Origin of the sequence: Wenyingzhuangia sp. 2_MG-2023, assembly GCF_030548295.1 — a bacterium.
Taxonomy (GTDB): Bacteria; Bacteroidota; Bacteroidia; order Flavobacteriales; family Flavobacteriaceae; genus Wenyingzhuangia.
On record NZ_JAUOSB010000018.1, the window covers coordinates 1 to 53,679 of the forward strand.

General features: G+C 32.7%; 39 protein-coding genes, 1 tRNA gene and 1 riboswitch. Of the genes, 22 read left to right on the top strand and 18 right to left on the bottom strand.

Translation table 11 applies throughout. The features are described 5' to 3' along the window. Positions 1 to 2,750: collagen-binding domain-containing protein (locus tag Q4548_RS13975; RefSeq protein ID WP_303456022.1), on the bottom strand; the 2,750-nt coding region annotated here is incomplete at its 3' end. A 349-nt stretch (positions 2,751 to 3,099) separates the two neighbouring features. Here Q4548_RS13975 and rlmN point away from each other — a divergent pair. Then, a complete protein-coding gene (gene rlmN, locus Q4548_RS13980) occupies positions 3,100 to 4,134 on the top strand; it encodes a 23S rRNA (adenine(2503)-C(2))-methyltransferase RlmN (protein WP_303456024.1) in 1,035 nt (344 codons plus the stop codon). A gap of 2 nt (positions 4,135 to 4,136) precedes the next feature. Here rlmN and Q4548_RS13985 read toward each other — a convergent pair whose 3' ends face one another. Continuing rightward, positions 4,137 to 4,394 carry a SemiSWEET family sugar transporter gene (locus tag Q4548_RS13985; protein ID WP_303456025.1) on the bottom strand — a complete coding sequence of 86 codons (258 nt, stop codon included), beginning with the start codon at positions 4,392 to 4,394 and terminating at the stop codon, positions 4,137 to 4,139. 131 nt (positions 4,395 to 4,525) lie between these two features. Further along, positions 4,526 to 4,631, top strand: a riboswitch (TPP riboswitch). Between the two features lie 102 nt (positions 4,632 to 4,733). On the opposite strand from Q4548_RS13985, the gene thiS reads away from it, so the two are divergent. From thiS to Q4548_RS14050, 13 genes are all read left to right on the top strand, one after another. Beyond that, positions 4,734 to 4,937, top strand: a complete 204-nt coding sequence (gene thiS, locus Q4548_RS13990) for a sulfur carrier protein ThiS (protein ID WP_303456026.1) — start codon at positions 4,734 to 4,736, stop codon at positions 4,935 to 4,937. Positions 4,938 to 5,049: 112 nt separating this feature from the next. Next, complete coding sequence (gene thiC, locus Q4548_RS13995; RefSeq protein WP_303456028.1) at positions 5,050 to 6,912, top strand: phosphomethylpyrimidine synthase ThiC; 1,863 nt, start codon at positions 5,050 to 5,052, stop codon at positions 6,910 to 6,912. A gap of 192 nt (positions 6,913 to 7,104) precedes the next feature. Next, positions 7,105 to 7,695, top strand: coding sequence for a thiamine phosphate synthase (locus Q4548_RS14000; protein ID WP_303456029.1), 591 nt, complete (start codon positions 7,105 to 7,107; stop codon positions 7,693 to 7,695). Positions 7,696 to 7,800: 105 nt separating this feature from the next. After that, entirely contained in the window at positions 7,801 to 8,598 is a 798-nt protein-coding gene (locus tag Q4548_RS14005; RefSeq protein ID WP_303456030.1) for a hydroxymethylpyrimidine/phosphomethylpyrimidine kinase, read from the top strand. A gap of 2 nt (positions 8,599 to 8,600) precedes the next feature. Beyond that, on the top strand, positions 8,601 to 8,972 hold the full coding sequence (locus Q4548_RS14010) for a four helix bundle protein (RefSeq protein ID WP_303456031.1): 372 nt from the start codon (positions 8,601 to 8,603) through the stop codon (positions 8,970 to 8,972). Positions 8,973 to 9,006: 34 nt separating this feature from the next. Continuing rightward, the gene (thiE, locus tag Q4548_RS14015) at positions 9,007 to 9,648 is read left to right on the top strand and encodes a thiamine phosphate synthase (RefSeq protein WP_303456032.1); all 642 of its coding nucleotides are present in this window, start codon (positions 9,007 to 9,009) and stop codon (positions 9,646 to 9,648) included. A gap of 83 nt (positions 9,649 to 9,731) precedes the next feature. Then, a complete protein-coding gene (locus Q4548_RS14020; protein WP_303456034.1) occupies positions 9,732 to 10,502 on the top strand; it encodes a thiazole synthase in 771 nt (256 codons plus the stop codon). Between the two features lie 130 nt (positions 10,503 to 10,632). Continuing rightward, entirely contained in the window at positions 10,633 to 11,745 is a 1,113-nt protein-coding gene (gene thiH, locus Q4548_RS14025; RefSeq protein WP_303456036.1) for a 2-iminoacetate synthase ThiH, read from the top strand. A gap of 11 nt (positions 11,746 to 11,756) precedes the next feature. Beyond that, positions 11,757 to 12,017: a hypothetical protein gene (locus tag Q4548_RS14030; protein WP_167897055.1), complete on the top strand. Its 261-nt coding sequence runs from the start codon at positions 11,757 to 11,759 to the stop codon at positions 12,015 to 12,017. Next, positions 12,001 to 12,639: a nicotinamide riboside transporter PnuC gene (gene pnuC, locus Q4548_RS14035; protein WP_303456038.1), complete on the top strand. Its 639-nt coding sequence runs from the start codon at positions 12,001 to 12,003 to the stop codon at positions 12,637 to 12,639. Before Q4548_RS14030 ends, pnuC begins: the two co-directional genes overlap by 17 nt. After that, the gene (locus Q4548_RS14040) at positions 12,594 to 13,169 is read left to right on the top strand and encodes an ATP-binding protein (RefSeq protein WP_303456039.1); all 576 of its coding nucleotides are present in this window, start codon (positions 12,594 to 12,596) and stop codon (positions 13,167 to 13,169) included. The genes pnuC and Q4548_RS14040 overlap by 46 nt, the downstream gene beginning before the upstream one ends. A 199-nt stretch (positions 13,170 to 13,368) precedes the next feature. Beyond that, positions 13,369 to 15,720, top strand: coding sequence for a TonB-dependent receptor (locus Q4548_RS14045; protein ID WP_303456041.1), 2,352 nt, complete (start codon positions 13,369 to 13,371; stop codon positions 15,718 to 15,720). Positions 15,721 to 15,840: 120 nt separating this feature from the next. Next, complete coding sequence (locus Q4548_RS14050; RefSeq protein ID WP_303456043.1) at positions 15,841 to 16,893, top strand: ThiF family adenylyltransferase; 1,053 nt, start codon at positions 15,841 to 15,843, stop codon at positions 16,891 to 16,893. Between the two features lie 44 nt (positions 16,894 to 16,937). On the opposite strand, the gene Q4548_RS14055 is transcribed toward Q4548_RS14050, so the two are convergent. The 6 genes from Q4548_RS14055 to Q4548_RS14080 form a co-directional block, all read right to left on the bottom strand. Continuing rightward, positions 16,938 to 17,426, bottom strand: coding sequence for a hypothetical protein (locus Q4548_RS14055; RefSeq protein WP_303456045.1), 489 nt, complete (start codon positions 17,424 to 17,426; stop codon positions 16,938 to 16,940). 124 nt (positions 17,427 to 17,550) lie between these two features. Continuing rightward, on the bottom strand, positions 17,551 to 20,889 hold the full coding sequence (gatB/aspS, locus tag Q4548_RS14060) for a bifunctional amidotransferase subunit GatB/aspartate--tRNA ligase AspS (protein ID WP_303456047.1): 3,339 nt from the start codon (positions 20,887 to 20,889) through the stop codon (positions 17,551 to 17,553). Beyond that, a complete protein-coding gene (locus Q4548_RS14065; RefSeq protein WP_303456048.1) occupies positions 20,889 to 22,286 on the bottom strand; it encodes an amidase in 1,398 nt (465 codons plus the stop codon). The genes gatB/aspS and Q4548_RS14065 overlap by 1 nt, the downstream gene beginning before the upstream one ends. Positions 22,287 to 22,356: 70 nt before the next feature. Further along, on the bottom strand, positions 22,357 to 22,623 hold the full coding sequence (locus tag Q4548_RS14070) for a hypothetical protein (RefSeq protein ID WP_303456049.1): 267 nt from the start codon (positions 22,621 to 22,623) through the stop codon (positions 22,357 to 22,359). Between the two features lie 170 nt (positions 22,624 to 22,793). Further along, positions 22,794 to 24,050, bottom strand: coding sequence for a porin (locus Q4548_RS14075; protein WP_303456050.1), 1,257 nt, complete (start codon positions 24,048 to 24,050; stop codon positions 22,794 to 22,796). A 19-nt stretch (positions 24,051 to 24,069) separates the two neighbouring features. Continuing rightward, the gene (locus Q4548_RS14080) at positions 24,070 to 25,521 is read right to left on the bottom strand and encodes a DASS family sodium-coupled anion symporter (RefSeq protein ID WP_303456051.1); all 1,452 of its coding nucleotides are present in this window, start codon (positions 25,519 to 25,521) and stop codon (positions 24,070 to 24,072) included. A gap of 483 nt (positions 25,522 to 26,004) precedes the next feature. On the opposite strand from Q4548_RS14080, the gene gyrB reads away from it, so the two are divergent. The 8 genes from gyrB (at position 26,005) to Q4548_RS14120 (ending at position 37,385) form a co-directional block, all read left to right on the top strand. Further along, a complete protein-coding gene (gyrB, locus tag Q4548_RS14085) occupies positions 26,005 to 27,948 on the top strand; it encodes a DNA topoisomerase (ATP-hydrolyzing) subunit B (RefSeq protein ID WP_303456053.1) in 1,944 nt (647 codons plus the stop codon). 139 nt (positions 27,949 to 28,087) lie between these two features. After that, the gene (locus Q4548_RS14090; RefSeq protein ID WP_303456054.1) at positions 28,088 to 29,125 is read left to right on the top strand and encodes a DUF6588 family protein; all 1,038 of its coding nucleotides are present in this window, start codon (positions 28,088 to 28,090) and stop codon (positions 29,123 to 29,125) included. A gap of 101 nt (positions 29,126 to 29,226) precedes the next feature. Further along, the gene (locus tag Q4548_RS14095) at positions 29,227 to 29,691 is read left to right on the top strand and encodes a DUF2059 domain-containing protein (RefSeq protein ID WP_303456056.1); all 465 of its coding nucleotides are present in this window, start codon (positions 29,227 to 29,229) and stop codon (positions 29,689 to 29,691) included. A gap of 128 nt (positions 29,692 to 29,819) precedes the next feature. Next, positions 29,820 to 30,746: a malate dehydrogenase gene (locus Q4548_RS14100; RefSeq protein WP_303456058.1), complete on the top strand. Its 927-nt coding sequence runs from the start codon at positions 29,820 to 29,822 to the stop codon at positions 30,744 to 30,746. A 363-nt stretch (positions 30,747 to 31,109) separates the two neighbouring features. Further along, positions 31,110 to 32,432 carry a tyrosine-type recombinase/integrase gene (locus Q4548_RS14105; protein ID WP_303456059.1) on the top strand — a complete coding sequence of 441 codons (1,323 nt, stop codon included), beginning with the start codon at positions 31,110 to 31,112 and terminating at the stop codon, positions 32,430 to 32,432. Between the two features lie 261 nt (positions 32,433 to 32,693). Next, a complete protein-coding gene (locus Q4548_RS14110; RefSeq protein ID WP_303456060.1) occupies positions 32,694 to 32,963 on the top strand; it encodes a helix-turn-helix domain-containing protein in 270 nt (89 codons plus the stop codon). Between the two features lie 248 nt (positions 32,964 to 33,211). Continuing rightward, on the top strand, positions 33,212 to 34,207 hold the full coding sequence (locus Q4548_RS14115) for a hypothetical protein (protein WP_303456061.1): 996 nt from the start codon (positions 33,212 to 33,214) through the stop codon (positions 34,205 to 34,207). A gap of 70 nt (positions 34,208 to 34,277) precedes the next feature. Next, complete coding sequence (locus Q4548_RS14120) at positions 34,278 to 37,385, top strand: Eco57I restriction-modification methylase domain-containing protein (protein ID WP_303456062.1); 3,108 nt, start codon at positions 34,278 to 34,280, stop codon at positions 37,383 to 37,385. Between the two features lie 619 nt (positions 37,386 to 38,004). Here the strand turns inward: Q4548_RS14120 and Q4548_RS14125 are convergent. The 10 genes from Q4548_RS14125 to Q4548_RS14170 all read right to left on the bottom strand — a co-directional run bounded on the left by Q4548_RS14125 (position 38,005) and on the right by Q4548_RS14170 (position 53,594). Next, a tRNA-Arg gene (locus tag Q4548_RS14125) sits at positions 38,005 to 38,078 on the bottom strand. Positions 38,079 to 38,284: 206 nt separating this feature from the next. Continuing rightward, on the bottom strand, positions 38,285 to 39,799 hold the full coding sequence (locus tag Q4548_RS14130; protein WP_303456064.1) for an aminotransferase class V-fold PLP-dependent enzyme: 1,515 nt from the start codon (positions 39,797 to 39,799) through the stop codon (positions 38,285 to 38,287). A gap of 36 nt (positions 39,800 to 39,835) precedes the next feature. Continuing rightward, a complete protein-coding gene (locus tag Q4548_RS14135; RefSeq protein ID WP_303456066.1) occupies positions 39,836 to 41,806 on the bottom strand; it encodes a cytochrome c biogenesis protein CcdA in 1,971 nt (656 codons plus the stop codon). A gap of 101 nt (positions 41,807 to 41,907) precedes the next feature. Further along, entirely contained in the window at positions 41,908 to 42,270 is a 363-nt protein-coding gene (locus Q4548_RS14140) for a protein-disulfide reductase DsbD domain-containing protein (RefSeq protein WP_303456068.1), read from the bottom strand. 93 nt (positions 42,271 to 42,363) lie between these two features. Beyond that, on the bottom strand, positions 42,364 to 45,240 hold the full coding sequence (locus Q4548_RS14145) for a pitrilysin family protein (protein WP_303456070.1): 2,877 nt from the start codon (positions 45,238 to 45,240) through the stop codon (positions 42,364 to 42,366). 151 nt (positions 45,241 to 45,391) lie between these two features. Next, positions 45,392 to 46,435, bottom strand: coding sequence for a TlpA disulfide reductase family protein (locus Q4548_RS14150; RefSeq protein WP_303456071.1), 1,044 nt, complete (start codon positions 46,433 to 46,435; stop codon positions 45,392 to 45,394). A gap of 132 nt (positions 46,436 to 46,567) precedes the next feature. After that, positions 46,568 to 48,013 (bottom strand): RagB/SusD family nutrient uptake outer membrane protein, encoded by a 1,446-nt coding sequence (locus Q4548_RS14155; RefSeq protein ID WP_303456073.1) that lies wholly within the window; start codon positions 48,011 to 48,013, stop codon positions 46,568 to 46,570. A gap of 9 nt (positions 48,014 to 48,022) precedes the next feature. After that, complete coding sequence (locus Q4548_RS14160) at positions 48,023 to 51,346, bottom strand: SusC/RagA family TonB-linked outer membrane protein (protein WP_303456074.1); 3,324 nt, start codon at positions 51,344 to 51,346, stop codon at positions 48,023 to 48,025. 91 nt (positions 51,347 to 51,437) lie between these two features. Continuing rightward, a complete protein-coding gene (locus Q4548_RS14165) occupies positions 51,438 to 52,568 on the bottom strand; it encodes a FecR family protein (protein WP_303456076.1) in 1,131 nt (376 codons plus the stop codon). Between the two features lie 144 nt (positions 52,569 to 52,712). Then, a complete protein-coding gene (locus Q4548_RS14170; RefSeq protein WP_303456078.1) occupies positions 52,713 to 53,594 on the bottom strand; it encodes an RNA polymerase sigma-70 factor in 882 nt (293 codons plus the stop codon). Positions 53,595 to 53,679: the final 85 nt, after the last annotated feature.

Here is a 53,679-nt window from a genome sequence, read left to right on the forward strand (position 1 = left end):
GCATCTCCAATTCCATCATTATCAGCATCTTCTTGATTTGGATTCGCTGTATTCACACAGTTGTCTACGTCATCAGTAATTCCGTCGTTATCTGCATCGTCATCACAAGCATCTCCAATTCCATCATTATCAGCATCTTCTTGATTTGGGTTTACAGTATCAATACAATTATCTACGTCATCACCAATACCATCAGCATCCATGTCATTTTCTGGTATAGGTGCTGGTGCATTTGCACATCTTGCTCCATCATTTGAGCTAGCAGCCGGTCCGTGAGCAAATAAGAAAGAAATCATATTACTTCCCGCACTCAATTGATCGGTATATTTTATTCTGTATATCTCACCATCATTTGAAGCCACATAAAAATCTCCAGCTACATCAAAATATACAGCTCCATAAGCTTCATTTTTTCCAGAAAGAATTGGCACCTGTCCAATGTTCTCAACAATCCCTGTACCCGGATCTATTCTATACAATTTGTTTGTACCTCTTTCTACAGTATACAACATATTATCATTAGAATTGAAAGCCCAATCATGATGGGTTATATCTACTGAAAGATTAAAACTTCCTAAATAATCTAGATACGTAGCAGAACTTGGATTCAAGTCTACTTTATAAACTGTAGTACTATTCCCTCTTTTAAAGTAATATATACCATTCGCATCCACATCCCCTACATAACTATTACTTGCTGCATTGGGCAAACCTGAAATTGTATATTCTGTAGCTTGATAATCAGATGTAATTTTAACAATCTTTGTAGTTTCATCTGTTAAAATTCCCCAAGTATTTCCATCAATCATATTGAAACCAGTAGCATTAATAGAACTATTAGTAATATTTTCTGCAACTAACTCATAATCACCCGAAGCTAGATCTACAACATAAATATCATTGTACTGAAATAAGTACCCATCAGGACCACAAACTACTACTGAGTCATCCTTATCATCACAAACATCTCCAATTCCATCATTATCTGCATCTTCTTGATTTGGATTCGCTGTATTCACACAGTTGTCTACGCTATCTACGATTCCATCGTTGTCTGCATCGTCATCACAAGCATCTCCAATTCCATCATTATCTGCATCTTCCTGATTTGGGTTTGCTGTATTCACACAGTTGTCTACGTCATCAGTAATTCCGTCGTTATCGGCATCATCGTCACAAGCATCTCCAATCCCGTCATTATCGGCATCTTCCTGATTTGGATTCGCTGTATTCACACAGTTGTCTACGTCATCAGTGATTCCGTCGTTGTCTGCATCGTTACTAACAGCTCCACCACAATTTAAAACTGTTGTAAATTCAGCAACCGTGAATGTAGCTATTTGTGTATAGTTATTCCCTGCTTTAGCTAAAAAGTCTTGATCTTGTAGAGATTGTAATGTATAAGTCATTGTAAAAGAACCTGCTTTACCATTTCCTATACCTCCTACATTGTCTAATTTAAATCCATCAAATGGATCATTGTTTCCTAAAGACAATTCAACATCACCTGTTGTACTTCCTGAAACAGAATTCCAACTTACGTTTGAAAATGAATTCGAGTTATCTACTTCGACAGAAAAATGACTTAAATCTTTACAATTTTTACCACTACAACCATCATGAGAAACTTCAATCTGAATTGTATATGTATTATCTGAATTTTTCACTACCGAATTAACTCTAGTAGAAAAACCTCCTCCGTTTTCTTTATAATCAGTCTCACAATCTTCACCGTCTCCAGAACCTCCAGTGCTTTCAGTTACCACATCATTTTCAAATGTATGATGATGTAATTCACCACCTTTCATATAGAAAGATTTCACAATTACCTGACCGTCTATGTTACTAGATGATTTTTTTTCAAAATCAGCAAAAGGAGCATAAACAGTTCCTTTTACCGTACGTGCACTGCTATTAAACTCTAAAGAAGTAGTATTATAAAAGTTAAACAAGATATATTCTCCTTCACTATCTCCAATTCCATTAAAGTTAAACATCTGCGTACTAAAAGATCCAGAAGCATCTACATTGATAATTACCGGCTTGCTGCTTGATGGCGTTCCTCCTTCAAATTGCAAAGCACTCAAACTATTAAGAACAGTTCCTGTAGTATTGATAACATTGACACCATCTTGTAGCGTAATTTTACCCGTCCCGTAAGAATCATTGATTGTTCCTGTGGCAGTCATTTGACTCATTTGAGTTGAGTATGACTCAAACTTTGTAAAAGCATCATCAAAATCTATCAACCCACTTTGGTTCACAGAACTCGCTGATTGCTTTACATTTAAAATAATCTTTGGATTGGTATCAATACTATTTGGGTCTTGATTAACTCTAGTGTTAATTGTTTGGGAAGGATTCCCAGGCATTGACTCATGAATAGTTACATTAGAAGCATCACCAACTTTTAAATAAGTATTACTATTGATATTGATATCTCCATTTACAGAACCAAAGATGATCTCTCCATCTACATACAAACCTACTTGAGTAGTCTCAGCATTTGCGGAATCAGAAAAACCTCCATCCACATCGTGAGCGAAGCTGTAATTGTAATCAAAAGTTGCATTCCCTCCTATAGCTCCAGTTCCTTGAGAATGACCTCCTCCAAGAAGAGCATCACCTTTCACAAATAGATCAAATCCTTGCGCAGGTTCTGTTGGGCTAATTTGGCTAATTCCAGCTTTTGTTACAAAAACACTTAGTAGCAAAAACAAAAACAGGGTAGTTTTAGTAATTTTAGTCATAGTTTAACACAGTTTTAGTGTGAGCGCACAAAGTTAGATTTTTTAATCAAGACCCGCAACAATAAGACACTGTATTAAAGACACTTACGTGCTTTTCTAAATATTTGTTAACGGGGCAGGGTATTGACTAAACCATCTAAAGTGAGGTAGCACTCATCGGTTTCTTTAAATTTACAAAAAAATCTAATCAAACAACGCATTCGCATATGGTATTCTCAAAAAAAAGCCTTTTGTTGTGAATTTTTCATTTTATCCCCTACTATTTTATTTATTTTGATTAAAATCAACTATAAAGTTTTTATCAATTAGTAATTTAATAAATTTGTGAATCCTATTTTACACACAAAACATGTCCAAAAAAGATATTAGAGCACTTACAAAAGACCAACTAAGAGATTTTTTTGTTTCTCAAGGAGACAAAGCATTCCGTGGAAACCAAGTTTACGAATGGTTATGGAGTAAATCTGCTCATTCTTTTGCAGACATGACAAACATCTCTAAACAAACAAGAGAAATGTTGGAGGCAAATTTTGTCATCAATCATATCAAAGTTGACAACATGCAACGCAGTAACGATGGTACTGTAAAGAATGCTGTAAAATTACACGACGGACTTATTGTAGAATCCGTATTGATTCCTACAGACTCTAGAACCACTGCTTGTGTATCTAGTCAGGTAGGCTGTAGTTTGGATTGTGAGTTTTGTGCAACCGCTCGTTTGAAACGCATGAGGAATTTAAATGCGGATGAAATTTACGACCAAGTAGCTGCGATCAATCAAGAAAGCTTGCACTACTACAATCACAAACTCTCTAACATTGTATATATGGGAATGGGAGAACCTTTGATGAATTACAATAACGTAATCAAATCTATAGAAATGATTACCTCGGAAGAAGGCTTAGGAATGTCTCCAAAAAGAATTACCGTTTCTACTTCTGGTTTACCAAAAATGATTAAAAAACTTGCAGATGATGAAGTGAAATTCAATTTGGCAGTTTCTCTACACTCCGCTATTGAAGAAACCAGAAACAAAATAATGCCTTTTTCAAAAAACTTCCCACTTACTGATTTAAAAGAAGCTCTAGAATATTGGTACGCAAAAACAGAGAGAAGAATCACTTATGAATATGTAATATGGAAAGGCATTAATGACAAACAAGAAGACATTAATGCATTGGTGAAATTCTGTTCTTACGTTCCATGTAAAATAAATATTATAGAATACAACCCTATTGATGATGGTGAATACCAACAAGCAAGTTCAAAAGCAACAGATGCTTATATGTATACCTTAGAACAAAATGGTATTGTAGCAAACGTTCGTCGCTCAAGAGGTAAAGATATTGATGCTGCTTGCGGACAATTAGCTAATAAAAGTTAAAACTACTTATACTTCACCTTTAACATTAACAACAACAAAGCCCCGAGTGTAAAAAAACTATTGGTCACATAAATAATAGGATCATCTTTAAAGACTCCATACATCAACCAAAAAAAACCATTTAAAGCTCCTACGCATAGTCCAATCCAAGACAAACTACTAGTATCCTTTTGCTTATAAGATTTCCATACTTGCGGAAAAAACATACTACTAGAAGTAATTCCTCCCAATACTCCAAAAACAGAAGCTATAGTAATCATTTTATTTTTATTTAAGTTGCAAAGATAACTAGTTCCTAGTTTACTTATTGAATTTCATATAGCAATTCAACACATTTAAATTCCATCCTTACATTTTATCATATCCACATAATTATTGTACATTAGTACCCGATAAGCTTTAGGGGTGTTTTGTAATAGTCAAATCCACAAAACTGAGAGTTACCCTTTGAACCTGAATAAGTTAGAACTTACGTAGGGAAAAGTGAGGTCATAGACCTCTTTTGTTATTAGCATAGCAACGCAATTCTTAGCGTACTATTTTAATCAAGTTTAAGTAGACATCTGTCTGCAAAGGTTATCACCAAAATATTTTGAATAATGATAACCATAAAAGTAAACAATCAACCCAAAGAAATTTCAGAAAATAATTCTGTTGCTAATTTGTTACATCAATTAGAGCAACCAGAACATGGAATTGCTGTGGCTATTAATCAACAAATTGTTACCAAAACAGCTTGGTCTACTAAAACCATCAACAATGGAGATGATATTTTGATTATTCAAGCTACACAGGGAGGATAGTTTTAAAGTACAAAGTAGTCAGTACAGAGTACTGAGCTATTTTTTAAAGATAAAAACAACGAACATCACTGTACTTTGTACTCAGTACTCAGTACTTAATACTTTCAAAAAAATGAAAAACAAAGACACTGCACCAAAACAGGACGGAATCACAAGAAATCCATTTCCTAATTCTAAAAAGATTTACGTAGAAGGAAAAATCCACCCACAGATTAAAGTAGCAATGCGTGAAATTTCTTTAGCAGACACTACAGATTCTATGACGAAAAAGAAAACTCCAAATGAACCTGTTACTGTGTACGATACTTCTGGACCTTATACAGATCCTAACAAAGATATTGACATCCATGCTGGAATTGAAAGAATTAGAGAACAGTGGATTTTAGATCGTGGAGATGTAGAAGAATTAGACGGTTTTTCTTCTAAATATTGTAACGAACGTTTAAACGATAAAAGTTTAGACCACATGCGTTTTAACTTAAAGCACAAACCAAAACGTGCTAAAAAAGGACAAAACGTTACCCAATTGCATTACGCTAAAAAAGGAATTATTACTCCAGAAATGGAATACATCGCTATTCGTGAAAACCAACGAATTGACGAAATGACTGAAATTAGAAAGCAACACAAAGGAGAACACTTTGGAGCTTCTATTCCAGATAAAATTACTGCTGAATTTGTACGTTCAGAAGTTGCTAGAGGTCGTGCGGTAATACCATCAAACATCAATCACCCAGAAGCAGAGCCTATGATTTTAGGTCGTAACTTCTTGGTAAAAATCAATGCAAACATTGGTAACTCAGCGGTTACTTCCTCTATTGAAGAGGAAGTAGAAAAAGCAGTTTGGGCTTGTCGTTGGGGAGCAGATAACATTATGGATTTATCTACAGGAGAAAACATTCACGAAACTCGTGAATGGATTGTTCGTAATTCTCCAGTACCCATTGGTACCGTGCCAATTTACCAAGCTTTGGAAAAAGTAAATGGTGTTGCAGAAGATTTAACATGGGAAATTTTCCGTGATACTTTAATAGAACAAGCAGAACAAGGAGTAGATTACTTTACCATTCATGCTGGAGTATTGTTACGTTATGTACCAATGACTGCAAATCGTGTTACAGGAATTGTATCACGTGGAGGATCTATTATGGCAAAATGGTGTTTAGCGCATCACAAAGAAAGCTTCTTATACACACACTTTGAAGAGATTTGTGAAATCTTAAAATCTTATGATGTTGCTTTTTCTTTAGGAGATGGATTACGTCCAGGATCGGTTGCTGATGCTAATGATGAAGCACAATTTGCTGAATTAGAAACATTAGGAGAGTTAACACAAATTGCTCGTAAGCACGAGGTTCAGTGTTTTATAGAAGGACCAGGTCACGTGCCAATGCACATGATTAAAGAAAATATGGAAAAGCAAATTGACGTTTGTGACGAAGCTCCTTTTTACACATTAGGGCCTTTAACAACTGATATTGCTCCAGGATACGATCACATTACTTCAGGTATTGGTGCTGCTATGATTGGTTGGTTTGGTTGTGCTATGTTGTGTTATGTAACACCAAAAGAACACTTAGGATTGCCTAACAAAGAAGACGTTCGTGTAGGTGTGGTTACTTACAAATTAGCTGCTCATGCTGCCGATTTGGCCAAAGGTCATCCAGGTTCACAACACAGAGACAATGCCTTGAGTATGGCTCGTTTTGAATTCCGTTGGGAAGATCAGTTTAATTTAGGATTAGATCCAGAACGTGCTTTGGAATATCACGATGAAACTTTACCTGCAGACGGTGCAAAAGTGGCACATTTCTGTTCTATGTGTGGACCAAAGTTTTGTTCTATGAAAATTTCTCAGGAAGTGCGTGATTTTGCAGCTGAAAATGAAATTACTGACGATAACGAAGTTCTTCAAAAAGGAATGGAAGAAAAATCTCAAGAATTTAAAGAAAAAGGATCAGAAGTTTATCTATAGTATAAGTCGGGAGTTTCTTTAGATGGACATCGATCGGTGGTTACAGAGCGTAGTCGAAGTAAGTCGAGATGTCCATCTAAAGCCGGGCTTTCGGTACTCGCTTTTTAAAACTACAATCTCGACTACGCTCGATCACCATTTTAAAAGAGCTCAAACAAAATGGCAATCCCTAACTCAATAGTAATTAACAATATGATCATTTTAATCTCACCTGAAAACGATGTTCCTAACGAAATTGAAATTCTACATCAACTATTTCAACAAGGTTTAGAATATTATCATTTTAGAAAACCACAAAAAAACTACCAAGAACATTGTGAGTATTTAAATCAGATCGATAAACAATATCATAACCGAATTGTAGTGCATTATTTTCATGAGTTGGTGAATGAATATTCTTTAAAAGGAATTCATTTTCAGGAACAAAAAAGAAAAGATCATTTGGACACTCCTACCGATTATTTTGTCAAACTCAATAATATGTACGGAAAAACCATTAGCTCTTCTTTTCATGAACCTGAAGATTTAGAAAAATGCACGTTTGAATTTGATTATCATTTACTAAGTCCTGTTTTCTCCTCTATTTCAAAAGAAGGATACAATGGTAGAGGTTTTGATGTCAATCACATTGACAAAACCATTGTGGGTATGGGAGGTGTTACTACAGAAAATTTAACCAAATTTGATAAATTAGGTTTTAAAGGAGTGGGTGTTTTAGGAGGTATTTGGAATAGTGAAAACCCTGTGGAAGATTTTAAAAAAATGCAACGTCATTTCGAGTAATTTTGAGGAACGAAAAATCGTATCGAGAAGTACTTAGTTTCTCGATACAAATTTCACTCATTTACAATCATAAAATTCACTCGAACTGATAACAAATAACACATAATGCAAAAAAATAAAAAGTACATATTAAGTATTGCTGGATTTGATCCAAGTTCTGGAGCAGGAATTACTTCAGATATCAAAACATTTGAGGCACATAACTTTTATGGTTTATCTGTATGTACAGCGGTTACGGTTCAAAATGACATCGATTTTAAAAACTGTCATTGGATTCCTACTGATCTTATTTTGCAACAAATAGAAACTTTGTTTGAGCGTTTTGAAATCAACACCGTTAAAATAGGAATCATCCAATCTTGGAGAACATTATTACTTATTTTAGATAAATTACACTCGTTAAATTCGGAAATAAAAATCGTTTTAGATCCCATCATCAAAGCAACTGCCGGTTTTGACTTTCACACAGATGAGAACCAAGATTTGTTAGATAAAATTTGGGAGCAGTGTTATATCATCACTCCTAATTATGATGAAATTCAACTCCTATATCCAAACTTAGACATTGATGACACCCTAGAACATATTTCTAGCAAAACAAACATCTATTTAAAAGGTGGACACAGAAAAGATAAAAAAGGTTGGGACGAATTGTATCATAGCGGAATTGTAATGGTAAACATTCCGCCAAACGTAGATTCAGTTTCAGAAAAACACGGAAGTGGTTGTGTGTTATCATCGTCTTTAGCCTGTCATATTTCTTTAGAACAAGAATTAGAAGATGCTTGTAAATTAGCTAAATATTATGTGGAAAGTTTTTTAAACAGTAATGAATCTTTATTGGGAACGCATAAATATAGTAGTCAAGAATTAGATAAGTTAAGTGGTGAAAAAGCTATGTAACTATGGATAAAAGCAAAAGTTTTGAAGATTTATTGGTTTGGCAAAAGGGACATGAATTTGTTTTAGAAGTCTATAAAATCACCAAACAATTCCCAAAAGAAGAAATCTATGGACTAACATCACAATTTAGGAGAGCCGCAGTTTCTATTACAGCGAACATAGCCGAAGGTTACAAAAGATTAAGCTCAAAAGAGAAATTACGATTCTACAACATTGCACAAGCATCATTGGAAGAGTGTAAATATTTTCTGATACTCGCTAGAGATTTACAATACACAAATCAATTTCAAAAATTGAATAATTTAATAAATGAGGTGAGTAAAATGTTAAACGCGTATTGTAGAAGTATCGCTAATAAGAACAATTATTCTTAACTCCTTAAATTCTCAACTTCTAAAATTCATTAAAATGATCATCAACAAACTACATTATATTTCACAGGGAGCTACACCTAAAGAACATTTAGAAAATATTCAGAATGCTTGTCAATCGGGTGCTGAATTGGTACAACTTCGTTTGAAAGACTTATCTGATAAAAAAATGTTAAAAACAGCTTTAGAAGCTAGAGAAATTACCAATCATTTTCAGACTCGTTTAATTATCAACGATCATTATAAAATAGCCAAAGAAGTAAAAGCTGACGGGGTTCATTTGGGAAAGTCTGATGCTTGTCCTACCGAAGCCAGAAAACATTTATACACTTGGCAAATTATTGGAGGTACGGCAAACACTTTAGAAGATTGTAAAAATTTAATCAATAAAGAGGTTGATTATATTGGTTTGGGACCTTTTAGATTCACTACTACCAAAGAAAATTTAAGTCCTGTTTTAGGATTAGATGGATATTCTTTAATTATAGAAGAATTAAAAACAGAAACTCCCGTTATTGCCATTGGAGGAATTACAGAAAATGACATCGATGACCTTTTAAAATCAGGAGTTTCGGGGATTGCCATGTCTGGAGAAATTACTCGTGATTTTAATAAAATTAGAACCTTTAATAAACTATTACAAGCAGGAAATAGCGAAGAACAAAAGTATGAGTTTTAGATATTCAGAATTTAAAGAGAGTGAGTAGAATACTCAACACAACTACTTAAATTATTGACTTCTTAACTCCTAAAAAATAAATAATGAACGATATCTTAAAAATAGCAGACAAAGAATTCAATTCTAGACTGTTCACCGGAACAGGAAAATTTAGCTCGAACCATTTAATGTCTGAAGCCTTAATTGCTAGTGATAGTGAATTAATTACTGTTGCTTTAAAACGTGTAGATGTAGATAACGAACAGGATAAAATGCTACAAAGCATTCTACGTCCAAACGTGAATTTATTACCTAACACCTCTGGAGTAAGAGATGCTAAAGAAGCTGTTTTTGCAGCACAATTGGCCAGAGAAGCTTTGGAAACCAATTGGATTAAATTAGAAATTCACCCAGATCCTAGGTATTTATTACCAGATCCTATAGAAACCTTAAAAGCCGCCGAAGAATTGGTAAAACTAGGTTTTGTAGTAATGCCATACATTCATGCTGATCCAGTTTTATGTAAAAGATTGGAAGATGTAGGAGTGCAATGCGTAATGCCTTTAGGAGCACCAATTGGAACCAACAAAGGAATTAAAACAGTTGATTTTTTAGAAATTATTATAGAACAAAGTAATGTTCCTGTAATTGTAGATGCTGGAATTGGAAGTCCATCTCATGCAGCTTATGCTATGGAATTAGGTGCTGATGCTGTTTTGGTAAATACAGCCATTGCCGTTTCTCAAAATCCAGTACAAATGGCCAAAGCTTTTAAAATGGCTGTGGAAGCAGGTAGAATGGCTTACAATGCAAAGTTAGCTAGTGTTAAAAAACATGCAGAAGCGAGCAGTCCGTTAACGAGTTTTTTACAGTAGTAATGTATATAGTAGTTCAGAATTTAAGGAGTTAGAACTCACAAGTGAGCAGGAGTTAAGGAGCAGGTTACTAAAGTAATACTCAAAATTCTTAACTCCTCATATTCTTAACTACTAAAAATAAAAAAATATGAACAACACATTTCAAAATCAATTTGACACCTACAACTGGGATGAAACTTTAGCAAACATCAATGCAAAAACGACTCAAGATGTTGAATATGCGCTTTCTAAAAACAAGCGAGATTTAGAAGATTTTAAAGCATTAATCTCTCCTGCTGCTGCTCCTTATCTAGAGCAAATGGCACAATTGAGTATGGCAAGTACTAAAAAACGTTTTGGAAACACCATTCAAATGTATGTGCCTATGTATTTGTCTAACGAATGTCAGAACATTTGTACGTATTGTGGTTTTAGTATGACGAATAAAATTCCTCGTAGAACATTAACGGATGACGAAATATTAAAAGAAATTGCCTTTATAAAATCTAAAGGATACGATCATATTTTATTAGTTACAGGTGAAGCTAATAAAACGGTTGGGGTTCCGTACATCAAACATGCCATGGAATTGATTAAAGATCAATTTTCTAACATTACCATTGAAGTTCAGCCACTAGATCAACATGAATACGAAGAGTTGATTGAAGCCAATTTATATGCGGTTTTGGTGTATCAAGAAACGTATCATAGAGATGAGTACAAAAAACATCACCCTAAAGGTAAAAAATCTAATTTTGATTATCGATTAGATACTGCTGATAGATTGGGAAAAGCTGGAGTTCATAAAATAGGATTAGGAGCTTTATTTGGATTAGAAGATTGGAGAGCCGATAGCTTTTTTACTGCTTTGCATTTAAAGTATTTACAAAAGACCTATTGGAAAACAAAATACTCTATCTCCTTCCCTAGATTACGTCCACACAGTGGCGGATTGGAACCTAAAGTAGAAATGACGGACAAACATTTGGTACAAACCATTTGTGCGTTTAGATTGTTAGATGAAGATGTAGAATTGTCAATGAGTACTCGTGAAAGCGAAGTTTTTAGAAACAACATTGTACATTTGGGAATTACTTCTTTAAGTGCCGAATCTAAAACAAATCCTGGAGGTTATGTGGTAGAACCACAATCTTTAGAACAATTCGAAATTTCTGACGAAAGACCTACCGAAGAAATAGCTTTGATGTTAGAAAACCAAGGCTTAGAACCTGTTTGGAAAGATTGGGAAGCGTTTAAATAAAAAACATATTAATGAAAATATCCGTAGAACTTACCTTAACTCCTTTACAAAACGAGTTTGAACAACCTATTATTGATTTTATCATCAAACTAAGAGCCTCAGGATTAACCGTTCTTGAAAATCCGTTAAGTACTCAGGTGTATGGAGATTATGACAAGGTGATGAACTTAATAACTTCTGAACTTAAGAATACCTTTGATTTAATTGACAATGGAATTTTATTCATGAAAATTGTAAAATCAGATCGTAGTGACTATGAGCCATTTTTTTAACCTCTTATTTGGTCAATACGCTGCTTACGAAACTTTAGACATTAGCTTAGAAATTATTGCCGTTTTTTTTGGATTGATTTCCGTTTTGTACTCTAAAAAAAACAGCATTTTAGTATTTCCTACAGGAATTATCAGTACTTCAATTTTTGTTTATCTTTTATACAAATGGCAGTTATTAGGAGATATGATGATCAATGCATATTATTTTATCATGAGTATTTATGGTTGGTATTTATGGACCCGAAAAAGCAATGACAAACCCGAAAATCCAATATCTAAAACAACATCAAAAGAAAAGAAGCAAAGTGTATTTATCTTTGTTTCCACATTAATATTTGTGTACGCTGTTTACACCTTTTTTGACAAATGGACACACTGGACAGCGTATGTAGACACCATTACTACGGCTATCTTTTTTGTTGGAATGTGGTTAATGGCAAAAAGAAAAATTGAAAATTGGATTTATTGGATTGTTGGAGACATTATTTCTATTCCTCTTTATTTTTACAAAGGATTTACGTTTACTAGTTTTCAGTATCTAGTATTTACATTAATAGCCATTTCAGGATATTTAGCATGGAAAAAACACTTGAACAACACCCCTCGAACATCATTAAAATAGTTTTATTTGGTCCCGAAAGCACAGGTAAAACTACGTTGTCTAGAGAATTAGCAAAACACTACAAAACAAATTGGGTTCCAGAATTCGCCAGAAATTATTTACAAGATAAATGGAAGACTCAAAAATTAATTTGTGAACTTAAAGATATTGTACCAATAGCAATAGGACAAATACAACTAGAAAACAAACTAGCTTTAACAGCCAACAAAGTGTTAATTTGCGATACCGATTTGTTAGAAACAAAAGTATACAGCCAACAATACTACAATGGAGTGGTACCTAAAGAACTTGAAAAAGCCATCAGCCAAAACGCTTACGATTTATATTTCTTAACCTATATTGATACTCCTTGGGAAGCGGATGATCTACGTGACAAACCCGAAGAAAGAGAAGAAATGTTTAATGCTTTTGAAGAAGCTTTAATTACCCACAACAAACCTTATCTACTCTTAAAAGGAGACAAAGAAACTCGTTTACAAACCGCTATTCATACTATTGATAAACTTCTAACAACAAAGTCTTTAAAATAAAACAGAGCGGTTTGGTTTATTTATCCAACTTTACGCTCTAACTTTGCAGTGTTCTCATAAAGGGGTGCCTATTATCGGCTGAGATCATACCCAACGAACCTAGAACAGGCAATGCTGTTTAGGGAAATAAATGTTACAAAACTATAACTATTCAAAACAACCGAATAATTACCTCTTTTTATTCATTTTATTTAAAAAAATGAAACTAAACTTAGCCTTTACAAAAGGAGCATCAATAACCTTTTTCTTTTTATTGATGAGCTTAGCTATACAAGCGCAAACTGTTTTAACAGGAAAAGTAACAAATCAAAACTTAGAGCCTTTATCTGGTGCTACTGTTTTTATTAAAGAATTAAACAAAACAACAATTACAGATCTAGATGGTTTGTTTGAAATCCGTTTAAAGGAAGGAAGCTATACTTTACAGGCATCTTACATTGGATATTCTAGTGTTACCAAACAAGCAAACTCATCAAAAAACAACCTTACGTTTGTATTAAAAAACCAAACTCATCAACTAGATGAAGTATTGGTTTCTGCAGTTAGAGTACAAGAAAACTCACCTGTAACCCACTCTAATTTAAACAAAGAAGAAATTGCCAAACGTAATTTAGGACAAGACATTCCTATTTTAATGAACTACATGCCGTCTGTAGTAACAACATCTGATGCTGGTGCTGGAATAGGATATACAGGAATTCGTGTTCGTGGTTCAGATGCTTCTCGTACCAACGTCACCATTAACGGAATCCCTTACAACGACTCTGAAAGTCAAGGAGTTTACTGGGTAAATGTAAATGATATTGCATCGTCTACACAAAGTATTCAATTGCAACGTGGTGTGGGTACTTCTACCAACGGAGCAGGAGCTTTTGGAGCTAGCCTAAACTTATTAACAGACAACGGTGCTAACCAAGCTTTTGGTGAAGTTTCTACCTCAGCCGGTTCTTTTAACACTAAAAAAATAACTACAAAATTAGGAACAGGTTTGTTAAATAATCACATCAATTTAATTGGTAGAGTTTCTAAAACTACTTCTGATGGATATGTAGATAGAGCTTCTTCTGATTTGACTTCTTATTTTTTACAAGGAAGTTATAAAGATGACAACACTTTAATTAAAGCTTTAATTTTTGGAGGTCATGAAATTACTTATCAATCTTGGAATGGTGTTGATGCGGCTACGTTAGCTAGCGATCGTACTTTTAATTCCGCTGGAGCAAAATATGATAATGCTTGGAATGTAACAGGATATTATGACAACGAGGTGGATGATTATGAACAAGATCATTTACAACTACACTGGAACCAGAAGTATGACAACCACTTCTCATCAAATATAGCATTACACTATACTTTTGGTCGTGGATTTTATGAACAATACAAGCAAGGTGCTAATTTTTCTGACTACAATTTAACTCCTATTACTATAGAAAGCACAACTATTAATACTACGGATTTAGTCCGAAGAAAATGGTTAAGTAATGATTTTTATGGGGTTACTTACAATTTAAACTATAAAACAAAACAATTAGACTTTTTAATTGGAGGAGCTTTAAACAAGTACGAAGGAGATCATTTTGGAGAAGTAGTATGGGCTAGAAATGCATCTGATAGTGAAATTAGAAATCGTTATTACGACAATTATGGAAACAAAACAGATGGAAACATTTATGCAAAAGCTACTTATAAACTAAACAATCAACTTTCTTTATTTGGAGATTTGCAATACAGAGTTGTAAATTATGAGGCAAATGGTGCACAAACCAACCTTGTTGATGATACTTTTAAATTCTTAAATCCTAAAGCAGGAATTACTTATTTAGTAAACACTAGCAATAGTGTATACGCATCTTATGCTCGTGCCAACAAAGAACCTAACCGCACAGATTACGAAAACGGAAATCCAAAACCAGAACAATTAGACGATTTTGAACTAGGGTGGCGTTACAAAACAAACAAATCTAAAATTAACACCAACATTTATTACATGTTCTACACAGATCAGCTTACTTTAACTGGGCAGGTAGATAATATTGGATCTCCTATTAAAACCAATTCAGGTGAAAGTTATCGTTTAGGACTAGAGGTAGATGCTAGTTTTTACATCAATAAATATGTAACAATTTCTCCAAATGTAACTTTTAGTCAAAACAAAAATGTAGACTATAAAGAAACGGATGGAACCACTATAACGGATTTAGGAAATACAGAAATTTCTTATTCACCAAGTATTGTAGCGGGTAACATGATTACAGTAACTCCTATAGACCAATTATACATTAGTCTTTTATCAAAATTTGTAGATACTCAATACATGAGTAATACCGAATTAAAAGCATCAAAATTAAAAAGCTATTTTGTTAGTGATTTAAACTTAAACTATAGTTTTCACCCTAAATCAACCTTTAAAGAAATTACACTAACAGGTTTGGTAAACAACATATTTAACAAAGAATACGTTTCTAATGGTTATATGTGGGGAACAACTCCGTACTATTTTCCACAAGCAGGAACTAACTTTTTAGTAGGAGTTACTTTTAAATTGTAGTTTCAAAATTCAACTCACACAAAAGCAGTCATTAGGCTGCTTTTTTTAGCAATCGTATTCTCTAAAATTACAAATGGTTGTAATTTTGCACTATAATTCATGAACACTTAATTAGAAAATATGGCTTTAAACAACAACGAAAAAATACTTTACAGTCGTCATTTGCTATTAAGTGAGATAGGGTTAGAAGGTCAAGAAAAAATAAAATCAGCTAAAGTATTGATTATTGGTGCTGGTGGTTTGGGCTGCCCTATCCTCCAGTATTTAACTGCTGCTGGTGTTGGAACCATAGGTATTGTAGATGGAGACACCGTGGATGTTACCAACTTACAACGTCAAGTTTTATTTTCTATTGATGATGTAGGAAAATCAAAAGCTAGGGCAGCAACAAACAGAATGAAGCTATTGAATCCTTATGTGAAATTTAATGTGATTGATTCTTTTTTGACTGTTGACAATGCTATTGATTTGTTTGAAAAATATGATATTATTGTAGATGGTTCTGACAATTTTCAAACAAGGTATTTATGCAACGATGCTGCTGTACTAGCGAACAAACCTTTGGTGTTTGGATCTATTTTTAAGTTTGAAGGACAAATCTCTGTATTCAATTACAACAACGGCCCCACATATCGTTGTTTATATCCTACTCCGCCAAAAGAAGGTTCTGTTCCATCTTGTTCAGAAATTGGAGTTTTAGGTGTTTTACCAGGAATTGTAGGATGTTATCAAGCAAATGAAGTAATTAAAGTTATTTGTGAGATTGGTGAAGTTTTATCAGGAAAACTATTGACCATCAATACACTTAACAATCAAAATTTTGTGTTGAGTTTTCAAAAAAATGAAGCTATCAAAATAACTAAATTAATAGATTATGATTTCTTTTGCAATGTCATGAATCAAGCAAACATTCCTACTATAGAATATAAGGAATTGATGCTCTTATTAGAAAAAAATGAAGTAGAATTGATTGATATTAGAACATCCGAAGAAAGAGAAATATTTGATATTGGAGGGAAACACATTCCAGAAAAAGAAATCCGAAACAACCCTTTATTGCTACATGATAAAAAACAAATAGTCTTGTATTGCCAAACAGGAAATCGAAGTGCACAATTGATTCAGGAATTAAATTTACCTGTAAAATCTCTAAAAGGAGGAATTCGTCAATAAAAATAATAATGCATAAAAAAAGCATCACAAACGTGATGCTTTTTTTATATCGAAAATATATGATTAAATCCGTCTGCTCTTGTGGCCTTATGGATTTTATCGTCTGTTAAGAATCTTTTTAAATTCTTAATCTGACCTTCTTTCTTACTTTTTTTATAGTGCAACGCATATAAATTTTTCCCGCCTTCTGGTGTCCTATATTCTATAAACACAACATCATATATACATGTAGTCCCAAACTTCGTTGTAAAAGATTCACTTGTGTTTTTTTTTACAATTGGAGAACCTCCAGTACGAATTTTAACCATGTTTTGACTACAGTTGATCTCTATATTTTCGTACAAAGCTTTAGACTTGTAATCATTTGTCAAAAAATATCCACTATACTCTTCAAAATAGCCAACAAAAACAACCTTAAGGATGTCATTCCATTCTATGACATCTTTCTGACCTTTAACATCTAACACCTCAAGTCCATGGGGATCAAACGTTAAAAAATTTCTAAAACCAAATCTGGCTAATAACTTTTTCATAGTGCAAATATAAATAACACGATTAACGTAATGAGTCTATTTACCTTAAAATAAACCTTCTATTTAACAAAAATCATTATTCTAACTTATATGAAATTGTATTGATGTTCGTTTTTATTTCATACTATTTTTTCATAATTACTCTCACATTCATTTCTTCTACTTTTTTAGTAGACAATTTAGAAGGAGATTTAAATAATAAATCTTCAGAACTTCCTGTTTTAGGGAAAGCCATCACCTCTCTAATAGAAGCTTTTTTCTCTAAAATCATCATCAATCTATCTACTCCCCAAGCAATTCCACCATGTGGTGGTGCTCCATAATGAAACGCTTCATACATCGTGCCAACACTCTTTAACATCTCTTCTTTATTGTAACCCATATTTTTATAGGTTGCTTCTAAAATTTCTGGTTTATGAGCACGAACAGATCCTCCACCTATTTCATAACCATTTAAGATTAGGTCATATTGTTGAGCGATAATCGTTCCTATTTCCTCACCTTCTCCATTCATGTGTTTATCCAAATCATAAATAGCTGGCATTGAGAATGGATTGTGTGTAAACGTCCATCTTCCTTCATCCGTTTTCTCAAACATTGGGAAATCTACTACCCAAGCAGGTCTCAATTCCTTAGGATTGATTAATCTTAACATAGCTCCCAATTCCTGACGAACAGCATCTAAAGCTTTATTAGCTGTAGAATAATCTGCTGCAGAGAAATAAACAATATCTCCCACTTGAGCATCTGTTACATTAATAATGTTCTGAGCAATTTCTTCACCTAAGAATTTGATAATTGGTGATTGTAAATCATTTTCATTAACAATAATATAGGCCAATCCACCTAATCCATGTTGTTGTGCAATAGAAGTTAACTTTTCAATCTGTCCTTTAGACATACGTTTTCCTCCTTGTTCCTCAGCAGAAACCTTGATACATTTTACAATTCCACCATCTTCTATAGGCTTAGAGAACACCTGGAACGTAGTATCTTTTACAATATCTGTAATGTCTTGCATTTGCAATCCAAAGCGTAAATCTGGTCTATCACAACCATATTTATCCATCGCATCTTTATAGGTAATCACTTCAAACGGACGTAGAATCCATTTGTTACCATATATTTTCTTTACAATAGTATTAAACATCTCTGTATTCAAATCAATGATTTGTTGCATAGATGCATAAGCCATTTCTATATCTAACTGTGTAAATTCTGGCTGACGATCTCCACGAGAATCCTCATCACGGAAACAACGAGCTATTTGGAAATACTTTTCAAAACCACCTACCATCAACATTTGCTTGAACTGTTGTGGTGCTTGTGGCAACGTATAAAATGCTCCGGGCTCTTTACGAGAAGGCACAATAAATTCTCTTGCTCCTTCATCTGTTCCTGCAGTTAAAATAGGTGTTTCTACCTCTAAGAAACCATCTTCATCTAATAGGTCACGAAGTAATTTAATTACTTTATGACGGTTGACAACTGCCTTACGAACGTCTTGATTTCTATGATCTAAAAATTTGTATTCAAAACGAACCGCTTCGTTAGAGCGTGTGGCTTTTTTAATTTCAAAAGGTAAGGTTCTAGATAAATTTAAAATATCTAAATCCGTAGCTTCTAATTCAATTTTACCGGTTCTCAAACCTGCATTGTAATCACTCTCACTACGTTGTACTATTTTACCCGAAACGGCAATCACAGATTCTGGTTTTAACCTCACCAACTCATCTAAGTTAGGGAAAGATTCTCTAGACAAACGTACTTGAATTACTTCGTAAGAAGAATCTCGTAAATCAATAAACATCAACTCTCCATGATCTCTTACTGAACTCACCCAACCTGACAAACCAACGGTTCCATCAATATTATCCTCAGTAATCTGAGTAATCACATGAGTTCTATATTCTTCTTTAATGATGATTGGAATTTTCGGAAGTTCTTCTTTTTCCTTAGTATTAAGTACTGAGTCTTGAGTATTAAGTTCTCCCTCTGACTTTGTACTTTGTACTTTAGACTCTGTACTCGCTGAAAGCGTAGCCAAAATCATTTCACGAACTATATTTCCTGGAGCTCCTTTTCCAATCTTTCCAATTACTTTTCCTACTAAAACTCCTGCTTTTCCTTTGTTACCTGCTTTGATATCATTAGCAATCGCTTCGTTTTCAGTAATAGCAGCATTTACCGCATCTTGAATTTGATTTTCAGAAATGCTATTGTCTGCAAAGTATTTTTTATAATCAAATTTAGCATCTGCTAATAAAGATTCAATCGCTTTTTGAACCAATACATTGGTTACTTTTCCATCTTTGAAAGATTTAAATATAGAGCTTAAATCTTCTATATTTTCAATCTTATCGTAATCTTCTGCTTTTAAATTATTGGTTAATGTTTTAGCAACAAAAGCAACATCTCCAATGGCATCAATTAAAGTCATTACGGTTTTAGAACGCAAAGCATCTGCCGTAAAAAACTTAGCATCTTGAGGTAAAACTCCACCTTCAATCAACTTAGATTCTACAAAATAAGGCAATACTTTAGGATCTACTGAAATACTATCTACCACATCTTTAATGGCTACAAAAGGTAAGTCTGGCTCAGAAATATAACGATAATCTGCATCGTATTCTTTCTTACGCATCACCTTGGTTTGCTTTAAAGCTTCATCCCATAAAACTGTAGTTTGATCTGGTCTAAATTCTTTATGCTCTAAAAAGTAGTTTAATTGCTTTTCTATTTCTTCTTTTAAAGCCTCTACCATAAACTTAAACGAGTTTAAGTTTTTAATCTCGGTACGAGGGTTTAAAACATCTGTTCCTTTGATACGTAAAGAGACAGATACATCAGATTTAAACTGACCTTTATCTAAGTTAGCTTCAGAAATCCCTAAGTTTTGTACAATACGTTGAATATATTGTGCATAAGTAGATGCATCTTCTATATTACGAATACACGGCTTGGTAACAATTTCAATTAATGGAACTCCTCCTTTGTTAAAATCTACCAAAGAAATGTTTTTCTCGTGCACCAATTTTGCAGCATCTTCTTCAACATGCACCTGCTCAATTTGTACGGTAAATTGAGAACCATCATTACGATAACAAGCCACTTCTCCGTCTGGAATGATAGGATTGTGAAACTGTGTAATCTGAATATTTTTTGGATTGTCTGGGTATTCATAATGTTTACGATCCCAAGAAATTACTTCGTTAGAAAACGTAGAATTTACCGCTTTACCAAAATAAATAGCCTTTGTGATTGCTTCTTTATTAATAGCTGGCAACACTCCCATTTGACCTGTACATACCGGACAAATATTTACGTTTGCTTCTTCACTTTCTTCGTTAGCACATCCACAAAATAATTTTGATTTTGTGTTTAATCGTACGTGCGTTTCTATCCCTGCAACTAACTCTATGTTGTTTTCTTCTAATAGAGCATTTAATCTATCTAATTCCATTATTGCACTTGGTTTAAGAAGTTAGCAAACTGTAAAATAGTTTGTTCTTTGTTTTTAGCTCCTGTTACTTGAATTCCAGTTTCTGTTCCAAACGGACATGTTAACGTTGGTAACTGTCCTAAACTGAAACCAACCGTATAAGCATCCGACAAATACATGGCATGTGGATTGCTTAATACTTCTCCTATTTTAGGAACAGGTCCTGGTGTTACAGGTGATAAAATAATATCTACATTGTTAAAGTCTGCTTCAAAAGCAGCTTCAATCTCTTTTCTTAATTCTTGACCTTTTAAATAAATAGCATCGGAGAATCCTTGAGACAATACTTGGTTACCTCCTACAATTCTACGTTTGGTTTCTTCTGTAAAGTTTTCCGAACGAGTCACCATGTAAGTTTCTTTCAAGTTTTTACCCTCAATACGATCTCCGTAATTGGTACCATCTAATCTTGATAAGTTAGAAGCCGTTTCTGCCATCGCTAACGTATAGTAAGTAGAAACTAAGGTATCTGCATCAAAGAAATCTAATTCTTGAACTTCGTATCCTGCTGTTTTTATTTTTTCGATGGTTGCTAAAAAGTCAGCTTTTATAGTTGGATCAATTGCATCGTTCTCTATAAAGTTTTTAAAGTAACCTACTTTAATTCCTTCTGGTTTAGATGCCACTACCTCAGCATTGATTTCTTCAGAAACAATAGATGTTTGATCTTTTCCATCTTTTCCACTGATGACATTCATCACAATAGCCACATCTTCTATAGATTTTGCCAAAGGCCCTACGGTATCTGTAGACGATGCATAAGCCATCAGACCAAAACGAGAAACTCGTCCATAAGTAGGTTTTAATCCGTAAATTTTATTGTATCCTGCTGGCTGACGAATAGAACCTCCTGTATCTCCACCAATAGAAAACACCGTATAATCAGCAGCTACGTTTACTGCAGAACCTCCGGAAGAACCTCCTGCAACTAAACTTGTGTCGATGGCATTTTTAACACTTCCAAAAACCGTATTTTCAGAAGAAGAACCGTGACCAAAACTATCGCAATTTTCTTTAGCCATGGGAATAGCTCCCGCATCTAACAACTTTTGAATAGCTGTGGCTGTGTAAGCTGATTTGTAATTTTTTAACAAATCTGAACTTGCAGATGTATAAGTTCCCTGAACCATGTACACATCTTTAATTCCAAAAGGAATTCCTTCTAACAAACCTATTTCTTCTCCGTTGGCAATTTTAGCATCTACTTTTGCAGCAGCTTCTAAAGCCAATTCTTCTAAAACAGTATTTACCGAATTGTATTTATTTTCTTTTAGTAAGTCCAATTTTTCTTGTACAAAAGCAGTACAAGTGTATTTTTTCGCTACTAAATCTTGATGTATTCTTTTTATTTCGCTCATTATTCGCGCTTTTGGCTTTTAGCTCTTGGCCATTAGCTAAATGCTAACCGCTAAAGACTAAAGGCTAGGTTTACCCCTCAATTACTTTAGACACCACTAAATACCCATCTTTCTCTTTTGGAAAGTTTTCTCTAATGATTTGTTTGGTGATTTCTGAACTATTTTCTACAACATCAGCACGTAAGTCATCAATAGACATGGCATTCTTTGCATTTTGATTTGATGAATTTTGATTGATTTCTGCATTTCTAATTACATCAAACAATTGATCCACCGCCTCAGAAGACTTTGCTCCTTTGATACTAGACAAAATGTCTACAGGCATTATTTTACTCATTTCTTCTTTGTTTTAAGTCAGACTTCAAGTCCGCGAAATTACAAAAGTTTTGACGGAGTAAAAAGGTTTGAAACTTTAAAGTTTAACTCAACATCTAATCAAATAGAAAACAGCCAAATTCCACTTAGGAATCCGGCTGTTTTCACGAACAACTATAAAAAAAACAACTACTATTTTATGGTAATCTGATACTGTAGTACCGCCATACCTTTTCTATCTTTTTCTTTCAAACTTACCTCATCAAAAACAGGTCTGTATTGATACCCTAAACTCAACTTATTTCCATGTCCGTTTAAAAAGCAATTCAATGTAAAATCATACAAAGTCATTGACTCATTTAAAGCATCCCAATTGGAATGTTGTATTGCTATATTTGGCTGAAAAATTAGTTCTTTTCCTAAAACTTTTGCTCTAGAAAACGCATATCCAAACTGGGTGTAAAATGTATCTCCCGTACCAATCATTGGAAAAGCAACTCCTGCTCCATTAAAATCATCTCCGCCAGAAAAACCAGGATTGTTAGCCCCCACATTTCGAATATAATCTTTCCCAAATCCGTAGTGATAATATCCTAGATAAGCTGTAATACCATCATCTTTGTTCAAAGGTAAGCTCAAAAAAGAATCTACTGCCCAATGTTTTAAATCGTAATAATTTGTTGAGGAGTCTGATACATCTCCATCACTCATCGCTTTTTTCTGATACTGAAATCCTGCCCCAATATTCCATACTTTTTTTGTATTGATATAAGTCCCAGTCTGATATGACGACTTGTTTGACTCTTCTTCCCAAAACTGATATTTTACGTAAGACGACGTTTTAACTCTAGGTCTATTATTGGCAAAATCCGTAGCTCCAGATGGTGCTGTAGTTACCATAATAGGGTTGTTAAACACCAAACGATAATCAAACTTAGCCACTTGCCCTTTAAACCAAACTCCTACATTACGACCTAAATCATCCGTTTTATTCACTTCATTCAAGGTAAACAATGGAGAATCTAACCCCATTAAACTCTTACTTGATCTAACATTCCAACGATTCAATCCTTGCCATCCTGATTTCCCCACCCCAGCTTCAAAAGCTTTACTAAAACCATACTCTGCATACAAATCTAAAACCTGTAAAGGAAAATCTTTAGATGATGAAACTCCTATATTGTAATTGTTTCCGCCCAACAATGCATAGGCATATATTTTGGGTGTAATTTGAGAAGAAACAGGAATTCTTAATCTACGAATAGACACATCCGCAAAACTTTTTGTGCTTTCTCCATTCATAGTTGTTCCTTCATTCAACTCTGAATATCGCAACCAAATTTGCGTGGTTAGTGACCAATTCACTTTAGGTTTGAATTCTTTTTCTTGGGCATTAACAGCAGTTAAAACCAATACAGAAATCAACATTATGTATTTAAATTCTTTCATTTAATTTTTCTTTATGTCATTAAATCAATCCAAAAAACTGAAAACCTAACACTACCAATACCACTATTACAGGACCTAATAAACCAGCTATCAAACCTCCAAATCGGAAATCTTTTTGCTCTATGAGCCCCGTACTAAAAGCAATTGCATTCGGCGGAGTAGAAATAGGGAAAAACAAAGCTGTAGAAGCACTAAACCCAATGACCAATGGTAGAATAATAGGGTTGTCTGTTGCCAAAATAATTGCTATTGGAATTAAAATAGTAGTGGTTGCAGTGTTACTCATAAAATTAGACAAAACCACCGTTATGAATGCAAAGACTCCTATCATCATGTAAGGATTCAAATTAAAATCATTCAACAATCCTACATAGTAAGCTGCAAGTCCCGTTTCTTTAATTGCCAAACCTAAAGACAAACCTCCTGCAACCAGCATTAGCGTATCCCAAGGCAATTTTCTTACATCTTCAGAATCTACAATTCTAAACATAGTTAACAACATAATAGGTAACATGGAAACCGTAGAAGCCGAAATCCCATGCAATTTACTTGTCAGCCACAATAACATAGTTACTGCCAAGACCCCCAAAACAAATTTCTTTTTCATCATAAAAATCTCTTCGTTTGATCCTTCTTCTGGTTCTCCTTCACTTAAAAATCCTAAATCGATAGAAGATATTCTAGGAATGTATTTCGTTATCAAAATTTTCCAAAAAATCATCACCAAAATAATTGCAACAGGAAAACCTATCATCATCCATTCTAAAAAACCGAATTTAATCCCGTTCTGCAACAAACCATCAACCGCCACAGCATTGGGTGGAGAACCAATAATAGTTCCCATACCTCCAAGTGATGCTGCTGCAGGAATTCCAATCAACAATGCTTTGGTAATTTTTGCTTCTTTTGGTAATGTTTTTAAAAAAGGCAATACGGATGCAATCATCATTGCTGTAGTAGCCGTATTACTCATAATCATAGAGAAAATAGCCGTTACTAACATAATTCCCAACAAAACAAACCTTGGTTTGGCTCCAAATCTTTTAATGGTTAATTTAAAAATTGTTTTATCCAAACCTACTTTCTGCATGGCTTCTGCCATAAAAAAACCACCTAACATTAACCATATTACTGAGTTAGACCACGTTTGCACATATTTTTGTACTATTTTATTAGACGTTGTAGGATCTATATCGTGGTAATGTTTCCCCAGAGCAAAGACCAAGAAACCAAAAATAAAAAGCCCCACCGTAAAAGGTGGAATAGCCTCTGTAACCCATAAACAAACTGATAATATTAGTAAAAACAACACATAGATTTGTGGTGTATCTAATGCAGGAGATTGTAATAAATAGGTTCCTCCAAAAGCTACAATAACACTTAATAATAAATTGATGATTCTTCCTTGAAAGCTCACCATATGTTGAATTCTGGAGTATTTTCGGATTGAGGCGGACCTTGAATCTGACATAATTTAGTTGTTTTAGTTCGATGTTGTAAAATTCCGTAGAAAGCATTCATAATTCTATGACTTAGGTCATATCTACTCATTTTTACAAATAACACAATATTTTATAATTTCACTATCTTTTACCTAACACTACATCGTTTTCATTAAAAAATTATTCAAAAACCAACCATTTTATCTCGAAAATCAACATTTAAGCTGCCTAAGAATATAAGTATTACACTTACAAAATCTCTAAATTAAAGTTGATGGAACCTTAAAAAATCTACATCAACCAGTTTTTAAAAATCCTTTTTCAAGGCTTGAAGGAATATTTTTGAAAAATAAAATCACAAAAAATCACAAAATTCAAAATAAACGCATTTTTAAGCGATTTAAGACACTTTATTCAATTGACTAATTCCCCAATTTCTCACTACAATCCCTTTAAAAACGCCCTTATTTATTTATATTTGTTAGGTTGGATTATAAAAACAATAAAATAGAATGAGTAATAATATAGAAGACAAGCAACAATATTCTGCGGATAGTATTCAGGCCCTGGAGGGAATGGAACACGTTAGAATGCGACCGTCCATGTATATTGGAGATGTTGGAATTAGAGGTTTGCATCACTTGGTATATGAGGTAATTGACAACTCTATTGATGAAGCTTTGGCTGGACATTGTAACAGCATCAATGTTTTTATCAACGAGGGAAACTCAATAACCGTAAACGATGATGGTCGTGGTATTCCCGTTGACATGCACAAAAAAGAGGGAGTTTCTGCTTTAGAAGTAGTAATGACTAAAATTGGTGCTGGTGGTAAATTTGATAAAGATTCTTATAAAGTGTCTGGAGGACTACACGGTGTTGGAGTCTCTTGTGTGAACGCACTGTCAGATCATTTAAAAGCTACCGTTTACAGAAACGGACAAATATACGAGCAAGAATACGAAAGAGGTAAAGCTTTGTATCCCGTAAAACAAGTAGGGGTTACTGAAAAAAGAGGGACTGAAGTTACTTTTACTCCAGACAGATCTATATTTCAACAAACTACAGAATACAACTACGACACTTTAGCTGCTCGTTTAAGAGAATTGTCTTTCCTTAACAAAGGGATTGTCATCACCTTAACAGACAAAAGAGTTACCAATGACGAGGGAAATCATCCTACCGAAACCTTTACAAGTACCGAAGGATTGAGTGAGTTTGTAAAATACTTAGACGGAACACGTGAGCAATTAACCGCAGGTGTTATTGCAATGGAAGGTGAAAAAAACGGAATCCCTGTTGAAGTTGCTATGGTATACAACACTTCGTATTCCGAAAACTTGCATTCTTATGTAAACAACATCAACACACACGAAGGTGGTACACACTTGTCTGGTTTCCGTAGAGGATTGACCACTACTTTAAAAAAATACGCAGATGCTTCTGGAATGCTGAGCAAATTAAAGTTTGACATTTCTGGAGATGATTTCCGTGAAGGACTGACCGCTATTGTATCTGTAAAAGTTCAAGAACCACAATTTGAAGGACAAACAAAAACAAAATTAGGTAACCGTGAAGTTTCTGCCGCTGTAAGTCAAGCCGTATCAGAAATGCTGACAGATTACCTAGAGGAACATCCAGACGATGCAAAAGTCATTGTTCAAAAAGTAATTTTAGCAGCACAAGCCCGTCACGCAGCTACCAAAGCTCGTGAAATGGTACAACGTAAAACCGTAATGTCCATTGGAGGTTTGCCAGGTAAACTGTCTGACTGTTCTGAAACAGATCCTGAAAAATGTGAAATTTTCTTAGTTGAGGGAGATTCTGCAGGAGGAACTGCAAAACAAGGTCGTGACCGTGAATTTCAAGCTATTTTACCTTTAAGAGGAAAAATCTTAAACGTAGAAAAAGCTATGAATCACAAAGTTTTTGAAAATGAAGAAATCAAAAACATGTTTACCGCTTTAGGTGTTACCATTGGTACAGAAGAAGATAGCAAAGCATTGAATTTATCAAAATTACGTTACCATAAAGTAGTAATTATGTGTGATGCCGATGTTGATGGTTCTCACATTGCTACTTTAATTCTTACCTTCTTTTTTAGATACATGAGAGAGATGGTTGAGCAGGGTTATGTATACATTGCCACTCCTCCTTTATATTTAGTTAAAAAAGGAGCAAAAAAAGAATACGCTTGGTCAGATGATCAACGAGACATGATCAACCTTAAACTAGGAGGATCGGCTGGTATTCAGCGCTACAAAGGTTTGGGAGAAATGAATGCAGAACAATTATGGGACACAACCATGAATCCTGAATTTAGAACATTACGTAAAGTAGTTATTGATAGCGAAATAGAAGCAGATCGTGTTTTTTCTATGTTGATGGGTGATGAAGTTCCACCACGTAGAGAATTTATTGAGAAAAATGCAAAATACGCAAATATTGATGCTTAATTGAATAAGCTCTATTTTTCACATCTATAAAGAGATGAGCTATGTAGCTCATCTCTTTTTTTTCGCCTTTAAATAATTGAACAAAAAAGACTATGTATTTTTTGTAACTTCGTAACAACTATAGATTAAAACTAGACTTATGAAAAAACTAATTTTATCCATCGCTCTGATTAGTTGCGCATTCACCTCTAAAGCTCAAGACATAGAAGACTTTTTGGTTCTTGGAGAAGATGCAGGAACCATGCTGCAATCTTATATGGATCCAGCTTTTAAAGGAACCATGTACAACCTTAACAACGGCTGGTACAGAACCGCCAAACCTCATAAACTTTTAGGTTTTGATATCACTTTAAACGCCACGCTATCTTCTGTCCCTAATAAGGATAAAAATTTTACATTTAGAAACGGAGACTACAACAACGTATACATAAAAGGAACCGATGCCAGCGATGCAAACGCAAGCACTGTTTTACCAACCTCTTTTGGAGGAAGCACAAACCAAACACTCGTATACGAAGAAGAAGTTAGCTTTCTTGGATTGTCAGAAACTAGAAAATACGAATTTGATGCTTTGAATGGACTCACAGAAGAATCAGGATTTGACCAAGTGCCTTTGGCCATGATTCAAGCAGGAATTGGATTGCCATTCAAAACGGATGTAACTTTTAGATTTGTACCCGAAGTAGGAAGCGACAGCTTTAAAACAGACTTATTTGGTATCGGTATCAAACACAATATCTTACAATATTTACCAATCGCAAAACGTATCCCTTTGGTAGACATCTCTTTATTTGGAGGATACACCAAACTAAACTCTCAATACTTACCAGGAGAAGAAGGACAAAGCATTGATATGGAAGTAAAAACATTTACAGGTCAACTATTAGGATCCGTAGATTTAAAAATTGTCAACTTTTTTGTGGGTGTTGGATATTCCACAGGAGAATCTTCTTTGGTTGTAAAAGGAGACTATGAATTTGAGTATGAAATTGAAGGAATTGGAGTTCAATCAAGAGAAATAGACCCAGAGACATTACCACACTTAAAAAATGACGTGAGTAATTTTATGACTACCGCTGGTATGAGTTTAAATCTAGCTTTCTTTAAAATATATGGTAGTTACACACTTCAAGAATACAATGCCGTAAACGCAGGAATCTCTTTTAGCTTTAGATAATCTATCCAATTACAGTCAACCAATTAAAAAGTCTATTGTGAACAATCACAATAGACTTTTTTGTTTTGTTTCATTATCTTTAGCAGAGCTTTTTAAAAACCATGAAAAAAATCATCTACTTATTGTTATGTACCATGCTATATAGCAACGCTTATGCTCAGACATCTAAGGAAAAAGTCTTAGAAATGATCAAAATAATGCAAGCAGACCAAATCATCAATCAAATGATGGATCAAATGATTCCAATGATGCAGCAACAAATAAAATCTAGTTTAAAAACAGAAGATCAAAAACAAAAACTAGAAAAAATAAATGCTATTATTATAGAAGAATCTAAACAATACACCAAAGACATCATTAACGGTTCTATGGTTACTATTTACGCTAAATATTTTAACACTGAAGACATTGATGCGCTAATTGCATTTTACAAAACTGATGTAGGACAAAAGTTCATCAAACTCACCCCTACCATCACCACAGAATTGATGCAAAAAATAATGCAAGATGAAGTACCCAAATTTCAACAAAGAATAGTCAATAGAATGAAAGAAATAGGAATATAAACTCCTTTAAAATCGATCTTTTTAACAAAGAAACAAAGGTTAATGACCTATATCATGTTTCTGTTAAATACAAATCACTACTTTTAAAGTATCAAAAAAGGATTAAACTCACATAAAAATAATACAACATGAAAGTAACTGTAGTTGGAGCTGGTGCCGTTGGTGCATCTTGCGCAGAATACATCGCTATTAAAAACTTTGCCTCAGAAGTAGTCATTGTAGATATTAAAGAAAACTTTGCTGAAGGTAAAGCTATGGACTTAATGCAAACTGCTTCTTTGAACGATTTTGATACTAAAATTATTGGAGCTACAAATGATTATACTAAAACCAAAGGTTCTGATGTAGCTGTTATCACATCTGGAATTCCAAGAAAACCAGGAATGACTCGTGAAGAATTGATTGGAATTAATGCTGGAATTGTTAAACAAGTTTCTGAGAACTTAATCAAACATTCTCCAAACGTTATTATTATTGTCGTATCCAACCCAATGGATACCATGACTTATTTAGCATACAAAGCTACAGGTTTACCAAAAAACAAGATTATTGGAATGGGAGGTGCTTTAGACTCTGGACGCTTTAAATACCGTTTGGCAGAAGCTTTAGAAGCTCCTTTATCAGACATAGACGGAATGGTAATTGGTGGACACTCTGACTCAGGAATGATTCCTTTGACAAGATACGCAACCCGAAACTCCATCCCTGTTTCTCAATTTATTTCAGAAGAAAGACTAGAAGAAGTTGCTCAAGCTACCATGGTAGGAGGTGCAACATTAACTAAAATGCTAGGAACATCTGCATGGTACGCACCAGGTGCTGCTGTATCTGCCATGGTACAAGCAATAGCTACTGACTCTAAAAAAATATTTCCTTGCTCTGCTTACCTAGAGGGTGAATACGGACAATCAGACATCTGTATTGGTGTTCCTTGTATATTAGGAGCTAATGGTATTGAGAAAATTGTCAACATCGAATTGAATGAAGCAGAAGCAACTAAATTCAAAGGCTCTGCAGACGCTGTTAGAAAAACGAATGGTTTGTTAGAAGTCTAAGAGCCACCATAGAAGACTCCTTTATAGAAACCTAGTAATTCTATAGAAAAAGAAAAAAACCAGAGAAGAAACTTTCCCTGGTTTTTTTTACCAACTATTTATTTTATTTTGAAAAACATCTCTAAAAAAATTTCAAAAACAAAAAATCCTTACTAAGCTAATAGTAAGGATTTATGTGATGGCAGAAGGATCTGTACCTTTACATAAACTAAAACAAGCCACAACACAAAACCCCTATAAACAAAGGGATTATAGAAATACAAATCCTAAACAGATTGTATAATATTGCATGAAAGTGAGAAAAAGTGAGAAAATAGTGAGAAACTTAATATATTTGAAGTGTTCAATGTTTACACTTTTACTATGGCAACAATTAGTTTTTCTTTAAAGGGAAAAAACACCCTTAAATCTATTTACCTAAAATTATACTTCAAAGATGAAGTTGGAACAAAACACAATCTTTATAAAAATACTGGTACACAAATAATCGATAGTGATTGGAATGCTAAAACAAAAAGACCTAAAGCAAATACCGATCACAACAAAGTATTAAGGAATCAACTAAACAACTTAGAAGATTTTATAATAGATAATTTTACAAAGGACATTGCTAACAATACAATTATCGATAAGGATTGGCTACAACTTCAAATCGATCTGTTTTTTAAAAGAGTTCATTTAACCTCAACTAGTACCGATTTATTAATTGATTGCATTCAGGAGGTTATTAACACAGCACCTCAACGTCCTAATGGGAAAAACGGTATAGGACTTTCAAAAGATAGAATTAAACACTACAAACGTCTTAAATCGCTTGTTCAAGAATTTCAAACAGAAACTAAAAAGCAATACAGAGTAAAAGACGTAAATAAACGTTTTGCAGTTGAGTTTTTAAGTTACCTAACTGAACGTATGTACGCCACCAGTTACCAACAAAAAAAACTATCTGACATTAAAGTAGTTTGCAACAACGCAAGATCAAACGGTATTGAAATAAGTCCACAATTGCCTGATATTAAAATCACAAGTGTTTCCAATGAATTTATTAATTATTACGATGAAAAAGAAATTGCATTAATTGAAAACCTCAATACCAAAAACAAAGCAATGAACAATGCGATAAAATGGGTGTTACTGGGATGTTACACAGGGCAAAGAGGTAACGACCTTGTAAACCTTACTGAAAAAAACATAGTTGCTAAGAACGGACGTAAATACATTGAAGTGAAACAGGAAAAAACAGGTAAGCCAGTATTTATACCTGTACACACTAAGATTGAAAAAATTATAAAAGATGGTTTTCCTTATCATTTAAACATAAACGGAGAACGTGGGTTAAACAAACGCCTTAAAGAAATTGGTAAACTTGCTGGACTTGATGAGGTTATTAAGGGAAAAAAATACGATAACAGTCTTGAACGTCTTGTACAGGGTAAATATCCTAAATACGAATTAATGAGAACACATGATTTAAGACGCTCCTTTGCTACCAACCTTTACGGAAAACTACCTACAACTGTGATACGTGCCATTACTGGACACAGCACAGAGCAAATGTTATTAAAATACATAGGTAAAACGAATATCGATATGGCTCAACAACTTTCAGAGTACTACGAAAAAGAAGAACTAAAAGCCAATAACAAAGCACCAATGACGGTATTAAAAAAAGCGTCAAACAATTAATAAATAAAAAGCAAAACCTTATTAAAAAAAATAGCTTTAACAAAACATTACCAACAATTATATAATTATGTTAATAACGTTTAAGCTTTTTTTATTCAACTATGTTTAGTTAGTATTAAATTTGTTTAAACGAAAAAAGGCACTGTCCTTACCTAAGTAAATCTAATGCCCTTTAATTTGTACTTCGCACCTACAAAGTTAAGATATTTTAGAAACTAGCAGTAAGGATTTGCCAAATATTATTAATTCAAATCTTTGCCTATGCAAACAGTACAATTTATTCAGGTAACACCTGAGCAATTACAAAACGCTATTTTAGAGGGTGTTAAAACTCAACTTTTAGAGTTTAAAAAACAATTTCAACAACCCGAAGAACTTCTTACTCGAGAAGAAACCGCCAAACTTTTAAAAGTAAACCTCTCAACGTTACATAACTGGCAGAAGCAAAAAAAACTTATTCCTTTTGGTTTACAAGGTCGTGTTTATTACAAGCGTTCGGATATTATGAAAGCTATTATAAAGCTTAATTAACCAACATAATAAACCCAACAAAACTTAACATCTAGTTGCAATAAGCGACCTTTTTAAGCACGTCTTATTGTAACTAGTATTTAAACAGATTAAAGAACCCTTAAAAAAGGTTTTTTAATATCTGAGAGAACAAACACGCTTTAATTTCATCAATTTTTACAATAATTAAAACACTAGTAATCATTGATTAAACTTATAAATTAAGCAAATACACCTAGTACATAGTTTCATTATTAATCCTAATTTATTTGATAGACTTCGTTAAAATAAAAATAAACAATCCTAACATTAAAAAAATAAAAAGTAATCTTTCACTAGATTTTAGACTTGATGTTTCTGAAAAAAATGGGGATTGCACACCCAAAGCAGTAGCAACCTATCATTTTTGCAAGATTACTGTTTATGACAATGGTAATGTTTTGTTTACAGGTAGCATACACAAGCTATTTAACTCTTTAAAAGGAATAAAAGCACCAAACTACCATCCAAACAATTACAAAGGCTACAATGGCAACATATTCACCCTAGAAAACATTTCAGAAGTAAGAGGACACTTATATCAATTATTATTTTGCGAACCTCAACAAATGGAGTTTCAAAATATAGAATTTGGTATCAATACAAATCCTTACTTTAACCCTCAAACTTTTATTTTGGGTTTATTATATCAAATGGGAAAACCTTTTGAGTTTAAATATGAAAGGAAATACGCACAAGTTGAACACAATAGATACATCCTAAAAATTTACAACAAATCAAATCAGTACCATATGGAAAACCATACATTAAGAATTGAAATAAAATGTAGAAAAGCTATAGATTTTGCTTGTACTGGTATTAAAACTTTTGCAGACGTGAACACCTCAACATTAAACAAAGCTTTAGAACTACTTTTAAAACGTTTTGATGAGGTGGTTTACTATGATAAAACCATTAGTAAAAAAGGATTAAACAAAGTTCAAAAGAAAAACCTAAACAACTATTCTAATATTACTTACTGGCTAGAAACCTTAAAACCAAATAAAAGAGACGAACACAAAAAAAAGCTAAAAAACTTTATTAAAAACAATTCTAGCAATTTACACCAACAACTAAGAGATAATTTAATAAAAAAAGGGGTAATAATTAACCGACCCCCTAAAGAACAAAAAAGGATAATAATTAACAGTTCTACTATAGAGTTAAACCTTACCTTAAATAAACTAATCACAAACACTAAAAATTTGTTCTCTTTTAAAACCTGAAAACAACATAACAACCCTATAATTACATATATTTATAATTCTTATTAATAAAATTGCAACCTGTTATAAAATGGCATTATATCAAAAATCAGTACTTAAAAACCATGTTAGTCAACTAGACACAAACAAAGTAGAAAAAGCCTATAAAAAGTACGTTAAACACTTTTTAAACCCTACTATACAGGACAACATAAGAAAATCTAAAGAAGAAGAATATCAAGGTATCTTTTTAACTGATTTGTTTGTAAATATTTTAGACTATACTTTAAAACCTAATGCCGATTTTAATTTAGTTGCTGAATATAAAAACCAAAACAATTCAAGAAAGGCAGACGGGGCAATTTTAAGCAATAACAACGCAATTGCAGTTATTGAGTTAAAAAGTACTAAAACCAAAGATTTAGAAAGCATACGTAAACAGGCATTTGATTATAAGGTAAACCAAAAGGAATGTATTTACGTAATTACGTCTAACTACGAAAAGCTACGTTTTTATATTAATGATGCTACAGAGTTTGAAGAATTTAATTTGTTTGAACTAAGTAAAGACCGTTTTGAATTACTGTATTTATGCTTACATAAAGACAACCTTTTAAACAATTTACCTTTACAAATAAAAGAAGCTTCTATAGTTGTAGAAGAACAAATTACCAACCAATTTTATAAAGATTATTCACTCTTTAAACGCGAATTATATAGAGATTTAGTAAAACGTAATGCAAAGCAGTTAAAAAGCAATAGCACTGTTATTGATAAAAATGATATAGAAGCCAAAACAGAACAATTAAAACTAGAAAAAAATGTAAAACTTACCTTGTTTCAAAAGTCTCAAAAGTTAATAGATAGGTACTTATTTATATTTTTTGCAGAAGACAGGGGTTTATTACCTCCTAACAGTACACAACAAATATTAGACAAATGGAAAGCCGATATAGATTTTGGAGACGTAAGACCCTTATACGGACTATTTAAGCAATATTTTACGTTTTTAGACACTGGTAGAAAGGGAACAACCGCAAGAGCTGAAATTTACGCTTATAACGGTGGATTGTTTAAACAAGATCCTGTTTTAGATAGTTTAGATATAGATAGCGAACTACTTTTTAATCATACTAAAAAATTAGCCGCTTACGATTTTGAAAGCCAAGTAGACGTAAACATACTAGGTCATATTTTTGAAAACTCTTTAAACGAAATTGAAAGCGTTAACGCAGAAATACAAGGGGGCGAATTTGACAAACAAAAAAGTAAGCGAAAAAAAGACGGTGTTTTTTACACTCCTAAATACATTACCAAATACATAGTAGAAAACACCATAGGAAAACTATGTACCGAAAAGAAAACCGAACTAGGTTTTAAAGAAGATGAATATTTTAAAGGACGTAAAAACAGAAACAAAAATACTATAGAAAACTTAGTATCTATTTTAGATATTTATAGAGATTGGTTGCTACAATTAACCATTTGCGACCCCGCCTGTGGGAGTGGTGCATTTTTAAACCAAGCTTTAGACTTTTTAATTAAAGAACACAATTACATAGATGAACTAAAGACCAAAATTTTAGGAGGTGGTTTTGTGTTTCCTGATATAGAAAACACCATATTAGAAAACAATATTTATGGAGTAGATTTAAACGAAGAATCTGTAGAAATTGCAAAACTATCTTTATGGTTGCGAACGGCACAACCCCGCAGAAAATTAAACGATTTAAGTTCTAATATAAAATGTGGTAATTCTTTAATAGATAACAAATCTGTAGCGGGTAACAAAGCTTTTAACTGGCAAACTCAATTCCCTAAAGTATTTGAAAAAGGTGGTTTTGATGTAATTATTGGAAACCCGCCTTATGTTAGAAGCCGTGAATTATTTTCAGAAGATGAAAAAAACTATTACCTAAAGAAATACATTACAACATCTTATCAACTAGATTTATACAAACTTTTTATAGAAAAATCCTGTTTATTGATTAAACAAACAGGTAAAATCTCATTCATAACTCCATCAGTATTCCTAACTAATGACTATGACAAACCTTTACGAGAATTTATTATTAATAGATATTCATTAGAAATTGTTGCATCTAGTGATAAAGATATTTTTAACGATGCGAGTGTCAAGACTGTAACCTTTGTAATTTCATCTTTTAAGGAAAATAATTTTATTGAATTCTATAAAATAGATAAATCAGAATTTCATTTTGAAAAGAAAATATTGCAAAAATCATTCATAGAACAAGATTACTTAATCAACGAGAAATTAGACAGCTTTGCAATTCCTATTTTAAAGAAATTACAAAAGTTCAAAAAAATAGGAGACTATTTTGATATAAAAAATGGTATCAAAGTTCGTAAAGACTTATTGTTTAATTCAAAAAAAGACAGTTTTCATAAACCCTTTATTTTAGGAAAAAATATATTTGAATACTACAACACTTATGATGAATTATATATAGACTACAAACCAGAGAACGAAAAAAAATTTACTAACCAAGCTTTTAGAACAAAAGACATCTTTGAACAAGAAAAACTAATTACTAGACAAATACTAGGTAAAAGGATAATGACTTGTTTTGATGATAAATACTTTTACACGGATCAAACAACTTATGTTATTAATAAAAAAGATGATAAACAATATCTAAAATATTTATTATGTGTAATTAATTCTAAATTGACTTACTACTATTTTACAAACACGTCTTCAGACAACAAAGTTACATTTCCTAAAGTAAAAAGGTCACAATTACTTGAATTACCATATAACCCAATAACAGAACAAAATGCATTCATAAAGCTTTCCAATGAAAAAATTAATGCAGTTAATACTTTTAAAACAAACAGTGGAAAATTTATAAAATATCTTATTTCTCAATATAGCCTAGAAAAACTATCTAAAAAACTACAAAACTGGCACGAGTTAGAATTTGGAGACTTTATAAAAGAACTTAACAAAGCCATTAAAAGCAACAATAAAGAACTATTAAAAGCAGACTTACAACCAGTACCCGTTTTAACTAAAAAAGATGAATTTGAATGGCTAGACTTATTTGAAGAAAACAAACAAAAAGCACAAGACCTACAAAACCAAATAAACCAAACAGATAAAGAAATAGATACTATGGTTTATGCCTTGTATGGTTTAACGGATGAAGAAATACAAATTGTAGAGAACAGTTAATTAAAATATTTTTCTTATATTTATAATGTAGTCATAAGACTCTTTAATTAATAGCAAATTTAAAACCACCTGATTAAATTAGGTGGTTTTTCTTTTATACTAGCTATCCTACTTGTTTGCCAAACTTGAATAAACAAGTTTTTTTCAAAGATTATTTACATCGTTTTTCAAACGGTAAAATAAGTAAGTGCTTTTAGAACGGTAAAAAGAGAATTGCTATTGTTTTCGTATCAATAAAAAAGGAATTATTTTTCGCACGTTAAAAAAGAGAATTACTATTGTTTTTGTATCAATAAAAGGGAGTTGTTCTACCAATAGTAAAAAGAGATCCGTTGTTCTTTATAGTGTAAGAAAATTAATTTTAAGGTTTTTTAGGGGTTACAACACGTGCGTAAGCAACTTTAGAACTTAGCAAAACCTTACTTTTAAAAAAGTTTCATCTATTCAAGCATAAAATAAATTGCTGAGGTACTCTTATTCAATCAATTTTATAAGAATTAAGAACCTTATAAAACCTGACATTAAATCAGTAAAAAAGAGAAAGTGAGAAAATAGTGAGAAATCAACCCTATTAAAAACAAAAAAGACTTGAAAATCAAATGATTAACAAGTCTTTATGTGATGGCAGAAGGATTCGAACCTTCGACCGCCTGCTTAGAAGGCAGGTGCTCTATCCAGCTGAGCTATGCCACCTAATATTTTTCATTTTATCTTTCTGAACTTAGTAAAGAATCACAACAACTTGCTTTCCTTTACGGGATGCAAATATATAACTTCTATTAATATATTTAAAAATAAATTTCATTTTTTTTCAAAACTTATAATTCAGACAAAATTTAGTCTTTTTTAAAGTAGAGTTACTAAAACAAATTGCTATCTATCTAAACCAAAAATCTTGTTTATAAACTGGATATTTGAAACCAACTATTTACTATTTTTTCTTCTGTATTTGGTTTGCTGATGTGAATAAACTCATTTTTAGAAGTATTATAGTCATAATCTTCACCCCAAGTTTCATAATGCTCTGCAACAGTTTTAATAGCATCACATATAAAATTAATCTCAGCATTTGTCATTGTTGGATGTATGGACATTCTAATCCATCCTGGACGTTCCATCAGACAACCTTCTAGTATTTTTTTCTCAATAGCTTTGGATGTTAATTGATCTACGTGTAATAAATAATGACCATAAGTACCCGCACAAGAACAACCACCTCGTGTTTGTATACCAAAACGATCATTCAATAATTTTACAATTAAGTTGTAATGTGCATTATCAATATAGAATGAAAAAATCCCCAATCGATCTTCATGGTTTGGTGCTAACAGTTTTAAATTATCAATTTCTGAAAGCTTTTCAAAAACAATAGTAGTGAGTTCGTGCTCTCTATCTAAAATATTCTGAACTCCCATTTGCTCTTTCAACTCAATAGATAAGGCAATCTTTATCACCTGTAGAAACCCGGGGGTTCCACCATCTTCTCTAGTTTCAATATCATCCAGATAATCATGATCACCCCAAGGATTTGTATAACTTACCGTTCCGCCTCCTGGGTTATCTGGCACTAGATTTTTATAGAGTTTTTTATTAAAAACCAAAACTCCAGACGTACCTGGACCTCCTAAAAATTTATGTGGAGAAAAAGTAATCGCATCTAAATATGCATCTTCACTTTCTGGATGCATATCAATATCAACATAGGGTGCAGAACATGCAAAATCAACAAAACATAGCCCATTATTTTTATGCATGATTTGTGCAACTTCATAATAATTAGTCTGAATACCTGTTACGTTAGAACATCCTGTAATTGCAGCTATCTTTATAGGCCAATCTTTATATTCCTCCAAGAGCATTTCTAATGACTTGATACATGGCAATCCTTCCTTATTTGATGGAATAACTTTTACCCTGGCAATAGTTTCCAACCAAGATGTTTGATTAGAATGATGCTCCATATGAGACACAAAAATTATCGGTCGTTTTTCATCCGGAACCACAGTATGATTCTTTAAATTTTCATTCAATTTAATTCCTAAAATACGCTGGAACTTATTAATAGCCCCTGTCATACCCGTACCTACTGTTATCAACACATCTTCTTTTGAAGCATTTACATGTTGTTTTATCTTATTTCTAGCAATATGATAAGCCTGTGTCATCACACTTCCTGTAATAGATGTTTCAGTGTGTGTATTTGCCACAAAAGGCCCTATTTCATGGGTAAGTGTATCCTCTATAGATTTGTACAACCTACCACTAGCAGTCCAATCAGCATAAATGACTTTTTTTCTCCCATAAGGAGAGTCAAAATATTGATCTATTCCAACTATATTTTCTCTAAAAGGTTTAAAATACGCTTCTAAATTTCGAGAATTATAAATATTTTCCTTGTTTATATTTACCGACATCGGGTTCATCCTTTTATTATTTAACTAAGAAGTGTTTTATTTTAAAAAACTACTATTGAAATTTGAAATCCCTTTTTCTAACCAAGTATTATACAAATCAACATCTGGAGTATAAGCAACAGGATCTATCAAGTTTTCCTCATTATGATCCATAAGCACGTACATAGGCTGTGTATTTGTCTTGTATTTTATCGTTTGAAGTTCACTCCACTTCTGTCCAATATATTTTAATTTCTTACCAGGTTTAAGTTTAGAGTCTACAACTTCACTTGCTTCTAACGGACGCTTATCATCCACATATAATGAAATTAGGATAACATCGTTTTTGAGCTTTTCTAAAACTTTCGATTTTACCCAAACATTTTGCTCCATTTTTCTACAATTTACACATGCATACCCAGTAAAATCTATCATAACTGGTTTTCCTACTTTTTTTGCATAAGCCAAACCTTTATCATAATCATCGAAAGCCAATATATCATGTGGAGGCATTAAATGAGCTCCTTCAGGAAGGTCATCATGATTTGTTGAACCAGATCCTAATTGGGTATTTCCTACACCGTATGGCGATTCACTATAGTGTTGCGGAGGAGAAAAAGCACTAATCAAATTAAGTGGTGCTCCCCAAAGTCCTGGAATCATATAGATTGTAAAAGAAATCACCAACAATCCTAAACCTAATCTACCTACCGAAATATGTGTTAATGGCGAATCGTGTGGTAATTGTATTTTTCCGAACAGATAAAAAGCTAAAGTTCCAAATACAGCAATCCATATCGCAATAAAAACTTCGCGTTCTAACCAATGTAATTGTAAAACCAAATCGGCATTTGATAAAAATTTAAATGCTAATGCTAATTCTAAAAACCCTAAAACAACTTTCACGGTATTTAACCACCCTCCAGATTTTGGTAGCGAATTTAACCAACCTGGAAAAGCCGCAAATAAAGCAAACGGTAAGGCTATTGCTAAAGAAAACCCAAGCATACCTATAATTGGCCCTACTTGACTTCCTCCTGCTGCAGCCTCAACAAGTAACGTTCCTACAATAGGTCCTGTGCAAGAAAATGAAACAATAGCTAATGCTAATGCCATAAAAAAGATACCTATTAACCCTCCCCTATCTGCTTGCGAATCTACTTTGTTTGCCCATGAGTTAGGCAGCATAATTTCGAAAGCTCCTAAAAACGATGCAGCAAACACTAATAACAATATGAAAAATATAATATTAAACCAAACGTTGGTAGATAAAGCATTTAAAGCATCTGCTCCAAATATTAAACTAACCAAAATGCCTAATAACACATAAATTACAATAATCGACAATCCATATATAATAGCATTTTTTATACCTGCAGCTTTTGTCTTACTTTGTTTGGTAAAGAAACTTACCGTCATAGGAATCATAGGGAACACACACGGAGTTAACAAGGCTGTAAAGCCAGAAAGAAATGCGATTAAGAATATTCCCAATAGACCTTTTTTAGAATCTTTTGCATTTACATCAACCGTAGCTACTTCTGTTACTTGTAATTTAGAATCATTAGCAACAACATTGCTGTCTGATAAATTAAATTGTAAATCGACTTCTGTAGGCGGTAAACATCTTGAATCATCGCATACCATAAATTCCACAACACCTTTTAAAGTAGTTTTATCACCTAAAACCTCTACTAATTGTTCGAAAATTGCATTTTTTTCGAAAAATTTAATTTTCATTTCAAAAATAGGATCGTCAATTGTATGCCCTTCTTCCTCTATCGTATTTCCAACGATTTTGAAAGCACCATTTTCATCATCAAACATAAACGTTGTTGGAATTGGACCATTTTCTGGAACGTTCTGCGAATACAAATGCCAACCTGCTTCTATATTTGCTTTTGCAATTAACATGTATTTGCTTTCCGAAATTTTCTCAACAGATGTTTGCCATTTTACAGGTTCTACAATCTGAGAATTCCCAAATGTCACACATAACAAAGAGAATATTAAAATAAGTTTTTTCATTTTTAATGTCTTAATAAATTATTTTATTTCAAAAAATAAATCGCCTTCTGTGGGTGGCAAACATCTAGTATCATCACAGACCATAAACTCTACCGTTGCATTTACTTTGAACGGGACTTTATTTTTAATTGTATTCGTTGTTTAAATACAGCTTTAGTTTCAAAATATTTAATTTCCATATCAAAAATAGGATCATTAATAGTATGTCCTAGACCTTCTTTTGTATTTCCTTTTTTTAAATAATTAGCATTGCTTTTAAAAGAAAAAGTTGTTGGGACAGGTGCGTTTTCTGGCACATTTTGAGAATACAAATGCCAATTTTCATCAATAGTAGCAGTTGCAATTAATTGATATTCCTTCTCTGATGTTTTGACTACTTTTGTAGCCCATTTTACGAGTTCTAAAATTTGAGAATTACCCATCGTAAAAACTAACAAGGCAAGTAATAAGATACATTTTTTCATTTTTATGATTTATCATAGATCTTTAGAAGAGCTATTATCATTAAATAACCCTTTTCTTATTTCTTTGAATAACCAACTCTTACGGAGAAACAATTATTTCTTTGGCTTAAAAACAATTTCGTAAGACTCTACGTCTTTTAAAAGCGTTTTTACAAAGTCTTGAATATCTTTTACCTTTATAGTGTTTACAATATCTTCAAAGTTTTTAGCATCATTCATATTGTAACCTTCACGATAAAAATTGGTTAATAAACTCATATCATAGCGATTGTAATCCTTAGAGTGCTTTCGCTCTTTAATATAGTTGGTAAGCGTTTTATTTAAATCTTCTTCCTTGATATCTCCACTAGAAAACTTATCTATTTCATTATGCACAATGGCAATTAGATTTTCTACTTTATCTGGGTTACAATCAAAATTTACAGAAATACTGACTTCTTCTTTAGGTCTTTTAGATACACTTGCATAAGCTGATGCACCATAAGTACCGCCTTCTTCCTCTCTTAACGTTTCGGTATAACGCAGTGTTAAAATATCTCCTGTCGCACGAGCAATCATTTTATTTTTAAGACTGTACGAAATTTTATTTTTATATGAAACCCTTACTGAACTTTTAGGGTTTTCCATTTTTAGATAAATGTCTTTATCTATTTTTTTATTCACCCAAACGCTAGAATTATCTTTCCAATTTTCTTTTATATCGTTAGAAGGAATACTTGCAACATATTTTTCTAGTAATGGTTTTAATACCCCCTTTTTAATATCACCAACAATAAAAAATTCAAAATCTGAAGCATTTTTAAATCTATCATTATAGATACTTTTAATTTTCTCAAAGGAGATATCGGCAATAAAATCATCGTTTAACAGACGTTGTTTTGGATTTTTGCATCCATAAAGTGTAACAGTAATACTATCTCTCATTTTTTCGCCAAGATCCTCTTTTCGCCTAATTTTATAATTTTCTAATTGTTCAATAATTTGCTTGTAGCCACTCTCATCAAAACGTGGTTTCACAAATCTAAGATATACCATTTGCAGTAGCGTCTCTGCATCTTTTGTAACAGAAGAGCCATAAACCATTTCAACAAGGTTATTTATATAAATATTTGTATTCGCAGTTTTACCAGCCATTACTTTTTTAAGATCTGTAGAAGAATAGTCACCAAGTCCTGAATTACCAATAACAGATTTTATGTATTTCGCAGACGGTAAATCGCTATCTTTTAAAAGTGATAAACCTCCATTACTTACAGCACTAAACGAGACATCATTAGCATTTTTATTAGCAAATTTATAATGTACTTTAACACCATTACTCAAAGTAAAAGTTGTAGCATCTAAAGTTTCATTTTCTTTTTCAGAAACAATTGTTCCTGCTTTAATATCTAAACCTGAAGTTAAAGTTTTTCCTGCAAAATCATCAGTATAAGCAACTATAGAGGCATCATTTTCAACTTCATTTAAAATCTTTAAAGCATCTTCTTGAGTTAAATTGTTATTTCCTTTTACGCCTGTAGCGGTTAAAAATCTATTTTTATCTGTATACAGATTTTTGAGAGCCGTATGAATTTCATCAGCTGTTAGTGTACTAAAAATTGATTTCGTGATCTCAAACTCTCCTTCAATATCTGTTAATATTTCATTACTCAAATAATCCTGTTGGATTGATTTAGAAATACTCCTGTGAGATTTATCCTCTTTTTTACTTATTTGGTTATCGTAGTAATTTGTAAAATTAATAATTGTTCTATCAATTTCTGCTTGGGTAAAACCAAATTTAACAGCTCTATTCACTTCAGTCATGGCAGACTTGAATGCTGCGTGTTGTTGGTTTGGTTTTGGATATACAGAAACCTTGAATGCTTTTGTAGATCTAGTATCACCACTAAAATTAATAAAAGTAGTTAAAAAAGGAGCATCTGGTTTTATAGACAATTCTTGTATTCTAGCAGATAACATGCTAGTAATCATATTATTTATTAAAGAGGTTTTTAAGTTTGAAACCGTACCTTTATTTGAAGGTTGAGGATGTCTTATTGCAAAAGAAATGCTAGAAGTAGCTACTTCTTCATCCATTGCCATAGAATAAATTAAATTCTGGTTCTCTGGAATTTTTACTACAAAACGTTCTTTAGGATTTTCTACTACCGGAATTGAAGAGAACATGTTTTTAATTTTTTGCTCCACTTCATCAACATTAACATCTCCCACTATGGCTATAGCCTGCAAATCAGTCCTATACCAATCATGATAAAAATCGCGTAATGTTTTGTATTCAAAATTCTCTACGATGTCCATTAAACCTATAGGCATACGTTTTGCATATTTTGAGTTATTAAACATGGTAGGCATATTTTTTTGAAAAACTCTCATACCACCATTTTGGCGTGTTCGCCATTCTTCTTTAATAACACCACGTTCTGCATCTATTTCTTCATCGGTAAGCAGTAAGTAGTTAGACCAATCTTTTAAAACTAAAAGTCCCGTATCGATAAGCTCTGGAGTTGTTGGTATATTATTAATGTTATAAACCGTTTCATCAAAAGATGTGTATGCATTAATATCTCTTCCAAATACCAAACCATGTTTTTGCATGGTGTTTAAAATACCTTTGCCTTTAAAATTTTCGGTACCATTAAATGCCATATGCTCTAAAAAGTGTGCAAGGCCTTGTTGGTTGTCATTCTCTAAAACTGAACCCACATTTTGTATAATGTAATAACTGGCTACATCTTTGGTGACATCGGTATTTTTAATATAATAAGTTAGACCGTTTTCTAAAACACCTTTGCGTATAGATTGATCTATTGGCAGTTTTTGATTTAAGTTTAATGACGATATATTTGTCTCCTCCTTTTCTATTGAAGAATTTTCTAAGGGATTTGTTGACCTGTTTACATTAGTTGTTTTACAACTTATTAATGCGACTACTAAGGCCACAGAAAATATTAGGTTACTTTTTTTCATTTAGTTTATTTTAAAAATCATTGTAGTATTGCTTTTTTATTCAATACTTTACTTGAATTGTTATCACTTCTTTTTTTACAAGAGATTGCACAAAATATTACAAATAATGTAATACAAAGCACTGCTTGTTTAAATAGTTTTTTCACTATTTTTAAAGACCTTTTTTTGTAAAAAGTTCTATTAGTTTTCCTTCTGAAGGTCTTGGCGCTTGGGCTGAAATAATCTTCCCTTCTGGGTCTAAAAATATAAACCAAGGAATACCAGAAATGTTATAATCTTTATAGAACTGTGATTGTGTGTCTTTATCTGCTAACAATTGAACGCCTCCCATATTTTTTTCTTTAATCATCCTTTCCCATTTGGCTTTGTCCTTTTGTCTATCTACAGAAATACTTAAAAAGACTATATTCTTATCATGGTATTGCTTCTCAACTTTTTCTAAGAAAGGAATCTCTTTCTTACACGGGCTACACCATGTTGCCCATAAATCTATATAAACGTATTTGCCTAAAAAATCGTCTAAGGAAGATGTACCTCCATTATAGTTACAATAATCTTTAAATTTTGGAGATATTTTACCTACCAATTTTGATGGATTATTCTTTCTTTTATTTAAAAATACTGCCTCGGTATCGTCTATGCTTTTTTCTTTATAAGCAATGAAAATAGTATCATCAAATTTTAGATTTTTTAAATCTGTTCTTCTATCATCATAGTAGGTCATTACCCTTCTACTATAATCTGAATCTGATAGTGTATCTAATCCTAACGTAAAACCGATTTTCGAAATATTCTTGGCATCTTCTATTAAGTAGTTATTAACATCTGCTCCAATACCTGTAAACTTTACTGTTTCTATTTGATTTTCAGCATCAAAAGTCATATTTAAATCATACCCATTTCTTAAGAAAACTCTTAGCGCTAATGATTTTCCATCCATAATGTAGTAGGTGGTAGGACTGCTAGAAAATGTTTCTGAGAACGCCCCATCTTTATTAATTTTAATAGACCTCCTCTGTGTACTATCTATACTGTTATACCCAATTAGCATTAAAGAATCTGAATTATTGTTTATAATTTTGCCAGAAAATGTCACATCGTTTTTAGGTTCTTGTGTTTCTTTTTTACAAGATGTATTTATAACCACTAAAAAAAGTGATACGATACAAACGAGGCTTCGTTTTAATTTATTCATAATATTAAATTTGTTTTTTTATAGTGATTTGTAAACTGTAGAAGAAATAGTACTTCAACTTTAGCATTCTTTATTAATAGTATAATTTCTAAAAGAAGCTAAATAAAAAAATGATAGTCTTTTATTTATTAATTAGTATCCAGGGTTTTGAGGTTCTAAGTTAGGATTTAATAATAAATCTGACTGAGGTAAAGGATAGAGTACATCTGTAGCTTCCCAATCGGTATGAGATGGAATGGCACTCATTACATCATCTGCCTGTCCTGTTCTTACTAAGTCGAACCAACGTTGTCCAGATTCTCCCAATAACTCAATACGTCTTTCTTGCATTATCGCAGTTAATAAAGCTTTTCTTGTTCTTGCTGGTGTTTCACCTAAAGACGCTCTAGAACGTACCAAATTTAGATCATCTTGTGATCCAGAGATATTATTTAACTGTGCTCTTGCCTCTGCACGGATTAAATATTGTTCTGCCAAACGGAATAATTTGTAGCGTTCAATAGTAGCATCTTGAACAGATCCTGATTTATATTTAAAGAGATTCGTTTTGGTAGTAAATGTGGCGAAATCAAGAATATCAACAGTCCAAGTACTTCGTCTAGAATCGCCAGGTTCAAAAGCTGCAACTGTTTCAAGACTTAAACTATTAGTAACAAGAAACGGACTAAGATTAAAAGCGACGCCATGAGGTGTGTTTCTGTTAACTACGGTCTCATCAAATTGCCAAATAGTTCCTGTGCTATTACTTAAAAACACATTATTTAAATTTGATTCCCACACATATAATGGGTTGTTAATAACCAAACTACTTTCTATTTCTGCATTTACCCACTCTTCCATAAATATATAGGCTCTAGCTAATAATGCTGATGCGGTTCCTTTGTTGGGGCGAACTCTGTTAGAATCATTATAATTATTTTGCATTAAATTTTTTGCTAATAATAAATCCTCGATAATGTTATCATAAATATCAGCAATTGGTGTTCTAGAGGCTAAAGCATTTTCTTCAAAATTGGAGCTTTTTAAATAGGGTACATCACCATATAATTTTACTAAATGAAAATGTGTATATGCTCTACAAAAATAAGCTTCACCTAACAGTTGGTTTCTAGCATCACTATCTGGAATGGAGGAGCTCATAAGACCCTCAATAGCTCTATTGGAAGCTTGTATAATGTTGTAAGATTCTGACCATGTATTAACAACCACATCACTTTCTGGGTTTAAATCATTTTTGCTTTGATTAATTACAGGAGTACCAAAAGCTTCGTTATCTAGTCTCAATTCGTCTGAATATAAACCCAAAAATATTGATGTTCCAAAAAAATTATCATCAACAAAAGATTCACTAGATTTCATGAGTGTGTAAATACCCGATAGGGCTGTGTTTGCGGTGGTTATGCTCTCAAAAATCACATCACCAGCGGCTAGTTGTGGAGGTGTATCTATATCGACAAAATCATCTTGACAACTAAAAGTTATCACTAAACAAAAAAGTGATACCATTTTAGTGCTTATTAATTTTTGCGTTTTAAAAAAGGTAATTAATCTATCTGTTATTTGTATATATATTTTCATAATATTTTTTTAAAATGTAAACTGAGCTCCAAATGTTATGGTTCTATATAAAGGAATGGCACGCTCTGGGTCCCAACCCTCATATTTGGTAAGCGTTAGTAAGTTTTGAGCCTGTAAATAAACACGTGTTGTAAACGCATTGGTTACTTCTTTAGGTACTGTATAGCCTATAGATAGGTTTTGAAGACGTATAAAAGATCGGTCTCCCCATGCACCATCGCTACCTCTAAATATAGTTGCTGCGTCAGTAGCCTCAATATCGTTAGACCTAACTGTTGTTAAACGTTGTGTGTCTGTAATATCTCCAGGTTGCTGCCATCTGTCTAAAATATCTGTTGTAAAAGCGGTAAGTCCAGGTTGAGAACCTGCGTGTATTAGCGCACCATCTCTCTTAGTAAAATTAAATGTAAAGCTCGCATCAAAATTTTTGTAATTGATGTTGTTACTCAAACCACCAAAAAATTTAGAATCATTTTTTAGTAGTACTTGAGCATCATCAATACCAAAACGATCAATTATTCCATTGCCACTAAAATCAGTAAACGTATATAATCCTGTCTGTGGATCTACGCCATTAAACTCAAAAGCTCTAAATGAATTAATAGATTCTCCGACCACTAAACGGTTTCTAAATGCGTTATTGTTTTCTAAATCAGGAAATTCCAAAAGTTCATTTTTAGGTATGGTAATGTTAAAATTTGTAGTCCATCTAAAGCTTTCATTTTGAATGTTAATCGTTGTTAACTCTAGTTCTAACCCTTTATTTTGAATTACCGCAGGTAAGTTCTCTAAAACACCAGTAAACCCAGAAGTTGCAGGTAATGGTCGTAGAAGTAATTGGTTGGTTGTTCTGTTTTGGTAGTACGACGCATCAAAATTTATACGATTGTTTAAAAATCCTAAACTAAGACCTACTTCAAATTTATTTACACCTTCCCAAGAATAGTTTGGGTTGGCTAAACCTGCTGGTACATTACCTTGTACTCCAGAGTAGAAACCAGTTGTGTTTCTATATAAATCTAAATATCCAAAATCACCAATATTGTCACTTCCTGTACGTCCATAACTAGCTCTCAACTTTCCAAAACTAAGGGCAGCATTGTTTTTTAGAAAATTTTCTTCGCTAAACACCCAAGCCGCACCTACTGAGCCAAAAGTAGAAAAACGTTTATCTTCACCAAATCGGCTAGAGCCATCTCTACGTCCACTAAAATTTATGATGTATTTGTCTTTTATGTTATAACCAATTCTACCAAAATAAGCTGCATAAGCATAAGGTATTTCTGCCTTATCTATTAGAACATCTGCGGCAGAACCTATATTATAAATAAAAGCATCATCTGCAAAGTTTGAGGCTTTCGTAAAATTAGCTACTGTATTACGATCGTTATAAGTGGCCCCCACTAAAACAGACATTCTCCCTGGTCCAACTTTACCATTCCAGTTCAGCTGAGGTTCAAAATTATAAGATGATGTTTTGCCTGTATTTATAAGTAAAGAAGAGTTCGCTGGATTTGCAGAAACAGGGTTCAAAGGATTATTGAAAGACGCTCTATCCGTTCTACTCTCACCAGAAGTGTTTAGATTATAGCCTAAGTTTACAGACATTTTTAAATTTGGTAAAAACTCATATGCTATAATTGATGAGGCTATCAAATTCGTTGTAGTGGCATTAAAATCATCTACTGTTGGCGATAATGGATTAGAATCTACAGCGTCTATAAAAGTTAAATCACCATTTTCATCTATTAAATCAGGTCTATTAGGCACAAGACCTACACCATTTATAAAATTGGAAACTGGGTAATTTGCTTCGGTACTCACATAAGAAGCATTAAGAGCTATACTAAATTTATCATCTTCAGACCTGTGGTTAATACTCGATTGTATTGATATTTTCTCGAAAGTATTATTTTCACCAGGAATAGTAGGCGACTCTGTAGAGAAACCACCACCTATATTAAATTGTGTTCTTTTACTTCCACCGGAGATGGCTAATTGAGCATTGTTTATTTGCCCTGTATTACCTAAAAAAAAGTCTTGCCAATCAGTATACTTATCTTCAGAGTATGTGCCATTTAAATCAAAATCACGCGGACCAATTTCTGTTAAAGGAAAACCATTGGCCGTATCAAAAGCTTGGTCATTTGCAAAAGACTCTCGTCTAATTTCTAAGTGTTGTTCTGTATTTAAATATGACCTTTTTCTTGTTAAAGCATTAAACCCAGTAAACACATTAACATCGAAAACGGTTTTACCTGCTTTACCTTTTTTGGTTGTAATTAAAACAACACCATTAGCACCTCTAGACCCATAAATAGCAGTAGCATCTGCATCTTTTAAAACCTCTATACTTTCTATATTATTAGGATTTATACCTTGTAAAGGATTTATACCTCCGGGAAGAATAACTTGGCTCGTAAGTCCGTTATCTAAATTAGCACCAGTATTTAAATTTAAAGGCGTACCATCTACAATGTATAATGGATCACCTCCATTAAGGCTATTAAACCCTCTTATAAAAATTTGAAAACCGCTACCAGGTGTTGAAGACAATTGGCGGATCTCTACACCTGCCATCCTACCTTGAATGGTTCCTAAAGGATTTGTAACAGGTTGTTTTTCGATGTCCTTAGAAGACACTTTACCAATATTACCAGTAGAAGTTGAGCGTTCCGTTTTATAGTAACCACCGTTAATAACGACTTCCTCTAATTGACTTATATCCTCTTTAAGAGTGACATTGATAACCGTTTGGTTACCAACCGTAATCTCTTGAGTATCTGCACCCAAGTATGAGAATACCAATACATTCTCTAGGTTTTGTACCGTAATAGAATATTTACCTTCAAGATCTGAAGTTGTTCCTTTGATGGTGCCTTTTATTAATACGGTTACTCCTGCTATAGCAATACCATCTGTATCTGTAATTCTACCTGTAACACTTCTTTGTTGTTTTGAGGTCTTTTGATCTTTTATGAGTATGGTATTATTTTTTGTTAAAATGATATTTAAATCACCACTTTGTAAACACTTTTGTAAAAGTTTATTTAGTCTGATACTCCCTTTTTTAACTTCAATGATAGGATAATGATTAAAAACACCCTCTTGATAAATAAATTTGTAATCAGTTTGCTCCATGACAAGATCAAAAACCTGATCTACAGTAAGCTTACTATCCTCTTCTATTTTAATTTTAGAATTTTGAGATACTAAATTACTAGGTATAAAACCGAAAACTGTTGTGAAACACAAGAAAATAAATGTTTTCATAATGATTTGTAAATACCTTTCTCTAAACAAGAAAAAGACATTGGTTAATTTAACTTTCATAAATTTGTGGTGTTAGTTAGACATTTGATTTAATTAATAGTAACAGAAGGGATTGAAGCTCGTACTGCCAGGTATATACTTCTTTCCCTTTTTATTTTAAAATGATTGTTTTATTATTTATTTCATAGTTATTTATAATACTAGAATTTTTTATTGAAGCTAGAATGTCTTCAATAGTTTGATTCCTACCTAAAACACCTCTAAACTTGATTAACTCTAGAGACTTATTTTCAAAAACCACATCAAAATCATACCATCTTGATAAAACATTCATAATCTCTTTTAATGCTTTTCCCTTAAAATAGAAATTGCCATCTCTCCAAGATGTTGCGCTTTTAACATCAACAGCATGAACAGCTATTTCTTTGCCCCCTATTTTGGTTATAGACTGTTCTCCCGGTTTAAGTACTATTCCATTAAATCTATTGCTTATCGCTACTATCCCCTCAATTAAGGTTGTGTAAATAGCATCTTCATCTTTATAACCTGAGATATTAAACTCAGTTCCTAAAACTTCTACTTCCTGTGACTCTGTTAATACTTTAAATTTTGCACCTTCATGATCTGTACTTGGTGACACATCAAAATATACCTCTCCATAAACCAATTCAACTAATCTGGTTTCACCTTTCTCAAAAGTTACAGGGTATTTTATTTGCGATTCGGAATTTAACCAAACCTTTGTACCATCTGATAGCATTATTTGGTATTTACCACCCCTTGGAACGGTCAAATAATTATATGCAATTCCCTCTTTAGCTTTATTTGATGATTTATAAACTAATTCTTCACCATCACATTCTAAATTTTCAGAAATGTATTGCTTTCCTTTTTCTAAGACCACCACAGTGCCGTCTTCTAAAGTTAAAAGAGCTTTGTCTGTACCTATTTTGATATTGTTGTTAGCAATAACTGGACTGACAATTTCTTCAATTTTATCCTTTTTCATTAAAAACGTAATGGAAATTAATAGTGCAATAGATGCCGCAGCAACATATTTTAAATAACCGGTTTTCTTGGTTGCAACTGATTTAATTTGCTTTTCTATCGATTCCCAACCCTTTTCAATGTCAATTAAAAAATGCTCTTCTTCATAATTCTCCTTAACCTTATTAAAATACGCTTTATGAAGATCAGACTCGTCATACCATTTCTGAAAAACAATAGTTTCTTCTTCGGAAAGAGAATTATTTATTTTCTTTACTATTAATTTAAATTCCATCTTAAGTACCTTATTTACTATGCTTTAACAATAAGACAACAATAAAGTAATAATGGGTGACAACAATAAATCAACAACAAGCAATTAGAAGGGTACTGTTTTTAAGTATTTTTAAGAAAAATGGATTAAAACCAAAAAAAAGAATCAATATTGATTGACCTGAAATAAAAGAATTAAAATTATTATCATTTCCGTAATTTTATTTTTTGCTCTTTTTAACTGAGTTTTAACTGTATTTACGGAAATATCTAGTTCTTCAGCAATTTCTGAGTATTTATAATTGTGCAAAAACTTAAACTTTACTACTTGCTGCATCTTTTCAGGAAGACTTTCAATAATTTTTAAGATTTGATGATACACAATTGTCTTATCCTCTTCTGAAGTAGGATTAGAATTAAAAACATATTCTGTGATTAGATTGACGTTAAAATCTAGTAGTTCAAGATTATCTGTAATTTTTATCGATTTTAAATAATTAAAACACCTATTTCTAACCATAACATATAAATAACCTCTCAAAGAAGTTTCAATATTCAATTTACTGGCATGCTCCCATATATAAATAAAAATCTCTTGCACAATGTCTTCACTAGAATCTTTATCAAAAAGATATCCATTGGCATATACAACTAGTTCTTCATAATGTTTGTCAAAAAAGTTTTTAAAGACTTTTTTGTTTTTTTTACTTATTTCCTCAAGTATAAGGTTCATTAAGCAAAGGGAATTTTGTGAATTTAAACGACCAAAACTATAAAAAAGAAAATGATTACAAACTGCTAAATAGCAGCAGGCTAAAAGAGGATCAATCGAATCAAATTCAAAAGTTGTATCTTGGCAAAATTTTTTTTTTAATCTAAAGAGGAAGAATTCTACATTTCTAACCCCTCTAAATTGAACTCTAAAAGCTTTAATTTTAGCATTGAAAGATTCAGCAGCAGCATTGGCGCTTCTATTTACAAAGTAATTTATAGTAATTGTATTTACTACAAATTTAAATTGATTAAATCGTGAGTTCTCTAGAATCAAGACAAATTGGGATCAAGACAAATTGTTGTGTTTACGCAAAAATATTGGTTAATCTAAAAAGGAAGAATTCTAGATTTCTAACGCC

Coding starts and splice junctions, on each gene's coding strand:
- rlmN (WP_303456024.1), top strand. CDS start 3,100: ATGTCCAAAAAAGATATTAGAGCACTTACAAAAGACCAACTAAGAGAT.
- Q4548_RS13985 (WP_303456025.1), bottom strand. CDS start 4,394: ATGATTACTATAGCTTCTGTTTTTGGAGTATTGGGAGGAATTACTTCT.
- thiS (WP_303456026.1), top strand. CDS start 4,734: ATGATAACCATAAAAGTAAACAATCAACCCAAAGAAATTTCAGAAAAT.
- thiC (WP_303456028.1), top strand. CDS start 5,050: ATGAAAAACAAAGACACTGCACCAAAACAGGACGGAATCACAAGAAAT.
- Q4548_RS14000 (WP_303456029.1), top strand. CDS start 7,105: ATGATCATTTTAATCTCACCTGAAAACGATGTTCCTAACGAAATTGAA.
- Q4548_RS14005 (WP_303456030.1), top strand. CDS start 7,801: ATGCAAAAAAATAAAAAGTACATATTAAGTATTGCTGGATTTGATCCA.
- Q4548_RS14010 (WP_303456031.1), top strand. CDS start 8,601: ATGGATAAAAGCAAAAGTTTTGAAGATTTATTGGTTTGGCAAAAGGGA.
- thiE (WP_303456032.1), top strand. CDS start 9,007: ATGATCATCAACAAACTACATTATATTTCACAGGGAGCTACACCTAAA.
- Q4548_RS14020 (WP_303456034.1), top strand. CDS start 9,732: ATGAACGATATCTTAAAAATAGCAGACAAAGAATTCAATTCTAGACTG.
- thiH (WP_303456036.1), top strand. CDS start 10,633: ATGAACAACACATTTCAAAATCAATTTGACACCTACAACTGGGATGAA.
- Q4548_RS14030 (WP_167897055.1), top strand. CDS start 11,757: ATGAAAATATCCGTAGAACTTACCTTAACTCCTTTACAAAACGAGTTT.
- pnuC (WP_303456038.1), top strand. CDS start 12,001: ATGAGCCATTTTTTTAACCTCTTATTTGGTCAATACGCTGCTTACGAA.
- Q4548_RS14040 (WP_303456039.1), top strand. CDS start 12,594: ATGGAAAAAACACTTGAACAACACCCCTCGAACATCATTAAAATAGTT.
- Q4548_RS14045 (WP_303456041.1), top strand. CDS start 13,369: ATGAAACTAAACTTAGCCTTTACAAAAGGAGCATCAATAACCTTTTTC.
- Q4548_RS14050 (WP_303456043.1), top strand. CDS start 15,841: ATGGCTTTAAACAACAACGAAAAAATACTTTACAGTCGTCATTTGCTA.
- Q4548_RS14055 (WP_303456045.1), bottom strand. CDS start 17,426: ATGAAAAAGTTATTAGCCAGATTTGGTTTTAGAAATTTTTTAACGTTT.
- gatB/aspS (WP_303456047.1), bottom strand. CDS start 20,889: ATGGAATTAGATAGATTAAATGCTCTATTAGAAGAAAACAACATAGAG.
- Q4548_RS14065 (WP_303456048.1), bottom strand. CDS start 22,286: ATGAGCGAAATAAAAAGAATACATCAAGATTTAGTAGCGAAAAAATAC.
- Q4548_RS14070 (WP_303456049.1), bottom strand. CDS start 22,623: ATGAGTAAAATAATGCCTGTAGACATTTTGTCTAGTATCAAAGGAGCA.
- Q4548_RS14075 (WP_303456050.1), bottom strand. CDS start 24,050: ATGAAAGAATTTAAATACATAATGTTGATTTCTGTATTGGTTTTAACT.
- Q4548_RS14080 (WP_303456051.1), bottom strand. CDS start 25,521: ATGTCAGATTCAAGGTCCGCCTCAATCCGAAAATACTCCAGAATTCAA.
- gyrB (WP_303456053.1), top strand. CDS start 26,005: ATGAGTAATAATATAGAAGACAAGCAACAATATTCTGCGGATAGTATT.
- Q4548_RS14090 (WP_303456054.1), top strand. CDS start 28,088: ATGAAAAAACTAATTTTATCCATCGCTCTGATTAGTTGCGCATTCACC.
- Q4548_RS14095 (WP_303456056.1), top strand. CDS start 29,227: ATGAAAAAAATCATCTACTTATTGTTATGTACCATGCTATATAGCAAC.
- Q4548_RS14100 (WP_303456058.1), top strand. CDS start 29,820: ATGAAAGTAACTGTAGTTGGAGCTGGTGCCGTTGGTGCATCTTGCGCA.
- Q4548_RS14105 (WP_303456059.1), top strand. CDS start 31,110: ATGGCAACAATTAGTTTTTCTTTAAAGGGAAAAAACACCCTTAAATCT.
- Q4548_RS14110 (WP_303456060.1), top strand. CDS start 32,694: ATGCAAACAGTACAATTTATTCAGGTAACACCTGAGCAATTACAAAAC.
- Q4548_RS14120 (WP_303456062.1), top strand. CDS start 34,278: ATGGCATTATATCAAAAATCAGTACTTAAAAACCATGTTAGTCAACTA.
- Q4548_RS14130 (WP_303456064.1), bottom strand. CDS start 39,799: ATGTCGGTAAATATAAACAAGGAAAATATTTATAATTCTCGAAATTTA.
- Q4548_RS14135 (WP_303456066.1), bottom strand. CDS start 41,806: ATGAAAAAACTTATTTTAATATTCTCTTTGTTATGTGTGACATTTGGG.
- Q4548_RS14140 (WP_303456068.1), bottom strand. CDS start 42,270: ATGAAAAAATGTATCTTATTACTTGCCTTGTTAGTTTTTACGATGGGT.
- Q4548_RS14145 (WP_303456070.1), bottom strand. CDS start 45,240: ATGAAAAAAAGTAACCTAATATTTTCTGTGGCCTTAGTAGTCGCATTA.
- Q4548_RS14150 (WP_303456071.1), bottom strand. CDS start 46,435: ATGAATAAATTAAAACGAAGCCTCGTTTGTATCGTATCACTTTTTTTA.
- Q4548_RS14155 (WP_303456073.1), bottom strand. CDS start 48,013: ATGAAAATATATATACAAATAACAGATAGATTAATTACCTTTTTTAAA.
- Q4548_RS14160 (WP_303456074.1), bottom strand. CDS start 51,346: ATGAAAGTTAAATTAACCAATGTCTTTTTCTTGTTTAGAGAAAGGTAT.
- Q4548_RS14165 (WP_303456076.1), bottom strand. CDS start 52,568: ATGGAATTTAAATTAATAGTAAAGAAAATAAATAATTCTCTTTCCGAA.